50 protein-coding genes, 1 tRNA gene and 1 rRNA gene (1 of these 52 cut by a window edge) are annotated in these 57,061 nt (G+C 71.6%); 32 read left to right on the forward strand and 20 right to left on the reverse strand.

All coding sequences use genetic code 11. The features are described 5' to 3' along the window. The first annotated feature begins 93 nt into the window (after positions 1-93). Both rrf and BLR02_RS19420 read left to right on the forward strand, forming a co-directional pair. Positions 94-208, forward strand: a 5S ribosomal RNA gene (gene rrf, locus BLR02_RS19415). A 50-nt stretch (positions 209-258) separates the two neighbouring features. After that, positions 259-332, forward strand: a tRNA-Met gene (locus BLR02_RS19420). Between the two features lie 153 nt (positions 333-485). On the opposite strand, the gene BLR02_RS19425 is transcribed toward BLR02_RS19420, so the two are convergent. From BLR02_RS19425 to BLR02_RS19435, 3 genes are all read right to left on the reverse strand, one after another. After that, positions 486-2,444, reverse strand: a complete 1,959-nt coding sequence (locus BLR02_RS19425; RefSeq protein WP_090664319.1) for a glycosyltransferase — start codon at positions 2,442-2,444, stop codon at positions 486-488. Positions 2,445-2,536: 92 nt separating this feature from the next. After that, entirely contained in the window at positions 2,537-3,745 is a 1,209-nt protein-coding gene (locus BLR02_RS19430) for an HlyD family efflux transporter periplasmic adaptor subunit (RefSeq protein WP_090664320.1), read from the reverse strand. Positions 3,746-4,130: 385 nt separating this feature from the next. Beyond that, positions 4,131-6,092: a PhoX family protein gene (locus BLR02_RS19435; RefSeq protein ID WP_245704861.1), complete on the reverse strand. Its 1,962-nt coding sequence runs from the start codon at positions 6,090-6,092 to the stop codon at positions 4,131-4,133. A 139-nt stretch (positions 6,093-6,231) separates the two neighbouring features. Between BLR02_RS19435 and BLR02_RS19440 the strand changes: the two genes are divergently transcribed. Further along, positions 6,232-6,945, forward strand: coding sequence for a response regulator (locus BLR02_RS19440; RefSeq protein ID WP_090664321.1), 714 nt, complete (start codon positions 6,232-6,234; stop codon positions 6,943-6,945). 11 nt (positions 6,946-6,956) lie between these two features. Here BLR02_RS19440 and BLR02_RS19445 read toward each other — a convergent pair whose 3' ends face one another. The 3 genes from BLR02_RS19445 to BLR02_RS19455 all read right to left on the reverse strand — a co-directional run bounded on the left by BLR02_RS19445 (position 6,957) and on the right by BLR02_RS19455 (position 12,781). Next, positions 6,957-7,628, reverse strand: coding sequence for a MarC family protein (locus BLR02_RS19445; protein ID WP_090567112.1), 672 nt, complete (start codon positions 7,626-7,628; stop codon positions 6,957-6,959). Between the two features lie 115 nt (positions 7,629-7,743). After that, complete coding sequence (locus BLR02_RS19450; RefSeq protein WP_143018198.1) at positions 7,744-11,244, reverse strand: PAS-domain containing protein; 3,501 nt, start codon at positions 11,242-11,244, stop codon at positions 7,744-7,746. An 82-nt stretch (positions 11,245-11,326) separates the two neighbouring features. Beyond that, the gene (locus BLR02_RS19455; RefSeq protein WP_090664323.1) at positions 11,327-12,781 is read right to left on the reverse strand and encodes an N-acyl-D-amino-acid deacylase family protein; all 1,455 of its coding nucleotides are present in this window, start codon (positions 12,779-12,781) and stop codon (positions 11,327-11,329) included. 207 nt (positions 12,782-12,988) lie between these two features. Between BLR02_RS19455 and BLR02_RS19460 the strand changes: the two genes are divergently transcribed. Further along, the gene (locus BLR02_RS19460; RefSeq protein ID WP_090664324.1) at positions 12,989-13,861 is read left to right on the forward strand and encodes a polysaccharide deacetylase family protein; all 873 of its coding nucleotides are present in this window, start codon (positions 12,989-12,991) and stop codon (positions 13,859-13,861) included. A gap of 42 nt (positions 13,862-13,903) precedes the next feature. Here the strand turns inward: BLR02_RS19460 and BLR02_RS19465 are convergent, their stop codons facing one another. From BLR02_RS19465 to BLR02_RS19510, 10 genes are all read right to left on the reverse strand, one after another. Further along, the gene (locus BLR02_RS19465) at positions 13,904-14,659 is read right to left on the reverse strand and encodes an SDR family NAD(P)-dependent oxidoreductase (RefSeq protein WP_090664325.1); all 756 of its coding nucleotides are present in this window, start codon (positions 14,657-14,659) and stop codon (positions 13,904-13,906) included. Further along, entirely contained in the window at positions 14,656-15,345 is a 690-nt protein-coding gene (locus BLR02_RS19470; protein WP_245704862.1) for an amino acid ABC transporter permease, read from the reverse strand. Before BLR02_RS19470 ends, BLR02_RS19465 begins: the two co-directional genes overlap by 4 nt. Continuing rightward, positions 15,342-16,013 (reverse strand): amino acid ABC transporter permease, encoded by a 672-nt coding sequence (locus BLR02_RS19475; protein ID WP_090664326.1) that lies wholly within the window; start codon positions 16,011-16,013, stop codon positions 15,342-15,344. Before BLR02_RS19475 ends, BLR02_RS19470 begins: the two co-directional genes overlap by 4 nt. Positions 16,014-16,022: 9 nt before the next feature. Next, positions 16,023-16,871 carry an ABC transporter substrate-binding protein gene (locus BLR02_RS19480; protein WP_090567129.1) on the reverse strand — a complete coding sequence of 283 codons (849 nt, stop codon included), beginning with the start codon at positions 16,869-16,871 and terminating at the stop codon, positions 16,023-16,025. A gap of 65 nt (positions 16,872-16,936) precedes the next feature. Further along, on the reverse strand, positions 16,937-17,938 hold the full coding sequence (hemC, locus tag BLR02_RS19485; protein WP_090567132.1) for a hydroxymethylbilane synthase: 1,002 nt from the start codon (positions 17,936-17,938) through the stop codon (positions 16,937-16,939). 17 nt (positions 17,939-17,955) lie between these two features. Next, on the reverse strand, positions 17,956-19,143 hold the full coding sequence (locus BLR02_RS19490) for a geranylgeranyl diphosphate reductase (protein WP_090664327.1): 1,188 nt from the start codon (positions 19,141-19,143) through the stop codon (positions 17,956-17,958). Between the two features lie 13 nt (positions 19,144-19,156). Further along, entirely contained in the window at positions 19,157-20,461 is a 1,305-nt protein-coding gene (locus BLR02_RS19495; protein ID WP_245704863.1) for a BCD family MFS transporter, read from the reverse strand. Further along, complete coding sequence (gene chlG / locus BLR02_RS19500; protein WP_090664328.1) at positions 20,458-21,357, reverse strand: chlorophyll synthase ChlG; 900 nt, start codon at positions 21,355-21,357, stop codon at positions 20,458-20,460. Before chlG ends, BLR02_RS19495 begins: the two co-directional genes overlap by 4 nt. Positions 21,358-21,361: 4 nt before the next feature. Further along, positions 21,362-22,792, reverse strand: a complete 1,431-nt coding sequence (gene ppsR, locus BLR02_RS19505; protein WP_090664329.1) for a transcriptional regulator PpsR — start codon at positions 22,790-22,792, stop codon at positions 21,362-21,364. A gap of 64 nt (positions 22,793-22,856) precedes the next feature. Next, positions 22,857-23,735: a cobalamin B12-binding domain-containing protein gene (locus BLR02_RS19510; protein WP_090567142.1), complete on the reverse strand. Its 879-nt coding sequence runs from the start codon at positions 23,733-23,735 to the stop codon at positions 22,857-22,859. A 248-nt stretch (positions 23,736-23,983) separates the two neighbouring features. Here BLR02_RS19510 and bchF point away from each other — a divergent pair, with 248 nt between their 5' ends. The 22 genes from bchF (at position 23,984) to BLR02_RS19620 (ending at position 47,803) form a co-directional block, all read left to right on the forward strand. Continuing rightward, positions 23,984-24,574 carry a 2-vinyl bacteriochlorophyllide hydratase gene (bchF, locus tag BLR02_RS19515; protein WP_090567145.1) on the forward strand — a complete coding sequence of 197 codons (591 nt, stop codon included), beginning with the start codon at positions 23,984-23,986 and terminating at the stop codon, positions 24,572-24,574. Beyond that, complete coding sequence (locus BLR02_RS19520) at positions 24,571-25,851, forward strand: ferredoxin:protochlorophyllide reductase (ATP-dependent) subunit N (RefSeq protein WP_090664330.1); 1,281 nt, start codon at positions 24,571-24,573, stop codon at positions 25,849-25,851. Before bchF ends, BLR02_RS19520 begins: the two co-directional genes overlap by 4 nt. Positions 25,852-25,855: 4 nt before the next feature. Continuing rightward, the gene (bchB, locus tag BLR02_RS19525; RefSeq protein ID WP_090664331.1) at positions 25,856-27,364 is read left to right on the forward strand and encodes a ferredoxin:protochlorophyllide reductase (ATP-dependent) subunit B; all 1,509 of its coding nucleotides are present in this window, start codon (positions 25,856-25,858) and stop codon (positions 27,362-27,364) included. Then, on the forward strand, positions 27,339-30,941 hold the full coding sequence (locus tag BLR02_RS19530; RefSeq protein WP_090664332.1) for a magnesium chelatase subunit H: 3,603 nt from the start codon (positions 27,339-27,341) through the stop codon (positions 30,939-30,941). The genes bchB and BLR02_RS19530 overlap by 26 nt, the downstream gene beginning before the upstream one ends. After that, a complete protein-coding gene (gene bchL, locus BLR02_RS19535) occupies positions 30,938-31,852 on the forward strand; it encodes a ferredoxin:protochlorophyllide reductase (ATP-dependent) iron-sulfur ATP-binding protein (RefSeq protein WP_090664333.1) in 915 nt (304 codons plus the stop codon). The genes BLR02_RS19530 and bchL overlap by 4 nt, the downstream gene beginning before the upstream one ends. Next, positions 31,852-32,547 carry a magnesium protoporphyrin IX methyltransferase gene (gene bchM, locus BLR02_RS19540; protein WP_090567158.1) on the forward strand — a complete coding sequence of 232 codons (696 nt, stop codon included), beginning with the start codon at positions 31,852-31,854 and terminating at the stop codon, positions 32,545-32,547. Before bchL ends, bchM begins: the two co-directional genes overlap by 1 nt. Next, a complete protein-coding gene (locus tag BLR02_RS19545) occupies positions 32,544-33,956 on the forward strand; it encodes a BCD family MFS transporter (protein ID WP_090664334.1) in 1,413 nt (470 codons plus the stop codon). The genes bchM and BLR02_RS19545 overlap by 4 nt, the downstream gene beginning before the upstream one ends. A 15-nt stretch (positions 33,957-33,971) precedes the next feature. After that, positions 33,972-34,748, forward strand: a complete 777-nt coding sequence (gene puhA / locus BLR02_RS19550) for a photosynthetic reaction center subunit H (RefSeq protein WP_090664335.1) — start codon at positions 33,972-33,974, stop codon at positions 34,746-34,748. Positions 34,749-34,759: 11 nt separating this feature from the next. Continuing rightward, a complete protein-coding gene (puhB, locus tag BLR02_RS19555) occupies positions 34,760-35,413 on the forward strand; it encodes a photosynthetic complex putative assembly protein PuhB (protein ID WP_090664336.1) in 654 nt (217 codons plus the stop codon). Positions 35,414-35,424: 11 nt separating this feature from the next. After that, positions 35,425-35,883, forward strand: a complete 459-nt coding sequence (puhC, locus tag BLR02_RS19560) for a photosynthetic complex assembly protein PuhC (RefSeq protein WP_090664337.1) — start codon at positions 35,425-35,427, stop codon at positions 35,881-35,883. Continuing rightward, positions 35,880-36,191 (forward strand): hypothetical protein, encoded by a 312-nt coding sequence (locus BLR02_RS19565; RefSeq protein WP_090664338.1) that lies wholly within the window; start codon positions 35,880-35,882, stop codon positions 36,189-36,191. The genes puhC and BLR02_RS19565 overlap by 4 nt, the downstream gene beginning before the upstream one ends. Then, positions 36,188-37,261 carry a magnesium-protoporphyrin IX monomethyl ester (oxidative) cyclase gene (gene acsF / locus BLR02_RS19570; protein WP_090664339.1) on the forward strand — a complete coding sequence of 358 codons (1,074 nt, stop codon included), beginning with the start codon at positions 36,188-36,190 and terminating at the stop codon, positions 37,259-37,261. Before BLR02_RS19565 ends, acsF begins: the two co-directional genes overlap by 4 nt. A gap of 15 nt (positions 37,262-37,276) precedes the next feature. After that, positions 37,277-38,101 carry a putative photosynthetic complex assembly protein PuhE gene (gene puhE / locus BLR02_RS19575; RefSeq protein WP_090664340.1) on the forward strand — a complete coding sequence of 275 codons (825 nt, stop codon included), beginning with the start codon at positions 37,277-37,279 and terminating at the stop codon, positions 38,099-38,101. 30 nt (positions 38,102-38,131) lie between these two features. Continuing rightward, a complete protein-coding gene (hemA, locus tag BLR02_RS19580; protein ID WP_090664341.1) occupies positions 38,132-39,343 on the forward strand; it encodes a 5-aminolevulinate synthase in 1,212 nt (403 codons plus the stop codon). A 99-nt stretch (positions 39,344-39,442) separates the two neighbouring features. Then, positions 39,443-39,709: a high-potential iron-sulfur protein gene (locus BLR02_RS19585; RefSeq protein WP_090567184.1), complete on the forward strand. Its 267-nt coding sequence runs from the start codon at positions 39,443-39,445 to the stop codon at positions 39,707-39,709. A gap of 55 nt (positions 39,710-39,764) precedes the next feature. Continuing rightward, entirely contained in the window at positions 39,765-40,787 is a 1,023-nt protein-coding gene (gene bchI, locus BLR02_RS19590; protein ID WP_090664342.1) for a magnesium chelatase ATPase subunit I, read from the forward strand. Further along, entirely contained in the window at positions 40,784-42,514 is a 1,731-nt protein-coding gene (locus BLR02_RS19595) for a magnesium chelatase subunit D (RefSeq protein WP_245704864.1), read from the forward strand. Before bchI ends, BLR02_RS19595 begins: the two co-directional genes overlap by 4 nt. Then, positions 42,511-43,407 (forward strand): alpha/beta fold hydrolase BchO, encoded by an 897-nt coding sequence (gene bchO / locus BLR02_RS19600; RefSeq protein WP_090664343.1) that lies wholly within the window; start codon positions 42,511-42,513, stop codon positions 43,405-43,407. Before BLR02_RS19595 ends, bchO begins: the two co-directional genes overlap by 4 nt. Further along, positions 43,404-44,717 (forward strand): DUF3422 family protein, encoded by a 1,314-nt coding sequence (locus tag BLR02_RS19605; RefSeq protein ID WP_090664344.1) that lies wholly within the window; start codon positions 43,404-43,406, stop codon positions 44,715-44,717. The genes bchO and BLR02_RS19605 overlap by 4 nt, the downstream gene beginning before the upstream one ends. Before the next feature lie 74 nt (positions 44,718-44,791). Continuing rightward, positions 44,792-46,333, forward strand: coding sequence for a phytoene desaturase (locus BLR02_RS19610; protein ID WP_090664345.1), 1,542 nt, complete (start codon positions 44,792-44,794; stop codon positions 46,331-46,333). 94 nt (positions 46,334-46,427) lie between these two features. After that, positions 46,428-47,465 carry a phytoene/squalene synthase family protein gene (locus BLR02_RS19615; RefSeq protein WP_090664346.1) on the forward strand — a complete coding sequence of 346 codons (1,038 nt, stop codon included), beginning with the start codon at positions 46,428-46,430 and terminating at the stop codon, positions 47,463-47,465. Positions 47,466-47,476: 11 nt separating this feature from the next. Continuing rightward, a complete protein-coding gene (locus BLR02_RS19620; protein WP_090664347.1) occupies positions 47,477-47,803 on the forward strand; it encodes a hypothetical protein in 327 nt (108 codons plus the stop codon). Here the strand turns inward: BLR02_RS19620 and BLR02_RS19625 are convergent. Both BLR02_RS19625 and BLR02_RS19630 read right to left on the reverse strand, forming a co-directional pair. After that, positions 47,792-48,106: a hypothetical protein gene (locus tag BLR02_RS19625; RefSeq protein ID WP_218127997.1), complete on the reverse strand. Its 315-nt coding sequence runs from the start codon at positions 48,104-48,106 to the stop codon at positions 47,792-47,794. The genes BLR02_RS19620 and BLR02_RS19625 overlap by 12 nt on opposite strands. Then, positions 48,107-48,892 (reverse strand): DUF2189 domain-containing protein, encoded by a 786-nt coding sequence (locus BLR02_RS19630; RefSeq protein ID WP_090664349.1) that lies wholly within the window; start codon positions 48,890-48,892, stop codon positions 48,107-48,109. A gap of 85 nt (positions 48,893-48,977) precedes the next feature. On the opposite strand from BLR02_RS19630, the gene BLR02_RS30905 reads away from it, so the two are divergent. After that, positions 48,978-49,112 carry a hypothetical protein gene (locus BLR02_RS30905; RefSeq protein WP_256336962.1) on the forward strand — a complete coding sequence of 45 codons (135 nt, stop codon included), beginning with the start codon at positions 48,978-48,980 and terminating at the stop codon, positions 49,110-49,112. Here BLR02_RS30905 and BLR02_RS19635 read toward each other — a convergent pair. Then, positions 49,087-49,881, reverse strand: coding sequence for a carotenoid 1,2-hydratase (locus BLR02_RS19635; RefSeq protein ID WP_218127998.1), 795 nt, complete (start codon positions 49,879-49,881; stop codon positions 49,087-49,089). The two genes, BLR02_RS30905 and BLR02_RS19635, sit on opposite strands and share 26 nt — an antisense overlap. Positions 49,882-49,949: 68 nt before the next feature. Beyond that, positions 49,950-51,503, reverse strand: coding sequence for a 1-hydroxycarotenoid 3,4-desaturase CrtD (gene crtD, locus BLR02_RS19640; protein WP_090664350.1), 1,554 nt, complete (start codon positions 51,501-51,503; stop codon positions 49,950-49,952). Between the two features lie 66 nt (positions 51,504-51,569). Between crtD and BLR02_RS19645 the strand changes: the two genes are divergently transcribed. The 5 genes in view from BLR02_RS19645 to bchY are tightly spaced (at most 55 nt apart) and all read left to right on the forward strand, a layout consistent with a single transcriptional unit that may run on beyond the window. Continuing rightward, a complete protein-coding gene (locus BLR02_RS19645) occupies positions 51,570-52,439 on the forward strand; it encodes a polyprenyl synthetase family protein (RefSeq protein WP_090567216.1) in 870 nt (289 codons plus the stop codon). Positions 52,440-52,444: 5 nt separating this feature from the next. Next, positions 52,445-53,590: a methyltransferase gene (locus BLR02_RS19650; RefSeq protein WP_090664351.1), complete on the forward strand. Its 1,146-nt coding sequence runs from the start codon at positions 52,445-52,447 to the stop codon at positions 53,588-53,590. Positions 53,591-53,645: 55 nt separating this feature from the next. Next, the gene (bchC, locus tag BLR02_RS19655) at positions 53,646-54,581 is read left to right on the forward strand and encodes a chlorophyll synthesis pathway protein BchC (protein ID WP_090664352.1); all 936 of its coding nucleotides are present in this window, start codon (positions 53,646-53,648) and stop codon (positions 54,579-54,581) included. Then, positions 54,578-55,597 carry a chlorophyllide a reductase iron protein subunit X gene (locus BLR02_RS19660; RefSeq protein ID WP_090664353.1) on the forward strand — a complete coding sequence of 340 codons (1,020 nt, stop codon included), beginning with the start codon at positions 54,578-54,580 and terminating at the stop codon, positions 55,595-55,597. Before bchC ends, BLR02_RS19660 begins: the two co-directional genes overlap by 4 nt. Positions 55,598-55,599: 2 nt before the next feature. Then, positions 55,600-57,061, forward strand: partial view of a chlorophyllide a reductase subunit Y gene (gene bchY, locus BLR02_RS19665; RefSeq protein ID WP_090664354.1) — the 5' portion only. 20 nt of this gene lie beyond the right edge of the window; 1,462 of the gene's 1,482 nt are visible here — the first part of the coding sequence; its start codon is at positions 55,600-55,602; its stop codon lies beyond the right edge, outside the window.

The following is a 57,061-nucleotide window of genomic DNA, read 5'->3' on the forward strand; positions in this document are numbered from 1 at the left end:
GGGCCAGCACCGCACGCAGCACCAAGCCGCGCCCATACCCACAAACCTCTACACCCAACCAACCATGCCATCACTCAGGATCCGGTTCGGTGGCCCGGTGGTCATCGCGGGGATGATACACCCGATCCCATCCCGAACTCGGACGTGAAACACCCCAGCGCCCATGATACTGCAGCTCAAGCTGCGGGAAAGTCGGTCGCCGCCGGGCCACCCAACCAGATCCTGAACAACCGTCACCACACATCACACACCCATCAACGCGGGGTGGAGCAGCCCGGTAGCTCGTCAGGCTCATAACCTGAAGGTCACAGGTTCAAATCCTGTCCCCGCATCCCAAAACACCATGCCAAATCACCACCATACAAGCCGCCTCGGATACCACTCCGCAGGCGGCTTTCTCGTGCCCGCACAGTACAGTACCAAGAAAATGGAACTGGCTAAACTACAACCCAACCAAGCCTCTCAAACGGACGCCACCTCGACATTCAAGTAAAAGCGCGACGCCATAAAATCGCGCAGAACACCAGAGGATTTAGCGTACTGACAGACTTGCGGTACTGACCGGAAAACAGCTTTCGGACCAGCGCCGCACGCTGCGCGGAATCCGGGTTGAAGGAAAGCTGGCAGCTCCGTGCCCGCAAGCCACGAACCTGCGTCGGCACGGTGCCGACCCCGGGAACGTACAGGGTGATCTCCGCCCCCAGTTCTATCAGCGGCAGGTCTGCGAACCGCACCCGGCATCCGACAAGCGAGAGGTTGTCCATACGGCCAGCATAGGTCTGCCCACCGATGGTGATCTCGACCGGCTCATCCGTGGCGAAACGCTCTTCCTTGCGGTAGCGCGGTGCCTCCACGCACATCAGTGCCGCGACGCACAGCGTGACAAGGTTGTAGAGGCTCCAGAACAGGGTCATGGCTTCCACATCGGGCGGGGTACCCGCGATGGGGCCGGTGACGGCGCGCAGGATGATACCGCCAAGGGTCAATCCGGCGAGGCCCATGAACACCGCGACCAAATCCCATTGCACCACGGTGCGGTCCCGGGTCGCACCCTTGGCCGTCACCTTGAATTTCTGATTGCGGGAGCCGAACAGCCCGATCGCGCTGGCCCGCAACGACTCCCGGGCAACCAGCAGCGACATGGCATCCGCAAGCACCGGTACATTGGTGCCGCCGCTGACCCAACCGAGAAAGATCACGCAGCTGAGCCAATAGGGCCCGAGATTGCTGACCAAGCCGGGTAGATCCGCCTGCACGACGACCAGGCCGGTCCACCAGTAAAGGACGGGAATCACCAGGCAGATGATCCGCAGGATGGGTGTCATCGTCCAGAACAGCACGGTGTCCAGCGTATGCAGCCGCATCAACGGCGGTGTCGGCCCTCGCGACCAAGGGCCCCAAGGGGTCCGGACGATCTGCATGGTGCCGAGGCACCAGCGGCCACGCTGCGTCAGGTATTCCTGCAACCCCTCCGGCGCGAGGCCGGCGGTCAGCGGCTCGTTGAGATAGACCGTCCGGAGGCCAAGCCCCGACAGCTTGATCGACATCAGCAAGTCTTCGGTCACGCTCTCGGTAGGGAAGCCACCGATGCCGGCGAGGCTGCTCGCGCGCACCAGCGCGGAGGTCCCGCAGGAGAAGGCGGTGCCATGTGCATCCTTGGAGGCGAGGATGACATCAAAGAAGAAGCGCTGTTCGTCCGGGATCAGCGTGGCGGCGCCGAGATTGAGCTGGATGGGATCGGGATTGAAGAAATGCTGCGGCGTCTGAACCAGTGCAACCTTTGGGTCATGCAGCAATGCGGCAGCTCGCCGCAGGAAGGCGGGTGTTGCGACGAAATCGGCATCCAGCACGCCGATGGCGTCGGGCGGCTCCGGCTGGTCCATCAGCCACCAGAAGGCGGCGTTCATGTTACCCGCCTTGCCATGGCTGTTGTCGCCGCGGATGCGGTAGCCCGCCCCAAGCTCCCGACACATGTCGGCCAGCCATGAACGCTTGCCATCATCCAGCACCCAGACGCGGAAGCGCGGATAATCCTGGGAGAGCGCGCCGATGATGGTGCGGTACAGGATCTCGGATTGCTCGTTATAGGTCGGGATCAGCAGGTCGATCAGCGGCGCGCCGCCGGGGAAGTCCTCAACCGGATGGGCGGTGGCCTCGGCGCTTCGGTCGCAACTGCGGGACAGAACATGCAGCAGGATGAGCCCGGCGGCGCTGCCCAACAACTCGAGCAGAAAGAAGACCCAACCGGCTATGGCCAGCGGATCGGGCGTCAGGGATGGCAGCGTCTCCAGCGCGCGCCACAGCAGGTAGCGCACCAGCAGCGCCGCCGTCAGCCCGGCACCGATCAGGCGGGCGAGCGGCTGGGTCGGCCGCACATAAGGCAGCAGCAGGCTGAGCGAGATAACCAGGAAACAGGGAAGGAATGATGGCGCCAGCGGTTCCACGGCGTGCTTGCCCTCTTGGCATGAGAGGCCGCTTCAGTCCTGTGACCCGGCAATTGCCGCTTCAGCCAGGCTTGGTGCAGCCGCGGTTTGGACTAACCGAAGCGGACCGCTCCAATTTGCCCGGTCTCGCAAGCTCCGTCCGACGCCTTCAGCTGCAGAATGGCCTGTGGCCTGACCCGCGGCGCGCCGGGGGCCAAGCTGGTCGGCAGAAGTTGGATCACCTCGCCAGGCAGATGCTCCTTCCTGCCCGCCGGTCGGAAGGCAGCCCGCTGGCCGATCCGCAGCGAGCGAAAGGTGCGCTCGTCGAGCTCCGCCCGTACCAGACGCTCGCCGCAAGCCGCCAGGCGTGCGATCTCCTGGCCCGCCCGCACGAACTCACCGGATTGAACCAGCAGCTGCGCGAGAGCCGTAGCAGATGGCGCAACCAGGACCGCTTGGCTTTGCCGTGCCAACCGGCGTTCCTCAGCCTCGACATGCCGTTGCGCGGCCTGCAGCCTGGCCCGCCGGTCCGCCAGCATGGCATCCGTCTCCACCAGCGTCAGCGCAAGCCGATCGGTGGTCTGCTGCGAGATGGACCGGTCCGTCGCATTGTCGGTAGCGAAGATGCCCTCCGCCGCGCCCTTCTGCTCCGCCAGCAGCGAGGCCCGGCGCTCCGCCGCCGCCTGCATCTGGTCGCGCGCCACGGCAAGATCACGCCGCAGCACATCCAGCGTCGCGGCGCTGGTGAAGCCCTGCCGCCGCAGGATTTCACCCCGGGCTGCAGCGGCCTCGGCCTCGGCCAGCTTTGCCGCAGCAGCCCGTGCCAAGGCCTCGCTCTCGGCGATCCGTGGGTGGAGCTGCTCCAGGCGGATGCGGCGAAAAGCCTCGGCGCTGAGGATCGCGGCATCCAGCAAGGCGGCCGTGCCGGCCGCTCGCTGCTCCAACGCCGCGATCTCCCCCTCGATCGTGGCGAGCGTTGCGCGGAGCTCCGCGAGCCGCTGGGTATCGACCAGCTCGTTCACGATGGTGGCGACCGGGCTGTTGGCCGCGAAGGTCTGCTCAGGACTCCAGGGCTGCATGTCGACGCGGCCGTCGATCGGCGAGCGCAGGATGATCGTGCTGCCTGCCATGACGGCGTTATCGGATGCGGCAACGAAAAACCGGTCATGAATGAAGAAGGCGGTCGTGCCGAGCACCGCGAGCGCGAACAGGCCTCGCGCCAGGCGGCCAGCGAGGGGGGCAGCCTTCGCCTTTGCTTGGCCGCCGACATCGAGCAGTTTTTCGCGTGCCAGCCCCGCCTGCTGCCCGGCAAATCCGTCCACAACCCGATCCCTAACAGGTAGCTTAGGCTACACCAGAAGTTGAATCTTCACTCCTGAAAATTTGACAATTATCGGCATCCCATGCCGGCCATTGAATGCCAAGCCCCAGGCCTGAGCGACCAGGCAGCTGGGCTGTCATAGCTTACGGTGCCCGACCCCTTGGCACGGGACCGGGACCGGCGGTGGCTGCGGGCGGTGCTGTTAAGACGGGGCTGTCCCGCCCCTTGCGTCTCAGAACCTGCTGCGGGCCGCGACCGGTTCTGCATGACCGAAATTGCGTCCCGAAGCGTTTTCCATTCGCACTGGCTCACGGAAGCCGCTCTACCGTGTTGTTCGATCAAGCAAATACCTCCTGTTAGGTGCTTCCACCTGAGAGGAGTTTGCTCTAGCTCCCGATCTCCCCGCCACCCTTCCGGGTGATGGCGATCACCGCCGGGCGCGGCGGCATGCCGTCCTGGAAATCCGGCCAGCGCGTGCTGGGCCGGTCGAAGCTGCTGCCGGGGTCCTCGCCCGGATGCTGGATGGCGAGGAAGATCGTCTCCCCGTCCGGCGTGAAGCGCGGTCCGCAGACCTCCGCCCCGGTCGGCGCCTGGTAGAACAACCGGGGCAGCGCCCGCCCGTAGCCAGCCGTATCCGCGGCGTAGAGCCCATCCGCCACGCCCGCCGCCGCCGGCGCGCCATCGGTGGAGATCCACATCCGGCCATGCTTGTCGAAGGCGCAATTATCGGGGCAGGAGAGCCAGCCCTGGTCGCTGGTCGCCCGGTGATAGCGGGTGCCCGGATCGACGCCGGGCTTGCCCGCCATGAGGAAGATCTCCCACTTGGCGGTCGTCGCCGCATGGTCCACCCGGCCGGTACCGGCGCCGGGCGGGATGATCTCCACCACATGGCCATGGTCATTGGCCGCACGCGGATTGGCCGCGTTCAACCGTTCCGTGGTGCGGGAGCCGTTGTTGGTGAGCATCGCATAGACACGGCCGGTGCGCGGGTTCGGCTCGACATCCTCCGGCCGGTCCATCGGCGTCGCGCCCAGCAGGTCGGCGGCGCGGCGCGTCTCGATCAGCACATCGGCCTGGGTGGCGAAGCCATTGGCCGCGGTCAGCGGTCCCTCGCCCTGCACCAGCGGCAGCCAGGCCAGCGTACCGTCATCCTGGAAGCGGGCGACATAGAGCGTGCCCTCATCGAGCAGGTCCCGGTTGGCCGCCGGGTCGTCCGGCACGAAGGGCCGGGCGGTGACGAATTTGTAGATGTACTCGAAGCGCTCGTCGTCGCCCATGTAGATGACGACGCGGCCGTCGGCGCTGATCGCGTGGTTGCAGGCCTCGTGCTTGAAATGGCCGAGCGCCGTGCGCTTCACCGGGACCGAGGCCGGGTCATAGGGGTCGAATTCCACCACCCAGCCGAAGCGGTTCGGCTCGTTCGGCTCCTGGTCGAGGTCGAAGCGGCTGTCGTAGCGCAACCAGGCATAGGTGGAGTCGGGCAGGATGCCGTAGCGCCTGTAATGGTCCCGCTGGGCGCCCGCCACGGCCGCGGCGCCGCCGAAATAGACGTTGAAATTCTCCTCGGCCGTCAGGACCGTGCCCCAGGGGGTATTGCCGCCGGAGCAGTTGTTCACCGTCCCCAGCACCTGCGTGCCGGTCGGGTCGGCCTTGGTCTTCAACCGGTCATGCCCGGCAGCCGGCCCGCTGACCCGCATCGGCGTCGTTGCCGTGATACGGCGGTTCAGCCTGCCGTCCCGCACCGGCATCCAGCGCCCCCCCTGCCGGCGGAGCTCGACCACCGAGAGGCCATGCGCCGCCTGCTCCACCGCCGCCTGCTCGGCGCTCGCCTTCTGCGCGGCGCCGCGGCCGGCGCCGAGACCGGCGAAGATCAGGTTGGTGTTGGTGTACTCATGGTTGACCACCAGCAGCCCATGGTCGCTCGCGCCGGAGCCGCGGGGCAGGGGAAAGAAGTCAAGATAGTCGTTGTTGTAGCCGAATTGCTGGGCCTGGGCGGCGGCGGTCAGCGCATGCGGGTCGAAGGGCGGCGCATCGGCCAGCACCGGGTCGCCCCAGCGGATCACGACCTGGGTCTCGTAACCCTCGGCCACCGCATCGCCCTGGCTCAGCCGATGTGCCAATTCGGGGAAGCCGAGGCTCGAAGGGCCCGCGACCTCCGCCAAGGTCGGGCCGACCGCCGCCAATGCCGCGCTGGCCACCGCGCCCATCAGCACGCCCCGGCGGGAGAGGCGGCGCTCGGCGATCTCGGCCAGGGTCCCATGCGGGTTCGGGTTGCTGCCGATATCCTCGATGTCGACGGGCTCAGCCTCGTCCAGGGGCGGCATGGGGTGGAACTCCCGTTCGGTCATGGCGCATCAGCTAGTCCCGATCCAGGAAAGCAGAATGACGCAAGGATGAAGCTTTTGCGTCATGTCTGCGGTGCCGGCGGGGTCTTGATGCCGTATCATAGGCTGTTACACTCCCGCACCTTGACGGTGAGCGAGTCGCATGGCGGCACCCCGGATCCTGCTGGTCGAGGATGACGGCTTCCAGCGCCAGCTGGTGACCGACTACCTGGCTCAGCATGGGCTGCGCCCCATCCCGGTCGGCTCCGGCGCCGAGCTCAAGCGCATGGCCGAGCAGGCGATGCCCGACCTTGCCATCCTCGATGTCCAGCTCGGCGAGGCGGAGGATGGGCTGGCGCTCGCCCGCTGGCTGCGCGGCCGCTCGGCCCGCATCGGTATCCTCATGCTCACCTCGGCCGGGGATATGGTCGACCGCGTGGTCGGCCTCGAATCCGGCGCCGACGACTATGTCACCAAACCCTTCGAGCCGCGTGAATTGCTGGCCCGCGTCCGGGCCCTGCTGCGCCGGGCCGCCGGCGCCGCCGCCCCGCCGCCGGCGCGGATCTCGGAGGTGCGGGTCGGCACCTGCATGCTCGACCTCGAGCGCCGCCTGCTCATCCGCCCCGATGGGGAGGAGGAGCCACTGACCGCCAGCGAGTTCGACCTGCTGAAGCTCTTCGTCAGCCATCCCAACCGCCCGCTGACCCGGGATTGGCTGCTCGAGGCCAGCTCGCATCGCGAGGCGGAAGCCTTCGACCGCGCCATCGACAACCGCATCCTCCGCCTCCGCCGCAAGCTCGAGGCGGACCCGGCCAAGCCGGAGGCGATCCGCAGCGTACGCGGCGTCGGCTACATGTTCGTCCCCGCCAAGGACTGACGGGGGGCCTGCTACCGCGCAGCCAGCAGCGGCCTCAGCACGTCGATGGCGCCGTTGAGGGTGATCTGCGTGCCCACGCAGAGCATGAGGAAGGCGGCGAGCCGCGAGAGCACCCGTGCCCGCGCCTCGCCGAGCAACCCGGTCAGCCGGTCGGCCGAGGAATAGGCCAGCCAGACGGTGACCGCGACGGCGAGCGCCGCCGCCGAGATGCCGGCGAAGAAGGGCAGGATGGTGCCGAGCCCGCCCGGCGGCCGGTTGGCGCCGAGGGCGATGGCGACGGAGATGCTGCCCGGCCCGGTGGTGAAGGGCATGGTGAGCGGGAAGAAGGCGTCATCCGGCCGGCCCGTGGAATCGCCGGCCTGTTCCTGCTTCCGCGCCTCGATCACCTCCGGCGCCATCAGCAGGCTCCAGGCCCGGGTGGCGACGACCAGCCCGCCGGCGATCCGCAGCGCGGCGAGCGTCACGCCGAAGAACTCCAGCACATAGGAGCCGAGCCAGAGCGCCCCCAGCATGATGGCCACGGCATAGACGCCGATGCGGCGGGCCAGCACCAGCCGCTCGGCATGGGTGCGCTCCGCCGTTACCTGGCTGAAGACCAGGGCGGCGCCGATTGGGTTCACGATGGAGAAGAGGGCCGAGAAGGCCAGGACGAAGCTCTGCACCGCGCCGCCGAGATCCGGCATGTCAGGCGGCGGGGGCTTGGGGGCGGGCTATGACCATCGCCTCGCTCCGGAATCGCATGGCAGGCGCCAGCATGCACATCCGCCGGGCCGGCGTCGAGGCCCCGCCAGGGGGCGGTCAGGCACCCGCCCCGGCGCCCGTCGACTGCCGCGCGGCGCGCAGCGTCCGGGCCAGCAGCGCGTCGATGCCGGCCGCTGCCTGCCGGGCCGCGGCGGCGTCGCCATCCCGGGCGAGGCTCTCCACCCGCGCCGCCTGCTCGGCCAGCAGCCGGGCGCCGACCAGGTGGGAGGCCCCCTTCAGCCGGTGCGCGGTGCCCGCGATGCGCTGCGCCTCCGCGGCGGCGGCGAGCGTCGCCACCTCCTGCGAGGCATTGGCGGCGAAGCTGTCGAGGATGCCGGAGAGCCGTGCGGCATCCGCGCCGAACAGGCCGCGCAGCGCCTCCGGGTCGAACAGGGCGCCGGCGACCGTATCGGCGGTCGCCACCTCCGGCGCCAGCTCCGGCAGCCAGCGGCCGAGGGTGCGGGCCAGGGCGTCGAGCGAGACCGGCTTCGAGAGGAAGCCGTCCATCCCCGCCGCGTAGCAGCGCACATCCTCGCCCTTCAGCGCATCGGCCGTCACCGCCACCAGCCCGCTGCGGGCGAGGCCCTGGGCCGCCTCCTCCTCGCGGATGGCGCGGGCGAGGCCGAAGCCGTCGAGCTCGGGCATGTGCAGGTCGAGCAGCAGGATGCCATGCCGCCGGGCGCGCCAGAGGCGCAGGGCCTCCGCCCCATCCTCCGCGACATCGGCGGAAAGGCCGAGCACCTCCAGCTGGCGCAGCATCACCTCCCGGTTCACCGGATGGTCGTCCGCCACCAGCAGCTTGGGCAGGCCCTCCAGCGCCTGGGGGGTGGCAGGGGGTGCGGCGGCGGCGGCCGGGGCGGCGGCATCGCCCTCGGTCGCCGGGCCGAGGCGAAGCGTCACGGTGAAGCGGCTGCCACGGCCGGGCGTGCTTTCCACCGCCACGTCGCCGCCCATGAGCTGGGCGAGCCGGCGGACGATGGAGAGGCCGAGCCCGGTGCCGCCGAAGCGCCGCGTGGTGGAGCTGTCGGCCTGGGCGAAGGGCTGGAACAGCCGCGCCCGCGCCGCCGCATCGAAGCCGATGCCGCTATCCTCCACCGCCAGCACCACCTGCACCATGCCCTCCGGCAGTGGCCTGGTATCGGTCATGACGCGGACGAAGCCGCGCTCGGTGAATTTCAGCGCATTGCCGATCAGGTTGAACAGGATCTGCCGCACCCGCGTCGGGTCGCCCGCCACCCAGTCCGGCCCCGGCCCGGGCGGGTCGGTGAACAGGGCCAGACCCTTGGCGCGGGCCTGCGGCGCCAGCGTCTCCACCGTGCCCTCGACCAGCCCGCGCAGGCTGAAGGGCAGCGCCTCCACCTCCAGCCGCCCGGCATCGATCTTCGAGAAGTCGAGGATGTCGTCGATGATGCGGAGCAGGGACTGCGCGCTATCCCGCATCACCGCGATGCTGCGCGCCTGCTCCTGGCTGAGGCCGGAGCGTTCCAGGATCTCCATCATCCCGAGCACGCCGTTCATCGGCGTGCGGATCTCATGGCTCATGGCGGCGAGGAAGGTGGCCTTGGCCCGCGCCGCGGCCTCCGCCGCATCGCGCGCGGCCTCGGCCTCGGCCTTGGCGGCGAGCGCCGCCTGCTCGCCGAGCTTCAGCGCGGTCATGTCACGGCAGGTGGCGAGGATCTGCCCGTTGGGCAGGGTGCGGAACTGGTTCTCCACCCATTTGCCGTTCGGCATCAGGCGCAGCGGCATGGCGCCCTCCACGGACCGCACGGTGGCCCAGCGTTCCTCCACCACCTCGTCCTCCGGCCGGTCGAAACCGTATTCGCCATTGCGGTAGCGCCAGCGCTGCACCGCCTGGTGGGAGGAGCCGCGCTGCATCAGCTCCTCCGGCAGGCCGAACAGGGCCGGGGCCTTGCCATTGGTCTCGACGATGGCGCCATCGGGGTCGAGCAGGATGACGGCGTCCTGCATGCCGTCCAGCACCCGGCGCAGCAGGGCGCGCTCGGCCTCCAGCGCCTCCTCCTGGTCCTTGAGGCGGGTGATGTCGCGGATGCAGGCCAGCAGCCCGCCATCCGGCAGGGGCAGCATGTTGAACTCGATCCAGTAGCCGCCCGCCGTCCTGCGGACGAAGCGGTTGCCGCCCGGCTGCAGCATCTGCCGGGCGCGCTCCTCGACCACCGCTTCCAGCGTGGCCTCATCCTCCGGCGGCGGGCCGAAATCGCCCCGCCTGGCCTGGAAGCGCAGCAGGTCCCGCCCATCCGCGCCGGGAAAGGCGATCTCGGGCGGCAGCCGGAGGAATTCCATCAGCTGGCGATTGGCGATACGCCAGCGGAAGTCCCGGTCGAACAGCATCACGCCGTCGCTGAGATTGTCGATGACGGTGCGGAGCGTCGCCTGCTCCGCCTCCAGCGCCAGCTCGCCCTCCCGCATCTCGGTGATGTCGCGGGCAACGATGAAGAGCTTGCCGTCCGGCTGGGGATGGTAGTGCAGCTCGATCCAGCGGCCCGAGGCGATGCGCCGGACCAGCCGCTTGTGGCCGGGCGAGGTCAGCGCCAGCCAATGCGCCGCGACCTCGGCATCCTCCGGCCGGTCGAGGCCGAAATCGCCGCGGCGCACCATGTGGCGCAGCCCGTCCTGGAAGCGGGCGCCGGGGAGGCAGTACTCGACCGGCAGGTCGAGCACCCGGGCCTCGTGGCCATTGGTCTCGAGCAGCGTGCCATCGGCATCGAACAGCATCACCGCATCGGTGAGGTTGGCGAGCAGGCGGCGGGCCTGGGCGCGCTCCGCCTCCAGCGTCGCCTGCGCCTCCTTCAGCGCGGTGACATCGCGGATGTTGATGAGAAGGTGGCCATCCGGGCGGGGGCGGAAATTATACTCGGCCCAGACGCCGCTCGGCATCAGCGTGGCGAAGGTGAGGTCGCCCGCGGCCAGCACCTCGGCCCGCCTGCGGGCGATGAATTCCTCCTCCGGCTCCTCGAAACCGTAATCGCCGCGCCGGTACATGTAGCGCAACACCTCCTGATGGGTGCGGCCCGGCTGTACCAGCTCCGGCGGCAGGTCGAGCAGCCGGCCGGAGCGGTCGGAATTCTCGAGGATCACCCCATCGGGGTCCATCAGCACGATGCTGTCGGTGATGTGCCGCAGCAGCAGCTCGGTGCGGGTACGGGTCTCGGCGAGGTCGGCTTCCGCCTCCCGCTGCCGGGTCACGTCCCGCCAGATGCCGAGCCGGCCGCCATCGGCCAGCACCTCCACCACCACCTCGATCTGCCGGCCATCGGCGGCGGTCCAGTGCGTGGTGCCGCCGGCCGGGGCCAGGAAGGGGGCCAGGGCCTCGGCCAGGGCCGGGCCGGCCGCGGGTTCCAGCAACGCCGCGAGGGGCTGGCCGCGCGCCGGACTGGCGCCGAGCTGGAGGACCCCCGCCAGGGCGGGATTGGCGAGGCGCAGCGTCAGATCGGCATCGAGCAAGGCAAGGCCGGCCGTCATCTGCCGCAGCAGCGCCGGCAGCAGCAGGGCGGCCTCGGCGGGTTCGATCCATTCCTCCCGATGGGCGTGGTCTGGCATGCCACCTATTGGACGCCCGATGCGTCTCATCGCAGTCCCACCGTCACGAAAGAATTGTCGCGTCTGTCGCGCCGGCCGGATCTCAACCGGGACTGCGGTGCAGAAGCCGGCCGGACCGCGTCCTGGTTGCGCCACCCTCGGCCGTATAGGCGGTCTGGCCATTGACCCAGACCTCGGCGATGCCGGCCGCCGCCTGGCGTGGCTCCGCGAAGGTGGCGCGGTCGGCGACCGTCGCCGGATCGAGCAGGACGAGGTCGGCATGGGCGCCGGGCGCCAGCATGCCGCGCCCCTCAAGGCCGAAGACGGCGGCCGGGCGGCCGGTCATCTTGTGGATGGCTGCCTCCAGCGGGAAGAGGCCGAGATCGCGGCTGTAATGCCCGAGCACCCGGGGGAAGGTGCCCCAGAGCCGGGGATGCGGGTGCTTCGCCAAGGGGCCGCCATCGCTGCCGATCATCGCCATCGGGTGGGCCATGATCCGCTGCACATCCTCCTCCGCCATGGTGTGGAAGATGCCGCTGGCCGGCAGCAGGCGCGCCGCCGCCGCCTCCAGCGAGACGCCCCATTCGGCCGCGACCTCGTCCAGCATCCGCCCCGCCATCTCGGGATGAGGCAGCGAGGTGGCGATCCGCACCGGCACGTCCGGCCGTGGCTTGCGGGCGGCCAGCGAGGTGGAGGAGGCGGCATAGGGATAGACGTCGAGGGCGACCGCCTGGCGCCGTGCCCCTGCCTCGATGGCCGCCAGCGTCTCGTGCGAGCGGCCATGATTCTCCGGCATGGCGCATTTGTGGTGGCTGATGACCACCGGCACCCCGGCCGCCGCGCCGATCGAGAGCGTCTCCTCGATGCTGTCCAGCACACCCTCCGCCTCGTTCCGCATATGGGTGACATAGAGGCCGCGATGCGCCCGGAGCGCCTCGGCGACGGCGATCACCTCATCGGTCGGGGCGTGCTGGCTGGGCGCGTAGAACAGGCCCGTGGAGAGGCCGGCCGCCCCCTCCGCCAGCGCCTCCTCCAGCTTCCGCCGCATCGCCGCCGCCTCCCGGTCGGTGGCGGGCCGGTCGAGGTCCCGCCCCATGGCGCCGAGGCGGAGCGACATATGGCCGATCAGCGCCAGGGTATTGACCGAGGCCGGCTCCCGCCGCAGCCGCTCCGCATAGGCGCCGAAACTGTCGAAGATCCACCATTCGGGGGCGCAGACCTGGTCGAGCGGCGCCGGCGGGCGCTCAGCCATCGGCACCGGCGAGAGGCTGATGCCGCAATTGCCGATGACGACGGTCGTCACGCCCTGCGAGGTCTTGCAGGCCATGCAGTGCGGCCCGCAGAGCACGGCCTGGTCGTCATGGGTATGGGCATCGATGAAGCCCGGGGCGAGGACCCGGCCCCCGGCCATCACCTCCCGGTCGGCGCTGGCCGCCGAGAGGTCGCCGATGGCGGTGATCCGATCGCCCGTCACGCCAAGGTCGCCCTGCCGGCGCGGGGCGCCGGTGCCGTCGATCAGGCTGGCATCGCGGATGATGAGGTCGCAGCGCAGGGCCATGAATCGCCTCCCGGGGTGCCAAGCTTGGCGCGCGGCCCGGGGGCTGCCAAGCTGGAAGCAGGGCCGCGCCGCGGGCCACCTGCGACACGCTCCCTGGCGGCGCTTGCGGCTACGGCGTGCCGTTCGGCGCGCGGGCCCGGGACACGGCGCAGCATCATGGACATCCCCGCCGGCCATCGCGTCGTCCGGGGCGCCGGGAGAGCTTGAATGAGCATGCAGCCGCGTGACCGGGCCGCCTATTCCGCCATCGTCGACCGGCCGCCGCTGCGCCTGCCGGGCGGGGCGCGGATCGCCGTCTGGACCATCGTGAACCTCGAGGTCTGGGACATCGGCAAGCCGATGGCCCGCCAGGTGCTGCCGGCACCGACCGGCCAGGTGCTGCTGCCCGACGTGCCGAACTGGTCCTGGCACGAATACGGCATGCGCGTCGGCGTCTGGCGCTTCTTCAAGCTCTATGAGCGCCTCGGCATCGCGCCGACGCTCTCGATCAATGCCCGTGTCTGCCAGGATTACGAGCGGGTCGCCCGGCAGGCGCATGAGGCCGGCTGGGAATTCATGGGGCATTCCTGGGAACAGGGCCCGATCCACAAGGAGATCGACCAGCGCGCAATGATCCAGCGCTCGATGGACCAGCTGGAAGCCTTCACCGGCCGCCGCCCCGTCGGCTGGCTCGGACCCGGCCTGACCCAGACGCTGGAGACGCCGGAACTGCTCGCCGAGGCCGGCGTGCAGTATATCGGCGACTGGGTCTATGACGACGAGCCGACCACCATCCATACCGACCGCGGCCCGCTGGTCACGCTGCCCTATACGGTGGAGCTGAACGACATCCCGATGATGCTCGTCCAGCACCATGAGAGCGACTACCTGCTGCGGCGCGCCATCGACCAGTTCGACCGGCTCTACGAGGAGGGGGCGGAGCGGGCGAAGATCATGTCCATCGCCATCCACCCCTACATCTCCGGCCAGCCGCACCGGATCAAATACCTCGAGCGCTTCTACGAGCATGTGGCGAAGCGCAGCGGCGTGCTGCACTGGAACGGCGTGCAGCTGCTCGACTGGTACAGAAGCCAGGTCTGACGGCTCCCCCCGCGGCGCCGCGCAGCGGCATCGTGGGGAAGGTCAGTAGGCCATCCAGCCGCCATCGACCATGAGGTTCTCCCCGGTGACATACATGGCGTCATCGGAGGCGAGGAAGAGCGCCGCGCCGGCCACATCCTCCGGCCGCCCGAGCCGCGGCCAGGGCGTGCGCGCCTCCGAATAGGCGATCATCGCCGGGTCGATGGCCCGCCCCGTCTTGCCCGTCAGGATCTTCCCTGGCGCCACCGCATTGCAGACGATGCCCTGCGCCGCGTAATCCACGGCGACCTGCCGCGTCAGATAGGCGACGCCCGCCTTCGAGGTGCCATAGGCGATGTCCCCCGGCGAGGCGACCATGCCATGCTGCGAGGAGATGTTGACGATCCGCCCGCGCACCTCGCCGCGCGGCGCCTGCGCCAGCATGGCCCGCACCGCGGCGCGGCTCATCAGGAAGCAGCCGGTGAGGTTCACCGCCAGCACCCGGTCCCATTCCTCCCGCGAGCAGTCGAGCAGGGGCTTGCCGAGGGTGATGGCGGCATCATTGACCAGCACGTCGAGCCGCCCATGCCGCGCCACCACCCGGGCGACGGCCGCCTCGCATTCCGCCTCCACCGAGACGTCGGTCTGGACATGCTCGATGCCGAGCCACTCATGCGTGGGCTGCCCGCCCTCCCGCACCACGGTCGTCACATCGGCGATGACGACGATGGCGCCTTCCGCCACGAACCGCGCCGCGATGGCGCGGCCGATGCCCGATGCGCCGCCGGTGACGAGTGCCACGCGATCCTTCAGCCTCATCGCCCCACCCCGCTCGCCTTGAGCATCCGCCGCTCCAGCCGCGCGACCGCATGGGCGAAGGGCCAGAGCAGCACGAAATACAGCACCGCCGCGGCCATCAGCGGCGTCGGGTTGTAGGTCTGCTCCTGCGCGACGCGGGCGCTGCGCAGCAGCTCCGGCAGCGCCACCATGGCGGCGATGGAGGTGGCCTTCACCAGCTCCAGGCTGTTCGAGGCCAGCGGCGCGATCACCGCCCTGAGCGCCTGCGGCAGCACCACCAGCAGCATGGCGCGCAGCGGCGACAGGCCGAGCGCCGCCGCGGCCTCCCGCTGCCCATGCGGGATGCTGGCGAGGCCGGCGCGGAAGATCTCGCCGTAATAGCCGGAATTGTTCAGCACCAGCGCCAGCACGGTGGCGGCGAAGGCGGGCAGGGTGAAGCCGAGGAAGGGCAGGCCGTAATAGATCAGCACCAGCAGCACCAGCACCGGGAAGGCACGGAACAGGTCGATCCAGCAGAGCAGCCCGATCCGCACCGCGCGGCCACCCAGCGCGCAGCTGAGCCCGACCAGCAACCCCGCCGCCATGCCGAGCGGCAGCGCCACCAGCGCCAGCTTCACCGTCACCCACAGCCCCTGCGCCAGCAGCGGCCAGATCCGCACCAGGCTCTCCCAATCGGCGAAGTTATCGATCAGGTCCTGCAGCATCATCGCGGCACCACATGGCGCGATTCCAGCCAGCGGCTGGCAATGACCAGCGGCAGGAACAGCACCAGGTAGAGCGCCGCGGCCAGCGTCAGCGGCGAAGGGTTGGCGGCGATCGCCATCGCGCTCTGCGCCCGCCCCAGCACCTCGGACAGCGAGACGGCGGTGCCGAGCGCCGTCCCCTTGGTGATGGCGATGGCGCGGTTGGTCAGCAGCGGGATCGCCAGGCGCACCGCCTGCGGCAGGATGACGAGGAAGAAGGCGCCGCGAAACCGGAACCCCATCGCATGGGCGGCATCCCACTGCCCACGCGGCAGCGCCTGGATCGCGCTGCGGAAGATCTCGGCGGCGAAGGCCGAGAGCACCGCCCCCAGGGCGCCTACCGTCGCCCAGAAGGGCGAGAGGGTGATGCCCGCATAGGGCAGGCCGAAATACAGCACGATGATGACGGCGAGCTGCGGCAGGGTGCGGAACAGCTCGATCCACACGACGATCGCCTGCCGCAGCACCGGCACCCGCGCCGCCAGCGCCACGGCCATGGCGAGGCCAAGCCCGATGCCGAGCACGACCGTGGCGACGGCGGCCGCCAGCGTCACCCACAGCCCCGCCGCGATCTCCGGCCCATAGCTGCGAAGGATGTCGAGGTTGAGGTAGTACTCGGCGAGCCGGTCCATCAGACGGTGCTAGTTGCAGCGCGGCGTATGCGCCGTATCCTCGAAGCCCGGCAGACCGGGCGGGCCGTAACCCGGGAAGACCTGCGTCATGGAGGAGCCGGCATCGGGCGGCGCCCCGTACCACTTCTCATGCAGCCGGGCGAGCGAGCCGTCCCCCTTCATGCACTCGATCACCTCCTCCACCCGGTTGCGGTATTCCCGGCTCTCCGGGCGGAAGGCGATGCCGAAATTGCGGCCGGTATAGTCCTTGAAGGCGACGGTGATCTGCCGGTTCTGGCTGGCGGCATAGACGCTGGTCGGGATCTCGTTGATGGCGGCGAAGGCGCGCCGCGTCAGCACCGCCTGCACGCTGTCGGGGAAGGTGTCGTAGCGCTGCACCTCGAAGCCGTATTTCTCGGCGTTCGCCGTCGCCCAGGTGTCGCTGATGGTGCCCCGGTTGACCGCGATGGCCCGGCCCTTCAGCGCCTCGAGCCCCGCCATGCTGTCGCTGCGCCGGGTGATGAAGCCGTTGCCGGTGGCAAAGAAGGGCTCCGTATAGAGCATCCGCTGCGCCCGCTCCTCGGTGATGTTGAGCGGATTGGCGGTGAACTCGAAGCGCTTGGCGAAGAGGGCCGCGAACAGGCCGGAGAAATTCACGTCGACGATCTCGATGCCGGGCCTGCCGAGCCGCTTGGCGATCTCGGTCATCAGGTCGACGCCGAAGCCCTCCGGCCCGCCCGCGCCGCGCACCATCCAGGGCGCCACCCCGAAATCCGAGCCGACGACGAGCGGCCGGCCCGCCGGATGGTCCGCCTCCTGCGCCGGGGCGGCAAAGGCGAGGGCGAGCAGCGGGGCGGCCAGCAGGAGGCGTCTCAGCACGCGGGAACTCCGTCATCCGGGGAGGCAGCAGCCTCCCGGCCGCGGAGCGTTCCGTCAAGCCATCGTCAGGCGAGGATATCCGCCGGCGCCTCACGCCGCAGCCGGTCGCCGAGGGTCCGGCCGAGCCGCTCCGCCTCCATCGCCGGCCCCTCGATGCTGTCGCGCAGCAGGTAGCTGCCATCCGGCCGGGCGAGGAGGCCGGTCAGATGCACCGTCCCATCCGCCCGCAGCCTTGCATAGGCGCCGATCGGTGTCCGGCAGGAGCCATCCAGCGCGCCGAGCAGCGCCCGCTCCGCGGTGGCGACGATCCGCGCCTCGCGGTCCTCGATGGCGGAGAGCAGCTCGTGCAGCTCCACGTCGCGCGCCCGGACCGTGACGCCGACGATGCCCTGGCCCGCCGCCGGCACCACCGCATCGGCCTCGAGCACGACGCCTGCCTCTCGCTCCAGCCCCATCCGCTTCAGCCCGGCGAGCGCCAGGAAGGAGGCGGCGAAGTCACCGTTGCGCACCCGCCCGAGCCGCGTCTGGATGTTGCCGCGGATGATCTCGCAGCGGAGGTCGGGCCGCATCGCCAGGATCTGCGATTGCCGCCGCACCGAGGCGGTGCCGATCAGCGCCCCATGCGGGATGCAGGCCAGCGGATCGCGCCGGTCCGGCGCGCCGCAGACCGGGCCGAGGATGATCGCATCGCGCGGGTCCTCCCGCTGCAGCAGGCAGGCCAGCACGATGCCGGGCGGCAGCTCCGTCTCGAGGTCCTTCAGGCTGTGGACGGCGAAATCCACCTGCCCGTCCAGCAGTGCCTCGTGGATCTCCTTGGCGAAGAGCCCCTTGCCGCCGATATCGGCCAGCCGCCGGTCCTGCACCCGGTCGCCCTCGGTGCTGATGACGTGCTCATCGAAGGCCTTCGCATTCCGCAGCACCGGGCAGAAGCGGCTGACGATCGAGAGGAAGTGGCGTGTCTGCCACAGCGCCAGCGGCGAGCCGCGGGTGCCCACCTTCAGCGGCAGGGTCTGGCCGGCGCCATGCCGCGGCGCGGTGGGGATATCGAGGGAGCGCAAGCGGCTCATCCTGGGGCACTCCTTGCCTAGGCGCGGGCGAAACCGAAAAGATGCGCGAGGTCCTTGAAGAAGATGCGGACATGCGCCATCGGCTCGCGCCGGACCAATTCCTTGTTCATGTAGGAGTCCCAGGTCAGCCGCTGGACATCCTTGTCCTCGCAGATGGCGACGAATTTCTCGCGCCTCTTATCCGAGGAATACCAGAAGTACTGCATGATGCCGAGCACCCAGAAGACCCGGCCATGCGCGCGCATGAACCGCCGCCGCGCCTGGCGCAGGGCCCGCGCATGGCCCGTGGCGAGGCAGGCCTCCGCCGCCTCCGCCGCCAGCCGCCCGCCGAGCATGGCGTAGTAGATGCCCTCGCCGGAGGCCGGGGCGACGACGCCGGCCGCATCGCCGGCCAGCACCACATCCCGCCCATTGTCCCAGCGCCGCGCCGGCTTCATCGGGATTGGCGCGCCCTCGCGGCGGATGGTCGCCTGCCCCGCCAGCCCGGTCGCCTGCCGCAGCGCTCCGACCGAGCCGCGCAGCGGGAAGCCCTTCCGCGCCGAGCCGGTGCCGATGCTGGTCGTCTCGCCATGCGGAAAGATCCAGGAATAGAAATCCGGCGAGTGCCGTCCCTGGTAGAAGACGTCGCAACGCTTCGCATCGAACTTGCCCGTGCCTTCGGCCGGGGAGGCGATGATCTCGTGGTAGGCGAAGACGCAGGGCACCTTCGCCGCCGGCACCTCCTGCCTCGCCACCTTGCTCCGCGCGCCATCGGCGCCGATCACCAGCCGCGTCCGCACCTGCCTCACCACGCCATCCTGGCCCGTATAGTGGAGCAGCACCGTGCCGTCGGCCTCGCGGTCGATCCGCTCGAAGCTGCCGGTTGCCCGCTCCGCGCCATGATCCTCGGCGCGAAGCCGTAAGAATTCGTCAAAATGCTCGCGGTCCACCATGCCGACGAAGCCGCCCTCGATCGGCATGTCCACCTCGCGGGAGGAGGGGGCGATCATCCGCGCCGCGTTCACCCGCGCCACCAGCAGGTGGTCGGGAATGGCGAAGTCGCGGATCAGCCGGGGTGGGATGGCGCCGCCGCAGGGCTTGATGCGCCCGGCCCGGTCGAGCAGCAGCACCCGCCGGCCGGCGCGTGCCAGATCGTCTGCCGCCGTGGCACCCGAAGGGCCGCCGCCGACCACGACGACATCGAAGCGTTCCGCTGCATCCGCCATGGTCCGTCTCCCCTTACCCGTTGCGCGAGGCAGCCAGCCCCTCGAAGCGAAGCCGCGGCCCCGTGGCCCGGCCGATGCGCGCCGCCAGCAGGCCCGCGGCAAGGAAGAGCGCGCCCTCCACCACGAAGACCGCGCCATAGGCCGCCGGAGCCGAGGCGATGAGGCTGCGCGCCAGGTCGCTCGCTCCGGCGCCCGCCAGCCCGCCGAGCCCGAAGGCCACGGCCTGTGCGGCACCCCAGAGCCCCATCCGCGTGCCCTCGCGCCCGCTGCGCCCGGTGCCTGCGAGCTGCATCATCGTGGCGATGGCCGCCGCGGCGAAGGCGCCGTTGGCCAGGCCGAGCGCGACATAGGATGCACCGAGCGGCCAGGCCGGGCCGGCGAAGCCCGCCCCCGCCAGCCCGAACAGCGCCACCGCCGAGGCGAGGCAGCCCGCCACCGTCCAGGCCTTCAGCGAGCCGAGCCGCCCGCCGGTCAGAGCCACCAGGATCATCCCGCCGAAGACCCCGCCATGCTGCAGCGAGGCGAGCTGCGTCGTCTCCCCGAGCGAAAGGCCGAAGACGACGCCGCCGAAAGGCTCGAGGATCAGGTCCTGCGCGCTGTAGGCCAGCATGGAGACGAAGACGAAGACGGTGAATTGACGCGCCTGCCGCTCGCCCCAGATCTCGGCCAGCGCCACCCGGAAGCCGCCCCGCGGCGCCGTCGCCAGGGGGGGCGGGGCGGCGCGCGGCGTGGCCGGCTCCATCCCGCGGACCGCCAGCAGCGTCACCAGCATGGCAAGGCCCGAGACCACCGCCGCCACCGCCAGCAGCCGCGCGGGCGAGAAGGGGTCGAGGAAGCGCCCGGCCAGCGCTGTGGTGACGATGAAGCCGAAGATCATCATCAGCCAGACGATGGTCGCCGCCGGGGCCCGCCGCGCCGGCGCCACGCGGGTCGCCAGCAGCGCCAGCAGCGAGGTGCCGGCCGCGCCGACGCCAAGGCCGATCAGCAGGAAGGACAGCGCCGCCAGCGCCAGCCCCGCCAGGCGCCACTCCGCCATCAGCCCCGTCGCCAGCGCCGCGCCGACGCCACCCAGCGCCAGCACGGCGACGCCACCGACGATCCAGGACGTCCGCCGCCCGCCGGCATCCGAGCCATAGCCCATCGCCGGCCGCATCAGCTGCACGGCGTAATGCAGCGCCACCAGCAGCCCCGGGATGGTCGCCGGCAGGCCGAGCTCCACCACCATCACCCGGTTGATGGCCGAGGTGGTCAGCACGACGATGGCGCCGAGCGCCGTCTGCACCAGGCCGAGGCGGAAGATGCCGAGCCAGCCGATCACGGCAGCACCGGCCCCAGGGGCGCCCTGATGGCGAAAGCGGCGAACAGCATCCCCAGCACATAGAGCGTCGTGCCCGTGCCGTTGTACCAGGGGGCCCGGCCGCGCGGATCGGCCAGCAGCCGCTGCATCAGCACCAGCTGCGCCGCCAGCAGCAGGGCGATCGCCCCGGCCTGCCAGGGCTGCCCCCAGCCCAGCAGCAGCGCCACCACCGCGACCTGCGGCACCGCCATCACCAGGCAGGCCAGCTGCGCCGCCCGCTCCACGCCGAGCTTCACCGGCAGGGAGCCGATGCCCATGCGGCGATCGCCCTCGACCGACTTGAAGTCGTTCAGCGTCATGATTCCATGCGCGCCGAGGCTGTAGAGCGCGGCGATGGCCAGCACCCGCCCGTCCGGCGCCGCCGCGCCCAGCACCGCCGCGCCGGTGATCCAGGGCAGGCCCTCGTAGCAGGCGCCGCAGGCGGCATTGCCCCACCAGCCATTGGTCTTCAGCCGCAGCGGCGGCGCGCTATAGGCCCAGGCGAGCGCCAGCCCCAGCACCGTCGCGGCGAAGCCCCAGACCCCCAGCACCGTCGCCACCGCCAGCGAGACCAGCGTCCAGCCGATGGCGATGTAGAGCCCCCAGCGCCCCGGGATGCGGCCGGAGGGAATCGGCCGCCGCGGCTCGTTGATCGCATCGACATGCCGGTCGAACCAGTCGTTCACCGCCTGGCTGGTGCCGCAGACCAGCGGCCCGCACAGCAGCAGGCCGGCGGCGATGACATGCCAGCGCCCCTCGCCCCCCACGCCCGAGGACACCACGCCGCAGGAGAAGGCCCAGATCGGCGCGAACCAGGTCACCGGCTTCAGCAGCTCGAGGCAGGCGGCGGGGTCGAGGCGGAGGGCGCGGTCGCTCATGGCATCACCCCATCTCGCCATTCTCGGCCGGCAGGTCGCCGAGCCCGTAGCGCCGCAGCTTCACGTAGAGGCTCTGCCGGCTGAGGCCGAGCATCTCGGCCGCCGAGGCGCGGTTGTCCCCGGTCAGCTCCAGCGCCGCCTCGATGCAGAGGCGCTCGATCACATCGGTCGCCTCGCGGACGAGGTCCTTCAGCGGCACCTGGCCGATGAGCTCGGTCAGCTGCTCCACGGAGCGCGGCACCCGGCCCATGGCGCGCGCCGGCGGTGCCACCCGCGTGCCGATGTCCCGGATGGCGAAGCCGAAGCAGGGGCCCGTGCCGTTCATCACCGAGACGGCGGAGATCTCCACCTCGATCGTCGCGCCATACTCGCCATGCAGGGTGGTGGCGAAGAGCCGCACCGGCCCGCGCTGGCGGAGATTGGCGGTCAGCACCTCCATCTCGACGCCGGGCTGGCCGATCCAGCGCTCCAGCGGCTGCCCCACCGCCTGCTCCTCGGCGGCGAGCTGGGCCATCTCGACGAAGGCGGCATTGGCGGTGACGATGCGGCCATCCTGGTCGGTGACGACGAAGGCATCCGGCACGCTCTCGATCAGCCGCAGCATCTTCGACTTGGCGCGCGGCAGGACAACCGCCCCGGCCTCGCCCTGCGGATAGGTCAGCCGCACCAGGACGAGGCTGGCATTCTCCTGGCGGAAGGGCGTGGCGGAGATCAGTACCTCCCGCCCATCCTCCGCCAGCGTCGCATCGACATCCTCGGCCCGGCCGGTCGCGCGCAGGCCGTTCAGCATGAGCTCGATCCGGCCGCGTATGGCCGGGGCGAAGAGATCGAGGAAGCTGCGGACCGCCCCACGCCGGCCGCCGCGGCCGAGCAGCTGGTCCGCCACGCGGTTGGCTTCCAGCACCGCGAGCGTCGCGGCATCGAGGATCAGCACCGGCTCGGTCCAGAGCTGGAAGAGCATGCGGTAGCGCGTCTCGGCATGGCGCAGCCGGGCGTAGTCCCGGTCGATCGACTGCTGCGCCTCGACCAGCCGCTGCTGCAGCGCCGAGAGCGGCCGCAGATCCCGCCCGAAGGCCACGGACCGGCCGCCCTTGCCGACCCGGACCGTGGAGAAAAGAATGGGGACCGAGCCGCCACGCCCGGCGCCCTGGTTGATGTGCCGCCAGCGGGGCTGCTCGCGGTCGGCCAGCGCCTGCAGCATCGCCTCGACCTTCGGCCGGCTGTCCTCCGCCACGGTGTCGATCCAGCGGCGGCCGAGCCAGCTCCCGTCGCCCTCCATCTCGAGCGCCAGCTCCTCGCTGTTGAAGGCGATGTCCCGGATCACGCCATGCTCATCGATGATGAGGGCGACATCCGCCGCGGCCGTGATCAGGACCGCTGCGGCTTCCGCATCCAGGTTGCCCAGTGATGTCTTCGGGGCTTTGAACGCCTTCACGGGCGAATGCTTCCTTCATCGAAAGGGGCCTCTACCTCCCTGGAATTTTTGGCTGGACCTTGCCTCAGTCCCGCTGGGCCAACAAGCGCAGCAGCCGCGCGGCCTGCAGCGGTGCCTGGCGGGCATCCGCCGCCGTGGCATCGGCACCGATGAGCGCCGCGTATTCGGGGTGGTCATCGAAGGCCGGGCCACCCACCATCACCCCCATCGCCTGGCGGCAGCTTGCCTGACGGGCCTTGCGGATGATCGTCGCCAGCAGATCCATCCGCTGCGTCGCCCCGAGGCTCAGGCCGAGGATGTCGACGGGGTACCGCCGCAGCATCCCGGTCAGGTCGCCGACGGCGCGGATCGGCAGGATCTGCACCTGCCAGCCAGCCCGCCGGAAGAAATCCGCCACCATCTCGAGGCCGAAGACATGCTGCTCGCCGGGCACGGGCACCAGCAACGCGCTCGGGCCCGCGCCCCGCCACCGCGCTGCTTCCCGCCGCATCTGCGGCGCGATGCTTTCGCGGATGCGGCGCAGCGCCATCAGGCCGAGCGTGACCGTGGCGAAGTCGCAGATATCCTCGGCCCAGAACCGGCCAAGCAGCCGCGCGGCCGGGGCCAGCAGGCCGAGGCAGAGATCCTCGGCCGGCATGCCGGCCTGCAGCAGGGCCTCGGCATAGGCGGCGGCGGAGGCCGCGTCATGGCGCAGCAGCATGGCAGCCAACGCGTCCGCCGGCTGCGCATCGGCCAGGGCGAGGCCCGGGGGCCGTGCGGAATGGGCAAGGGTGAGGCGGTTGATGACCTCGGCGGCCATGGAGTCGCCGAACCGGGGCGAATGGCCGTGGCGCGCCGGTGCCACGGGCCCTGGCAAGCTGGTTGCCGGCTCACCGGCATCCGCCAGGGCCGTTGCCAGGTGGCGGCGCAGCTCGGTGCTGGCGCTGTGTCCCATTGCGGCCATTGGACGCCTCCCGCCACAGGTTATCCGCCCCGGTCCCGTTTTTTGTCAATCTGTCTTTACGTCAATCGAGCTTGACACTCGGAAGCGGGCAGTCCTAGCCTTCGATCCACTGGCGGCACGCGACGGGAGGGCGGCAACCAAGGCGAAGACTGTGTGCACTGCAGTAATTCTCAGGAAATACCGCAAGCACAGGCCATTCGCCGCGGTCGGTTCTTCAGCGGACCTTCTGGACAAAGGGATGTCAAGCAATGCTTACAAATGGCGCCCTGACTCGATTCATCGACTCCATCGATGCCTGCCCCTGGGGCGCCGCCTCCGGCCGCCATACCCGCCATGGGGTCCAGGCCCATGCACCGCTCTACAGCACGGAGGAGCGCCGCCGGCGCGACAGCACGGGCTGGACCCTGGTGCAGGGCATCCTCGCCCCGCTTCAATTCGGCGCCTTCCTGCTGAGCCTCGGCCTGGTGCTGAACTACCTGGCGACCGGCGAGGGCTATGCCGCCGCCACCCTCTCGATCCTCGTCAAGACGATGCTGCTCTACGCCATCATGGTGACCGGGGCGATCTGGGAGAAGGTCGTCTTCGGCCAGTACCTCTTCGCCCGCGCCTTCTTCTGGGAAGACGTGTTCAGCATGCTGGTGCTGGCGCTGCACACCGCCTATCTGGCGGCGCTCGCCACCGGGTTCGGCGAGGCGCGCGACCTCATGCTGCTCGCGCTCGCGGCCTATGCCGCCTATGTCGTCAACGCCGCGCAGTTCGTCCTCAAGCTGCGGGCCGCGCGGCGCGACGAGAGCGGCTGGCGCGATGCCGGCGCCGGCGCGCTGGGCTTCTCCAAGTGAGCGGCGCCGCGCTCGCCCAGGCCTCCCCGGTGCCCGGCTGCGCCGAAGCGCCGGTACTGCGGGAGCGTGGCCAGCGGGAAGTCTTCTGCGGCCTCACCGGCATCATCTGGCTGCACCGCAAGATCCAGGACGCCTTCTTCCTCATCGTCGGCTCGCGCACCTGCGCCCACCTCATGCAGTCCGCAGCCGGCGTCATGATCTTCGCCGAGCCGCGCTTCGCCACCGCCATCATCGAGGAGCGCGACCTCGCCGGCCTCGCCGATGCGAATGAGGAGCTGGACCGCGTGGTCAACCAGCTGCTGGCGCGGCGGCCGGATATCAGGCTGCTCTTCCTCGTCGGCTCCTGCCCCTCCGAGGTCATCAAGCTCGACCTGTCGCGGGCCGCGTCCCGGCTGAACGCCACCCACGCCCCCGGCGTCCGCGTGCTGAACTACTCCGGCAGCGGCATCGAGACGACATTCACGCAAGGGGAGGATGCCTGCCTCGCCGCGCTGGTGCCGGAGATGCGCGCCGACCCGGCGCCCGGCCTGCTGGTCGTCGGGGCGCTGGCCGAGGTGGTGGAGGACCAGATGCGCCGCCTTTTCGCCGCGCTCGGCATCGGCCCGGTGGCCTTCCTGCCGCCCCGCCGCGCCGCCGAGCTGCCCGGCATCGGCCCGGGGGTGCGCTTCCTCCTCGCCCAGCCCTTCCTCGCCGAGACGGCCCGCCTGCTGGAGGCCCGCGGCGCCCGCCGCCTCGCCGCACCCTTCCCGCTCGGCGCCGAGGGCACCACCGCCTGGCTGCGCGCCGCGGCCGAGGCCTGGGGCGTGCCCGCCACCCGCTTCCGCGAGGTGACCGCCATCGGCGAGCAGCGCGCCCGCACCGCCATCGCCCGGCACCGGGTGCCGCTGGCCGGCCGCCGCATCTTCTTCTTCCCCGACAGCCAGCTCGAGATCCCGCTCGCCCGCTTCCTGTCACGCGAACTGGGCATGCAGCCGGTCGAGATCGGCACGCCCTACCTCCATCGCCAGCATCTGGCCGAGGAGCTGGCCCTGCTGCCGGCGGATGCGGTGCTGAGCGAAGGCCAGCATGTGGATCGCCAGCTCGACCGCTGCCGCGCGGCGCGGCCCGACCTCGTGGTCTGCGGCCTCGGCCTCGCCAATCCGCTGGAGGCGGAGGGCTTCGCCACCAAATGGTCCATCGAGCTGGTCTTCACGCCGATCCAGGGCTACGACCAGGCCGGCGACCTCGCGGAGCTCTTCGCCCGCCCCCTCCACCGCCGTGCGACGTTGATGGTGTAGCGCCATGCAGCTCGCCATCTGGACCTATGAGGGGCCCCCGCATATCGGCGCGATGCGCGTCGCCACCGCCATGGAGGGCCTGCACTACGTCCTCCACGCCCCGCAGGGCGACACCTATGCCGACCTGCTCTTCACCATGATCGAGCGGCGCGGCACGCGCCCGCCCGTCACCTACACCACCTTCCAGGCCCGCGACCTCGGCGGCGACACCGCCGAGCTGTTCAGGACGGCGGCGCGCGAGGCCTTCGAGCGCTTCCGACCCCAGGCGATGATCGTCGGCGCCTCCTGCACGGCCGAGCTCATCCAGGACGATCCGGGCGGCCTCGCCCGCGCCCTCGGCCTGCCCATCCCGGTCATCCCGCTGGAGCTGCCGAGCTACCAGAAGAAGGAGAATTGGGGCGCGGCGGAGACCTTCTACCGCCTGGTCCGCGGCCTCGCCGCTCCGCCCGCACCGCGCCCGGAGGGCCGCGCCCCAAGCTGCAACATCCTCGGCCCCACCGCCCTCGGCTTCCGCCACCGGGACGATGTGCGGGAGATCGCCGGCCTGCTCGGGCGCATGGGCATCGCGGTGAACGTCACCGCCCCGCTCGGCGCCACGCCCGCCGATCTCGCCCGCCTCGGCAGGGCTGACTTCAACGTGGTGCTCTACCCGGAGATCGCCGGCACCGCCGCCGCCTGGCTCGCCCGCACCCATGGGCAGGCAGCGACGAAGACCATCCCCATCGGCATCAACGCGACGCGCGAATTCATCGCCGAGGTCGCCGCCCTCGCCGGGATCGACCCGGCGCCGGTCCTCGCCGCCGAGACCTCGCGCGCCGCCTGGTACTCCCGCTCCGTCGATTCGAACTACCTCACCGGCAAGCGCGTCTTCGTCTTCGGCGATGCGACGCATGCCCTGGCCGCCGCCCGCGTGGCGACCGAGGAGCTCGGCTTCGCCCTGGTCGGCCTCGGCAGCTACAGCCGGGAATTCGGGCGCGAGCTGCGCGAGGCCGCGAAGCCGCACGGCATCGAGGCCACCGTCACCGACGACTACCTGGCCGTCGAGGCCGCCATCCAGGCGGCGCAGCCCGAGCTGATCCTCGGCACCCAGATGGAGCGCCATACCGCGAAGCGCCTCGGCATCCCCTGCGCCGTCATCTCCGCCCCCGTCCATGTGCAGGACTACCCGGCCCGCTATTCGCCGCAGATGGGCTTCGAGGGCGCCAACGTCCTCTTCGACACCTGGGTCCATCCGCTGATGATGGGCCTCGAGGAGCACCTGCTCGGCATGTTCCGCGAGGACTTCGAGTTCCGCGCGGATTCCGCCCCCTCCCATCTCGGCGCCGGTCCTGTGGAGCCCGCCGCACCGGGCTCCGCCCGATGGGCGGCCGAAGCCGAGCGGGAACTCGGCAGGATTCCCTTCTTCGTCCGCGGCAAGGCCCGCAGGAATACGGAGCGCTACGCCACCGAACGCGGCATCGGCACCATCACCCTCGAGACGCTCTACGATGCCAAAGCCCATCTCAGCCGTTAGCGCGGTGCCCATCCGCGTGGTGGTGGTCACCATGGACAGCCACCTGTCCGGTGCCGTGATGCATGCCGTGACGGCGCTGCGCCGGGAGCTGCCCGGCCTGACCTTGGTGGTTCATGCCGCCGACCAATGGGGCTCCGACGAGGTGGCGCTCGCCGCCTGCCACGCCGATATCGCGCGCGGCGACATCGTCATCGCCGCCATGCTCTTCCTCGAGGACCACATCCGCGCCGTCCTTCCGGCGCTGGCCGCGCGCCGCGAGCAATGCGACGCCATGCTCGGCCTGCTCTCGGCCGGCGAGGTCATGCGCCTCACCCGCATCGGCCGCTTCCGCATGGATGCCGAGGCCACCGGCGTGATGGGCCTGCTGAAGCGCCTGCGCGGCAACCGCAAGCCCGGCGCGCCGAGCAGCGGCAAGGATCAGATGAAGATGCTGCGGCAGCTGCCGCGGCTGCTGCGCTTCGTCCCCGGCACGGCACAGGATGTGCGGGCCTATTTCCTCTCGCTGCAATACTGGCTGGCGGGATCGGAAGAGAACCTGGCGAACATGATCCGCCTGCTGGTCGGCCGCTACGCCGCCGGTCCGCGCCAGCAGCCGGGCGGCGCGCTGCAGCCTGCCGCCCCGCCCATCGAATATCCCGAGGTCGGCCTCTACCACCCCCGCGCCGCCGCCCGCATCACCGAGCGCGCCGAGGACCTGCCCGCCGCGGGCAGCGCCGGCACCGTCGGCCTGCTGATCCTCCGCTCCTATGTGCTGGCGAACAATGCCGCCCACTACGACGGCGTCATTGCCGCGCTGGAGGCCCGCGGCCTCCGCGTCATCCCCGCCTTCGCCAGCGGCCTCGACGCCCGCCCCGCGATCGAGCGCTACTTCCTCCGGGACGGCGCCGCCTGCATCGATGCGCTGGTCTCGCTCACCGGCTTCTCGCTGGTCGGTGGCCCCGCCTACAACGATGCCCGCGCCGCCGAGGCCATCCTCGCCCGGCTCGACCTGCCCTACATCGCCGCCCATCCGCTGGAATTCCAGACGATGGCGCAGTGGCAGGCGGATGCCCGCGGCCTGCTGCCGGTAGAAGCGACGATGATGGTCGCCCTGCCGGAGCTCGATGGCGGCATCTGGCCGATGACCTTCGGGGGCCGCTCCGGCACCTCCGACGGCGAGAGCGCGCATGAGATGGCCGCCCATCCGGAGCGCGCCGGCACGCTCGCCGCCCGCATCGCCCGCCTGGTCGCGCTGCGCCGGGCCGAACGGGCGGAGCGGAAGCTCGCCATCATCCTCTTCAACTTCCCGCCCAACAGCGGCGCGACGGGGACGGCCGCCTATCTCGGCGTCTTCGCCTCGCTGCTCCACACGCTGCGCGGCCTGAAGGCGGCGGGATACAGGCTCGACGTCCCGGCGACGGAGGAGGAACTCCGTACCCGCATCCTCGGCGGCAACCGCGCCCGCTACGGCACGGACGCCAATGTCGCCGCCCGGTTCCTGACCGACGACCATGTCCGCCGCGAGGCCTTCCTGCCCGAGATCGAGGCGCAATGGGGGCCGGCACCGGGCCGGCTGCAGAGCGACGGTGCCAGCATCCTCGTGCTCGGCCTGCAGCTCGGCAATGTCTTCATCGGGATCCAGCCGGCCTTCGGCTATGAGGGCGACCCGATGCGCCTGCTCTTCGAGCACGGCTTCGCCCCGACCCATGCCTTCTGCGGCTTCTATCGCTGGATCCGCGAGGATTTCGGTGCCCATGCCGTGCTGCATTTCGGCACCCATGGCGCGCTGGAATTCATGCCCGGCAAGCAGGCCGGCATGTCGGGCGAATGCTGGCCCGACCGGCTGATCGGCGACCTGCCGAATTTCTACTTCTACGCCAGCAACAACCCCTCCGAGGGCACCATCGCCAAGCGCCGCGCCGGCGCCGCGCTGATCAGCTATCTCAGCCCGCCCGTCGCCCATGCCGGCCTCTACCGCGGCCTTCTGGACCTCAAATCCTCCATCGACCGCTGGCGCGCGCTGGAGCCGGGCAGCGACCCGGAGCAGCAGGCGGCGCTGGCGACGCTGATCCAGGCCCAGGCCGCCGCCGTCGAGCTCGGCGCCGCCGAGCCCGCCTGGGCGGATGCCGACGCCACCATCCTCGCCCTCGGCCGCGAGCTGCTGGCGCTGGAGGAGACGCTGATCCCCTACGGCCTGCACGTCATCGGCGAGCCGCCCAAGGCGGCGGACCGCGCCGCCATGCTGGATGCCGCCGGCGTGACCGAGCCGGATCGCCGGGCCGCGCTCGATGCGCTGCTGGCCGAGGATCACGAGATCCCCGCCCTGCTCCATGCGCTGGATGGCGGCTACCTCCACCCCGCCCCGGGCGGCGACCTGCTCCGCACCACGGAGGTGCTGCCGACCGGCCGCAACCTGCACGGCTTCGACCCCTTCCGCATCCCGAGCGCCTTCGCCGTGCAGGATGGCGCCCGCCAGGCCGAGCGCCTGCTCGCCCGCCATGCGGCGGACGGCAACAGGCTGCCGGAGACGGTCGCCATCGTCCTTTGGGGCACCGACAACCTGAAGACCGAGGGCGGCCCCATCGCCCAGGCGCTCTGGCTGATGGGCGCCGCGCCGCGCTTCGACAGCTACGGCCGCCTCTGCGGTGCCCAGCTCCTGCCGCTGGAGGCGCTCGGCCGCCCGCGCATCGATGTCGTCGTCACCCTCTCCGGCATCTTCCGCGACCTGCTGCCCCTGCAGACGCGCCTGCTCGCCGAGGCCGCGCTCCTGGCCGCCGAGGCGGAGGAAGCCCCCGCGCGGAACTACATCCGCAAGCATGCCCTGGCCTTCCAGGCCGCGCATGGCGGGTCGATGGCGGAAGCCACGCTCCGCGTCTTCGGCAATGCCGACGGTGCCTATGGCGCCAACGTCAACCAGCTCGTCGGCAACGGTGCCTGGACCGACGAGGACGAACTCGCCGATGCCTATGAGCGGCGCAAGGGCTTCGCCTATGGCGTCAGCGGCAAGCCCGTCCGCCACGCCGCCGTCCTCGCCCATGTGCTCGCCAGCGTCGAGGTCACCTACCAGAACCTCGATTCCGTCGAGCTCGGCGTCACCACCGTCGACCACTACTTCGACACGCTCGGCGGCATCAGCCGGGCGGTGAAGCGGGCACGCGGCACCAGCGCCTCGATCTATATCGGCGACCAGACCCGCGGCGACGGCGCCGTCCGCACCCTGTCCGAGCAGGTCGCGCTCGAGACCCGCACCCGCGCCCTCAACCCGAAATGGTACGAGGCGCTGCTCTCCCACGGGTATGAGGGCGTCCGCCAGATCGAGGCGCAGGTGACGAACACCCTCGGCTGGTCGGCGACGACCGGCGAGGTCGCCCCCTGGGTCTACCAGCAGCTCACCGAGACCTTCGTGCTCGACGCCGCCATGCGCGAACGCCTGGCGACGCTGAACCCGACCGCCTCGGCGAAGATCGCCAACCGCCTGCTGGAAGCGCATGAGCGCCGGTACTGGTCGCCCGACCAGGGCGTGCTCGACGCGCTGCGCCAGGCGGGGGAGGAGCTGGAGGACCGGCTCGAAGGTATCACCGTGGAGATGGCCGCATGAGAATCGAGACGCCGCATGCCGCCCTCCACCGGCGCCCGGTGCCGTCCCGGACGGATGGGGATGGCAGCGTGCAGGTCCACCTGGACCCGGCCATGACCATCGGCAGCGCCAAGGTCTTCTCCGTTTACGGCAAGGGCGGCATCGGCAAGAGCACCACCAGCTCCAACCTCTCGGTTGCCTTCAGCAAGCTCGGCAAGCGGGTGCTGCAGATCGGCTGCGACCCGAAGCACGACAGCACCTTCACCCTGACCAAGAGCCTGATCCCGACGGTGATCGACGTGCTGGAGACCGTCGACTTCCACTCGGAGGAGCTGCGCCCCGAGGATTTCGTCTTCGAGGGCTATAACGGCGTGATGTGCGTCGAGGCCGGCGGCCCGCCCGCCGGCACCGGCTGCGGCGGCTATGTCGTCGGCCAGACGGTGAAGCTGCTGAAGGAGCACCACCTGCTGGAAGACACCGACGTGGTGATCTTCGACGTGCTGGGCGACGTGGTCTGCGGCGGCTTCGCGGCGCCCCTCCAGCATGCCGACCGCGGCATCATCGTCGCGGCCAACGACTTCGACAGCATCTTCGCGATGAACCGCATCGTCGCCGCCATCAAGGCCAAGTCGAAGAATTACGATGTCCGGCTCGGCGGCGTCATCGTCAACCGCAGCGCGGCGACCGACCAGGTCGACAGGTTCAACGCCGTGACGGGGATGCAGACGCTCGCGCATTTCCCCGACCTCGACGTCATCCGCCGCTCCCGCCTGAAGAAGTCCACCCTCTTCGAGATGGAGCCGACGCCGGAGCTGGTCGCGGTGCAGGCGGAGTACCTCCGTCTCGCTGCCAATCTCTGGGCGGGTACGGAAGCGCTCAGCGCCTCCCCCATGAAGGACCGCGACATTTTCGACCTGCTGGGATTCGACTGATGCCGAGCAGCACCTACGCCGCCCGCCGCGGCGAGCTCGAGACCTATTTCGACCGCACCGCGGCCGAGGCCTGGATGCGCCTCACCTCCACCGCGCCGGTCGGCCGCATCCGCGCGACGGTCCGCGCCGGCCGCGACGAGATGCGCCGCACCCTGCTCTCCTGCCTCCCGGCCGACCTCACCGGCCGCCGCCTGCTGGATGCCGGCTGCGGCACCGGCGCGCTGGCGCTGGAGGCCGCCCGCCGCGGCGCCCATGTCACCGCCATCGACCTCTCGTCCAGGCTCGTCTCGCTCGCCGCCGAACGCGCCGCCGGCGATTACGGCGCCGGCCATGTCGATTTCCGCACCGGCGACATGCAGGACCCGGCGCTCGGCGAGTTCGACCATGTCGTCGCCATGGACAGCCTGATCCACTATCGCGCGCCCGATGCCGTGGCCGTGCTGGAAGGGCTCGCCGCCCGCACCCGGCATTCGATGCTGGTCACCTTCGCACCGCGAACGCCGCTGCTGGCCGCGATGCACGCCATCGGCCAGCTCTTCCCGCGCTGCAACCGCTCCCCCGCCATCGAGCCGGTCGGCGAGGCTTGGCTCACCCGGCTGGTCGCCTCCCGCTTGCCGGGCTGGCAATGCGGCCGCACGCAGCGGGTCACGGCCGGCTTCTACATCTCTCAGGCACTGGAGCTCAGGCGGGTATGAGCCGCATGGCGCGCGCCTGGACCCGGCTCGGCCCGGAATTCCTCCCCTTCGCCGACGCCGCCTCGGCGGAGCTGCCGCTCGGGCGCCTGCTGCGGCTCTCGCTCTTCCAGGTCTCGGTCGGCATGGGCTCCGTGCTGCTGATCGGCACGCTGAACCGGGTGATGATCGTCGAGCTCGGCGTCGCCGCCTGGCTGGTCGCCAGCATGGTCTCGCTGCCGCTGCTCTTCGCGCCCGTCCGCGCACTGATCGGCCACCGGTCGGACAACCACTGCTCGGCACTCGGCTGGCGCCGTGTCCCCTATATCTGGATGGGGACGCTGCTGCAGTTCGGCGGCCTCGCCATCATGCCCTTCGCGCTGATCCTGCTCTCCGGCGACAGCAACGCCCCACCGGTCGTCGCCCATGGCGCCGCCGCCGCGGCCTTCCTGCTGGTCGGCGCGGGGCTGCACACCACGCAGACCGTTGGCCTCGCGCTGGCGACCGACCTTGCCCCGCCGGATGCCCAGCCCCGTGTCGTTGCCCTGCTCTCGCTCATGCTGCTGCTCGGCATGGTGGTGAGCGCCGTCGGCTTCGGCGCCCTGCTGCAGCATTTCAGCCAGATCCGCCTCATCCAGGTGATCCAGGGCGCGGCGCTGGCGACCATGCTGCTGAACGGCATCGCCCTCTGGAAGCAGGAGTCGCGCAACCCGAACGGCACCCGCCACGGCCGTCCGCAACCCGGTTTCCTCGAATCCTGGCGCCGGCTGCGGGGGGAGGGGCGGTGGGCCCGTCGCCTCACCGCCATCGGCCTGGGCTCGGCCGCCTTCAGCATGCAGGACATCCTGCTCGAACCCTATGGCGGCCAGATCCTCGGCCTTTCCGTCGCCGCGACGACGACGCTGACGGCGCTCTTCGCCGGTGGCGGCATCGCCGGCTTCGGCATGGCCGCGCGCGGCCTTGGTCATGGCATGGACGCGCATCGCCTGGCCGGCTTCGGCGCGCTGGCCGGCGCCCTGGGCTTCGCCGGCGTCATCTTCGCGGCGCCGCTCGACAGCCCGGTGGCCTTCGGCATCGGCACGGTCGTCATCGGCCTCGGCAGCGGGCTCTTCACGGTCGGCACGCTGACGGCCTGCATGGAGCTGGCCCGCACCGGCCAGGCCGGCCTGGCGCTCGGCGCCTGGGGCGCGGTGCAGGCCAGCTGCGCGGGCGGCGCCATCGCCGCCGGCGGCCTTCTGCGCGACATCGTCTCCGACCTCGCCATGCGTGGCGCCTTCGGGGGCGCCCTCACCGGCGCCGCGACCGGCTACGGCGCGGTCTACCTGCTCGAGATCGTCCTGCTCTTCGTCACCATCGCCGTCATCGGCCCGCTGGTGCGCGTGGGCGCGCCGCGTCCGGCCTCGCCGCTCGGCCTGGCCGGGTCACCCAGTTAGCGGAGGAACACCGTCATGCAAACCGGTGCCATCACCAGCTATATCGACGTCGCGCAGGTCGCGCTCTACGCCTTCTGGCTCTTCTTCGCCGGACTGATCTGGTACCTGCGCCAGGAGGACAAGCGGGAAGGCTACCCGCTGGAGAGCGACCGCTCGCCCTACGTGACAGTCGAGGGCCTGCCGCCCATGCCGCGCCCGAAGAGCCTGCAGCTCGCGCATGGGGGCACCATCGTCCCCCATCGGGAGGAGCGGAATCTCGACGGCCTCCTCATCCCGACCGCCCCCTGGCCCGGCGCGCCGATGCAGCCGCTCGGCGACCCGATGAAGGACGGCGTCGGCCCGGCCTCCTACGCGCTCCGCGCCGATGTCCCCGACCTCACCTTCGATCAGCAGCTGCCGAAGATCGTCCCGCTCCGCGCCGCCGAGGGCTACTACCTCGCCGCGCAGGACCCGGATCCGCGCGGCTACCAGGTCGTCACCGCCGAAGGCCGCATCGCCGGCACGGTGGTCGATTGCTGGGTGGACCGGTCGGAGACGGTGGTGCGCTACCTCGAGGCCGATGCCGAAGGCTCCTCCGGCGCCCGCCGCGTCGTCTTCCCCATGGCGCTCGCCCGCGTCGATGCCAGGCGCCGCATCGTCAAGGTCGTCTCCGTCCTCGCCAGCCAGTTCGTCGAGGCGCCGATGCTGAAGGATGCCGACACGATCACGATCCGCGAGGAGGACCGCATCAGCGGCTACTTCGCCGGCGGCCACATGTACGCGACGCCGCAGCGCCTCGGCCCGCTGATCTGAGGGAGGCCACGATGATGCAGGAGCATGAGCTGGAGCCGGTCTGGGGCCTGCCCGAGCGGCCCCCTGCGGGCGAGGCGATCCTCTGGCAGGGCGCACCGGACTGGCGCGCCCATGCCCGGCAAGGCCTGCACCTCCGCGGCCTCGCCCTGTACTTCCTGCTGCTGCTCGCGGCCCGGTGCGCCGCCTCGCTGATGGAGGGCGCGAGCCCCTCCGTCGCGCTGCGGGACGCCGCCTGGTTCCTGCCCTTCGCCGCGACGGCGTTGATGCTCGTGGTGGTGCTCGCCATCCTCGTCGCGCGCACCAGCGCCTATACCATCACCACGCAGCGCATCGTCTTCCGTATCGGCATCGCCTTGTCGATGACGGTGAACATCCCCTTCACGGCGATCGAAGCTGCGGCGGTGAAGGCGGATGCCGATGGCAAGGGCGACATCGTGCTGACGATCGCGCCGCGGCAGCGCATCTCCTACATCTTCTTCTGGCCGCATGTGCGCCCGTGGCACTACGCTCGCCCCGAGCCCGCGCTGCGGTCGGTCCCCGATGTGGAAACCGTGGCGCGGACCCTGTCGCGGGCCCTGGCCGCGGCGGCCTCGCTGCCGATGCGCCCCGCAGCGGATGCCGCGACAGCCGGGGCCACAACCGGCCCGCAGACGGCCGCGGCCTGAGGGAGCGAAGGATGAGCACCCATTCCCATGACATGACGGTACCGCGCGGCCCGCTGATCGGCGCCGCTGCGCTGCTTCTCGCCGTGGTCACGGCGACCGGCATCGCGCGGATGGCCGGTGCCGGCGTCACTACGGTCACGGCCGAGGCGCCCGTCCTGGCGCGCAGCCTCGGCTTCGACGACCGCGCCGACGGCGCCATCCTGGTGCGCGACGCAGAGGCCAACCGCCAGATCGCGGTGCTGGAACCCGGCACGAACGGCTTCGTCCGCGGCGCGCTGCGCGCCCTGGTGCGCGACCGGCGACGCGAGGAGATCACCGGCCGCGCGCCCTTCCGCCTCGCCGCATGGCCCGATGGCCGTCTGACGCTGGAGGACCCCGCCACGGGCATCAGCATCGGCCTCGAAGCCTTCGGCCCCACCAACATGGCGGCCTTCGCCCGGTTGCTGACAGCGGGGAGGACGATGCGATGAGCCCTGGCCTGCTCTCCCGCCTCGCCGGCGGCCGCCGCTTCGAGGTGCCGTGCACCATCGATATCGAGCAGAGCTTCGACAGCCTGCATGCGCATGCCATCCCCGAGGGCGTCAGTCTCCGGCCCGGCGACCGCGTGCTGGTCCATGGCCTGCCGGCCAGCATCGGCCATGGCGAGGCGATGCGCTTCGAGGCCCGCGCCACCGTCATCCGTGCCGGCTGGCTGGAACGTGCCTGGATGGAGGCCTCGGCCATCCTGGAGCTGACCGAACTCTATCATTGCGGCTTCGAGCCCAAGGAAGCGCCATGAACGCCGTCACCCCCACCGCACGCCGGCCGGTCAATGCCGTCACCCGCGAGGCGACGACCGACACCGTCCTCAGCCCGCGCTTCTACACCACCGATTTCGACGCCATGGACCGCATTGATATCGGCAGCCTCCGCGCCGAGTGGGACGCGCTGATGGCGGAATTCCACGCCGACCCGAACAAGGGCCACTTCGTCCGCACCGAGGCCTTCGACGCGTTCAGGCTCGACGCCCTGCCGGAGCCGCTGCAGAAGGAGCTGGTGGAGTTCCTCGTCAGCTCCGTCACCGCCGAGTTCTCCGGCTGCGTGCTCTATGCCGAGATCAGGAAGCGGGTGAAGAACCCCGACATGCGCGACCTCTTCGGCGTGATGAGCCGTGACGAGGCACGCCATGCCGGCTTCATCAACGACGCGCTGAAGGATATCGGCATCGGCGTCGATCTCGGCTTCCTGACCAAGGCGAAGAAGTACCACTACTTCCAGCCCAAGTTCATCTTCTACGCCACCTACCTGTCGGAGAAGATCGGCTACGCCCGCTACATCACCATCTTCCGCCAGTTCGAGCGGCATCCGGAGCTGCGCTTCCACCCGATCTTCCTGTGGTTCGAGAAGTGGTGCAACGACGAGTTCCGCCATGGCGAGGCCTTCGCCCTGCTGATGCGCGCCAACCCCAGGCTCCTCGAAGGCCGCAACAAGCTCTGGGTGAAGTTCTTCCAGCTCGCCGTCTATGCGACGATGTATGTGCGCGACCACGCCCGGCCCGAATTCCACAAGGCGCTCGGCATGACGCCGACCGAGTACGACCACGAGGTCTTCCGGACCTGCACCGCGATCTGCAGGCAGGTCTTCCCCGTGACGCTCGATACCGAGCACCCTGCGATGCGGCGCGGCCTCGACCGCCTGTACCGCATCACCCGGCGCCAGGCCGCGGCCAAGGCGCGTGGCGGCCTGGTCGGCAAGCTGCAGCGCGCCGGGCTCGGCGCCGCGGCGGCGGCCACCTTCGCGCGGCTCTACCTCCTCCCGGGCAGGCATGCGGCGCTGCCGGCACAGATCCGCATGACGCCCACCTGGTAGGAGAGCCATCGCGCCATGGCCGATTACGGTCTGCCCGCCCTCTATGCACTGTTCGTCTGGTGGTTCAGCACCGGGGCGATCATCTGGCTGGACGGGCTGCCGCCACGGACCTATCGGCGCAGCATGCTGGGCGCGACGGCGATGCTGGCCGCGGCCTTCTGGGGCCTCGCCGCCAGCAGCGCCGATGCATCCCCGCTCGGCGCCTATGCCGCCTTCTCCTGCGGGCTGCTCGCCTGGGCCTGGCAGGAGATGGCCTTCCTCATGGGCTTCGCCACCGGCCCCCGCCGCCAGCCCTGCCCGGACGGCTGCGCCGGCTGGCCGCGCTTCCGCCTCGCCGTGCAGACCCTCCTCTACCATGAGCTGGCGATCCTCGCCGGTGCCATCGCCGTGCTGGCGCTTACCTGGGGCCAACCCAACCAGATCGGCGCCTGGACCTTCCTGCTGCTCTGGGGCATGCGGCAGAGCGCCAAGCTGAACGTCTTCCTCGGCGTCAGGAACCTCAACGAGCAATTCCTGCCGCCGCACCTCGCCTATCTCGGCAGCTTCTTCGCGCGCAAGCCGATGAACCTGCTTTTCCCGCTCTCGGTCACCGGCGGCACGCTGCTCTGCGCCTGGTTCTTCCACCGGGCGCTGGCCGGCGGGGCCAGCGACTTCGAGGCCGCCGGCTCTACCTTCCTCGGCGTGCTGGCCGCGCTCGCCATCCTCGAACACTGGTTCCTGGTGCTGCCGATCCCGGCCGAGGCGCTGTGGAGCTGGAGCATGAAGTCACGCCGCCCGGCCGCACCGGCCGTGGCGGAGGCGGTCCCGCCGCGCCTCCACGCGCTGCGTCCCGCCGCCTGAAGCCACAAGCCCTGAAAGGGAGAGGGGACGATGAACTACGAGGCGTTCTTCCGGAAGCAGATCGGCGCCCTCCACCGCGAAGGCCGCTACCGCGTCTTCGCCGACCTCGAACGCCAGGCCGGCGCCTTCCCCTATGCCACGCACCACCGCCCGCGCGGCCAGCAGCAGGTCACCGTCTGGTGCTCCAACGACTATCTCGGCATGGGCCAGCACCCGAAGGTGCTCGCCGCGATGCATGAGGCGCTCGACAAGTGCGGCGCCGGCGCCGGCGGCACGCGCAACATCGCCGGCACCAACCACTACCACGTCATGCTGGAGCAGGAGCTCGCCGACCTCCACGGCACGGAGGCCGCGCTGCTCTTCAACAGCGGCTACATGTCGAACTGGGCGACGCTCTCGACGCTCGCCTCGCGCATGCCCGGCTGCGTCATCGTCTCCGACGAGCTGAACCACGCCTCGATGATCGAGGGCATCCGCCACAGCCGCGCCGAGCGCCGCGTCTTCGCCCATAACGACCCGGCCGACCTCCGCCGCATCCTCGCCGAACTCGATCCCGAGACGCCGAAGCTCGTCGCCTTCGAGAGCGTCTACTCGATGGATGGCGACATCGCCCCCATCGCCGAGCTCTGCGACATCGCCGAGGAATACGGCGCCATGACCTATATCGACGAGGTCCATGCCGTCGGCCTCTACGGCCGCCGCGGCGGCGGCGTCACCGAGCGCGACGGCGTCGCCCACCGCCTCACCGTCATCGAGGGCACGCTGGCGAAGGCCTTCGGCGTGGTCGGCGGCTACATCGCCGGCTCGGCGGCGATGTGCGACTTCGTCCGCTCCTACGCCTCCGGCTTCATCTTCACCACCTCCATGCCGCCCGCGGCGGCGGCCGGCGTCATCGCCAGCATCCGCCACCTGAAGGAGAGCAGCACCGAACGCGAGTTACTGCATGCGAACGCTTCACAACTTCGCGCCAAGCTCAACGCCGCCGGCGTGCCGCATCTCGACAACCCCAGCCATATCGTCCCGGTCATGGTGCGGGACCCGGTGGTGTGCAAGCAGATCAGCGACCTGCTGCTGGATCACTACGGGATCTACGTCCAGCCCATCAACTACCCGACCGTCCCGCGCGGGACGGAGCGGCTGCGCTTCACGCCCGGCCCGCTGCACAACGCGGCGGATATCGACCGCCTGGTCGCGGCGCTGTCCGAGATCTGGTCGCAGTTCAGCCTGCAGCGCGCCGCTTGAGAGTCGTTCGCATGGAACGGAATCCAGCCTTGCCCGGCTTGGCGAACCGGAATTCGGGCCCAAGCTCCAGATGCCGAGCAATCAAAGGAGGAAACCAAAGTGACGCACAATCGACGCAAGCCGCAGGCGCGCCGCGCCTTCCTGCAGCGGGCTGGCCTCCAGGCCGCGGGCCTCGTCACCCTGGTCACCGCTGCGGCGCGGGCCCAGGACAAGCTCGCGCCGGAGATGGTCATGTACCAGGACCAGCCCAAGGACGGGCAGAAGTGCAGCACCTGCCTGCATTTCCAGGCGCCCAACGCCTGCGCCATCGTCAGTGGCAATATCAGCCCGGAGGGCTGGTGCGCCGTCTGGGCCGCGAAGGGCTAGGCCGGGGCGCGGGCCGGCACAGGGATGCCGCCGTGCCAGCCGGAGACCGGCGGTCATGACGGGGCGGCGCAGCTTCCCCTTCTCCGCCATCGTCGGCCAGGAGGAGATGAAGCTGGCGATCCTCGTCGCCGCCATCGATCCCGGCATCGGCGGCGTGCTGGTCTTCGGCGACCGCGGCACCGGCAAGTCGACCGCCATCCGCGCCCTTGCCGCGCTGCTGCCCGAGATTCCCGTGGTCGAGGGTTGCCCCTATCGCTGCGATCCGGGCGATGAGCAGGCGCTCTGCACCGAATGCCGCAGCCGCCGCCCGCTGCGGGCGGTCATGGCGCCCGTCCCCGTCGTCGACCTGCCGCTCGGTGCCACGGAGGACCGCGTGGTCGGCGCCCTCGACATCCAGCGGGCGCTCGCCGATGGCGTGAAGGCCTTCGAGCCAGGCCTGCTCGCCCGCGCCAACCGCGGCTTCCTCTATATCGACGAGGCCAATCTCCTTGAGGACCATCTCGTCGATCTGCTGCTCGATGTTGCCGCCTCCGGCGAGAATGTTGTGGAGCGCGAGGGCCTCTCCATCCGCCATCCCGCCCGCTTCGTGCTGGTCGGCAGCGGCAACCCGGAGGAGGGCGAGCTGCGCCCCCAGCTGCTGGACCGCTTCGGCCTCTCCGTCGAGGTGGCGACGCCGCGGGAACTCGCCAGCCGCATCGAGGTCATCCGCCGCCGTGACGCCTTCGAGCGGGACCCGGCCGGCTTCGCCGCCCACTGGTCCGGTGCGGAGGCGGCCCTGCGCGGCCGCATCCTCGCCGCGCGGCAGTGCCTGCCGGACATCGTCCTGCCCGATGCCGCGCTGGAGCGCGCCGCCCGGCTCTGCCTGGCGCTCGGCACCGATGGGCTGCGCGGCGAACTCACCCTGATCCGCGCCGCCAGGGCGCTCGCCGCATTCGAGGGTGAGGCCGAGGTGGGCGATGCCACCCTCCGCCGCGTCGCGCCGCCCGCGCTCCGCCACCGCCTGCGCCGCAACCCGCTGGACGACACCGTCTCCACCACCAGGGTCGAACGCGCCATCCAGGAACTGTTCGGCCCGTGACGGAGGGCATCACGAACCCCTGGCCGAACCCCTGGGATGAGGCCATGCGGGCCGCGGCCATCCTGGCCGTGGATGCCGCCAGCATGGGCGGCGCCGCCCTCCGCGCCCCGCCCGGCCCGGTGCGGGACCGCTGGCTCGCCCTGATGCGCGGCCTGCTGCCCCCCGCTACCCCCTGGCGCCGCCTGCCGCCCGGCATCGCCGATTCCCGCCTGCTCGGCGGCCTCGACCTCGCCGCCACCCTGCAGGCCGGCCGCCCCATCGCCGAGCGCGGGCTGCTGGCCGAGGCCGATGGCGGCATCCTCCTGGCGGCCATGGCCGAGCGCCTCACCCCGGGCATCGCCGCCCGCCTCGCTGCCGCGCTGGATGCGGGCGAGGTGGCCATCGAGCGCGACGGCCTCGCCCTCCGCACCCCCGCCCGCCTGGCGCTCATCGCTCTCGACGAGGGGCTGGAGGCCGAGGAGGCCCCGCCTGCCGCGCTGCTGGACCGGCTGGCCTTCCAGCTCGACCTCTCCGCCATCGCTCCCGCCGCCACCGGCGGGCCCGGCCCGACCGCCGGCCAGGTCATCGCCGCCCGCACCCTGCTGCCCGGCATTGCCGTCGGCCCGGATGTGCTGGAAGCCCTGTGCGCCACCGCCGCCGCCCTCGGCATCGCCAGCCTCCGCCCGCCCCTGCTGGCGCTCCATGTCGCCCGCGCCGCCGCCGCCCTGGCCGGGCGCGAGGCGGTGGCCGAGGAGGATGCCGCCCTCGCCGCGCGGCTGGTGCTCGGCCCCCGCGCCATCCAGGCGCCCGCCGAGCCCGCCGCCCCGCCCTCCGCGCCCCCGCCGCCCCCCGAGACGGCCGAGGATCAGCCCCCTCGGCCGGGTCCCGAGGCGCTGGAGGACATCCTCCTCGCCGCAGCCGAGGCGGCCATCCCCGCGGGGCTGCTCGACCAGCTCCGCCTCGCCCCGGCGCGCGCGCGCCTGCCCGGCAAGGCCGGCCTCCAGCGCCAGTCGCCGAAGCGCGGCCGCCCCATCGGCAGCCGCCCCGGGGAGCTGCGCGGCCATGCCCATCTCGCCCTGGTCGATACCCTCCGCGCCGCTGCCCCCTGGCAGCGCCTGCGGGCCAGGAGCGGGCCTGCCGGAGGGCGCCTCCGCATCGCCCGCGAGGATATCCGCATCCTCCGCTTCCAGCAGCGCTCGGAGACCGCGACCCTCTTCGTCGTCGATGCCTCCGGCTCCGCCGCCTTCCACCGCCTCGCGGAGGCCAAGGGCGCGGTCGAGCTGCTGCTGGCGGATTGCTACATCCGCCGGGACCGGGTCGCCCTGCTCGCCTTCCGCGGCACCGGCGCCGAGCTGCTGCTGCCGCCGACCAGCTCCCTGGTGCGTGCCAAACGCTGCCTGGCCGGCCTGCCCGGCGGCGGCGGCACCCCCATGGCCACCGCCCTCGACGAGGCGCTGGGCGTGGCGGACGCCATTCGCCGCCGCGGCCAGACCCCGCTGGTGGTGCTGCTGACCGATGGCCGCGCCAACATCGCCCGCGACGGCAAGCCCGGCCGCGACCGCGCCGCCGCCGAGGCACTGGAGGCCGCCCGCGCGCTGCAGGCCGCCCGCATCACCACCCTGCTGGTCGATACCTCGCCGCGCCCGCAGGAGGCCGGCCGCCAGCTTGCCGCCGCCATGGGCGCCCGCTACCTGCCGCTGCCTTATGCCGATGCGACCTCCATCTCCCGGGCGGTGAGGGCGGCATGAGCGGCCGCCCGGACTGGTTGGTCGATGGCCGCGACTGGCCGAACCGCGCCGCCAGCCGCTTCGTGAAGGCGGCCGGCTTCCGCTGGCATGTCCAGGTGGCCGGGCAGGGGCCCGTGCTGCTGCTCGCCCATGGCACCGGCGCCGCCACCCATTCCTGGCGCGGCCTGCTGCCCCTGCTGGCGCGGCGCTTCACGGTCGTCGCCCCCGACCTTCCCGGCCATGGTTTCACCGAGATGCCCGCCGGCGCCCGCCTGTCCCTGCCCCTGATGGCCCGCGCCCTGACCGAGTTGACCGCCGCGCTCGGCCTGCCTGCCGCCCTGGTGGCCGGCCACTCCGCCGGCGCGGCCATCCTCGCCCGCATGACGCTCGATGGCGGCATCGCCCCGCGCGCCGTGATCGGCCTCAATGCCGCGTTGCTGCCCTTCGAGGGCTTCGCCGGCCAAGTCTTCTCCCCCGTCGCCCGGCTGCTCGCCGGCCTGCCGGTGGTGCCCTGGATCTTCGCCCGCCGCGCCGCCGAGCGCCGCGTGGTCGAGCGCCTGTTGCAGGACACCGGCTCCACCCTCGACCCGCAGGGGGTGGAATTCTACGCCCGCCTGATCCGCCGCCCCCACCATGTCGCCGCCGCCCTCGGCATGATGGCGCATTGGGACCTGCACCCGCTGCTGCGCGACCTCCGCCGCCTGAAGCCGCCGCTAGTCCTGCTGGTCGGCGGCGCCGACCGCACCGTCCCGCCTGCGGATGCCAGGCGCCTGCGGGCCATCCTCCCCAACCTCCGTCTCGTCCCTCTCCCTGGCCTCGGCCATCTGGCGCATGAGGAACAGCCGGAGCGCGTCGCCACCCTCATCGCCGGCATCGCCGAGGAGCTGGGGCTCGCTTCCCTCGTCAGGGCGTGATCCTCCCTCCCTCCCATCCCCAGCGCCTCGAACTCAATGACGAGGTGCATGCCCGCCCGCCCGAGGCGCTGGCCCCGGGGCTCCGCCTCAGCTACCTCGCCCTGCTGGGCGACCCGGCCCATCGCGAGGCCTCCTGGGAGGCGGTCTGCGACCTCGCCCGTCGCTCCGCCGCTGCCCCGCCGCTGCCGGGTGCCAGCCATTTCAGCGCCGATCTGGGCCCCTTCCGGCTGAAATGGGAACGCCATACCGAGTTCAGCCGGTTCATGGTCATCACCCCCGGCGCCGATGCCGCGGACCCCTTCGCCAACCCCGCCCTTGCCGCCGTCCCGGCCGGCTGGGTGCAGGCGCTGCCCGGCCAGCTGCTGGTCGCGACGCATCTCGCCCTGCTCCCCGGGGGCGAGGGACCCCTCGACCCCGACACGCTCTCCAGCCGCCTCTTCGCCGGCAACAGCCTGGTCGGCGGCACGGTGAGCGGCGGCGCGGCGCGGGTCTTCACCGATTTCCGCATCCATGCCGGCGGCTTCGGCCGCATCCTGGTGCAGGACCACGGCACCACGCCGCGCCAGGCCGGGCGCCTGATCCAGCGGCTGCTCGAGATCGACACCTACCGCATGCTGGCCCTGCTCGCCCTGCCGCTCGCCCGCGAGCTTGGCCCCCACATCACCGCCAGCGAGCGGAAGCTCGCCGAGATCACCGAAGCCCTGGTCACCGCGCGCAGCGCCGACGAGCCGGAACTGCTGGAACGCCTGACGCGCCTCGCCGCCGGGACCGAGAGCCGCGAGGCCCGCACCCTCTACCGCTTCAGCGCCGCGGAAGCCTATGACGCGCTGGTGCAGCGCCGCATCGCCGAGCTGCGCGAGGGGCGGATGGAGGGCATGCAGACCCTCCAGGAATTCATGGAACGCCGGCTGGCCCCGGCGCTCAACACCTGCCGCGCCATGGCCGCGCGGCAGGATGCGCTGTCCCGCCGCGTCGCCCGTGCCACGCAACTGCTCTCGACGCGCGTCGACCTGACGCGCGAGCAGCAGAACCAGGTGGTTCTGGCGAATATGGACCGCCGCGCCCAGATGCAGTTGCGGCTGCAGGAAACGGTCGAGGGCCTCTCCGTCGCCGCCATCACCTACTACATCGTCGGCCTCGTCGCCTATGTGGCGAAGGGGCTCAAGGCCGGCGGGCTGCCCCTCGATGCCGACCTCGTCACCGGCATCGCCATCCCCGTGGCCGCCATCGCCGTCGCCCTCGGCCTGCGCCAGCTGCGCCATGTCATCGCGCGGCGCGCGACGCCCTTCCCCCCACCGGCGGGACGGTAGCGGCCAGCAATTCGTCGCCAGCGCCATTCTCCGCACTGGAGGTTTGTGTCAATTAAGTCTTACAGTCGTGGACGATGCTTGAATTGACAGCCTTGGCGCCGCCCACCCTCCCGGCCCTGCCGCCACAGGACAGGCGGCCGCATGCCGTGGTGATCGGCAGCGGCTTCGGCGGCCTTGCCGCCGCCATCCGCCTCGGCGCCCGTGGCTACCGCGTGACGGTGCTGGAGCGGCTGGATGCGCCCGGCGGCCGCGCCCGTACCCATCGGCAGGACGGCTTCACCTTCGATGCCGGCCCGACCATCGTCACCGCGCCCTTCCTGCTGGAGGAGCTCTGGTCGCTCTGCGGCCGCCGCATGGCCGAGGACATCGACCTCCGCCCGCTCGACCCCTTCTACCGCATCCGCTTCGACGATGGCGCGACCTTTACCTATTCCGGCGACCCGGCGGCGATGCGCGCCCAGGTCGCCGCCTTCAACCCGGCGGACCTGCCCGGCTATGCGCGCTTCATGGCGCTGAGCGCCGAGACCTGCCGCATCGGCTTCGAACAACTCGGCCATGTCCCCTTCGGCCACTGGACCGACATGGCCAAGGTCGCCCCGGGCCTGATGCGGCTGCAGGCCTGGCGCAGCGTGTACCGGGCCGCGGCGGCGCATTTCCGCGACGAGCGGCTGCGCACCGTCTTCAGCTTCCACCCGCTGCTGATCGGCGGGAATCCCTTCGCAACCAGCGGCATCTACGCCCTGATCTCGCATCTCGAGCAGCGCTGGGGCGTGCATTGGGCGATGGGCGGCACCGGCAGCCTGGTGCGGGGGCTGGTGCGGCTGATCGAGGGGCAGGGGGGGCGCCTCCGCTGCGGCGCCGAGGTCGCCGAGATCACCCTCGCCGGCCGCCGCGCCACCGGCCTGCGCCTCGCCGATGGCGAGACCATCCCGGCCGATATCGTCGTCTCCAATGCCGATGCCGCCTGGACCTATGGCAAGCTCCTGCCCGGCCTGCCGCGCCGCCGCTGGACGGATGCGAAGCTCGCCCGCGCGCGCTACTCCATGGGCCTCTTCGTCTGGTATTTCGGCACGCGGCGCCGCTACGACGCGGTCGGCCACCACACCATCCTGCTCGGCCCGCGCTACCGGGGCCTGTTGCGCGATATCTTCACCGGCCGGCAGCTCCCATCGGATTGCAGCCTCTACCTGCATCGCCCGACGGCGACCGACCCGTCGATGGCGCCACCCGGCTGCGACGCCTTCTACGTCCTCTCCCCCGTGCCGCATCTCGGCGACGGCACCGACTGGGCGGAGCAGACCGAGCCCTACCGCCGGATGATCGCCCGCCGCCTGCACGAGACGCTGCTGCCCGGCTTCGAGGCCGAGATCGCGGCCTCCCGCGTCACCACGCCGCGGCATTTCCGCGAGGACCTGCTGGCCGTCCACGGGGCCGGTTTCGGGCTGGAGCCGGTGCTGACGCAGAGCGCCTGGTTCCGCCCGCACAACCGCTCGGAGGAGGTGGAGCGTCTCTACCTCGTTGGTGCCGGCACTCATCCCGGCGCCGGCATCCCCGGCGTGATCTCCTCTGCCAAGGTGCTCGACAGCGTGGTGCCGCATGCCTCCGCCCTGGCCTAGGAACTCCCCGCGAAACCGCCGAGTGGCTTCGCAGGGGCCCCCCGCCTGCCACGGCAAGGCAGCGGAAGGGCGCCGGACGGAGGACAGGACCTGAATGCGCGCCAAGCCCGTCCTCCCCGCCGCAGACCTCGCCGCCTGCCGCGCCCTGCTGCGCGGCGGGTCGAGGAGCTTCCATGCCGCCGGCAAGCTGCTGCCCGCCCGCATCCATGCTCCGGCCACCGCGCTCTACGCCTTCTGCCGCATCGCCGACGATGCGATCGACGAGGGCGGCGACGCCGCCGCCCTGGCCGCCCTCCACGCCCGGCTCGATGCCGCCTATGCCGGCCGGCCGCATCCCGAGCCCGCCGATAGGGCCTTCGCCGCCGTCATCGCCCACTACGCCATTCCCCGCGCCCTGCCGGAGGCGCTTCTGGACGGCTTCGCCTGGGACCAGTCCGGCCGCCGCTACGAGACGCTGGCCGAGCTCGAAGCCTATGCCGCCCGCGTCGCCGGTTCGGTCGGCGCCATGATGGCGCTGCTGATGGAGGAGCGGCGCCCCGAGGTGCTGGCCCGCGCCTGCGACCTTGGCGTCGCCATGCAGCTCTCCAACATCGCCCGTGACGTCGGCGAGGATGCCCGCAGCGGCCGCCTCTACCTGCCGCTGGCCTGGATGCGCGAGGCCGGCCTCGACCCCGAGGCCTGGCTCGCCGCCCCCGCCTTCGATGCGCGCCTCGCCGGCGTCGTGGGGCGCCTGCTGGCCGCGGCCGATGAGCTCTACCGCCGCGCCGAGGGCGGCATCGCCTGCCTGCCGCTCGCCTGCCGCCCCGGGATCGGCGCCGCCCGCGTCATCTACGCGGAGATCGGCCGCGCGGTGGAGCGCAGGGGGCTCGACAGCGTCTCGCACCGCGCCACCGTCTCCGGCCGGCGCAAGGCCGTGCTGCTCGCGCGCAGCCTCGGTGCCCTGATGATGCCGCGCCGCGCGGTCGGCGCGCCGCCGCTGGAGGCAACGCGCTTCCTGGTCGAGGCCGCGGTCGCCGCCTCGCCGCCCCGGCTGCGCGGCCGGCTCCCCGCGCGCTCCTTCGATGAGCGCGTGGCCTGGCTGGTCGGTCTCTTCACCCGGCTGCAGCAGCAGGAGCTCGGCCGCAACGGATAGGGAGGCTTGGAATGCGCAACCTGCCCGGACTCCTCATGCTGGACGGCGCCGCCTGGCTGGCCTGGTCCGCCCTCGGCCGCCGGCGCCGGGCCCGGGATGCCGCGCGGCGCGGCGAGGCCCCGCCGCCCCTGCACCCCTCGCTCGAGCTGATGGGCGGCATCATGCCGCCGCTCGTCAATATCGGCCTCGCCATCGCCGGCGGGCAGGTGGCCTTCGCCTTCTGGCTGACGGGGGGCGCCGGCCTCTTCGGCCCGCTGGACCTCATCGGCTTCCTCGCCCTGCTCGCCGCCTATGCCTGGTGGCTCGGCATGAAGGCGCGCCACCGGCTACCGGCCTGACCCGCGCCAGCGCCGCCGCAGGTCGAACAGATGGGTGACCAGCGAGGCGGCGAGGGCGAGGGCGATCCAGCCCCACCAGGCCCGCGCCAGCGCCGCCCAGAGCGCCAGCATGAGGCAGGCACCCGGTGCCAGCAACAAGGCGATGTCGAGCGGCGGCAAGCCCCGCCCGCTGCGGCGCCGCAGCAGGAGCAGCACCGCCGCCTCCGCCAGCACGAAGCCGAGCAGCAGCGGCACGACATGCCCCTCCCCGACGAACCAGCCCATCCCGTCCCCGCCGCTGACCGGCGGGGAGGGTAGCGCCATTCAGTCCACGACGCGCCGGTAGAGATGCCAGGTGGCATGGCCCAGCAGCGGCATCACCACGGCGAGGCCGATGAAGGCCGGCAGGCTGCCGAGCACCAGCAGCGCCGCCACCAGCAGGCCCCAGATGGCCATCGTCACCGGATTGGCGAGGCAGGCGCGGATCGAGGTCTGGATCGCCGTGCCGATGCCGACATTGCGGTCCAGCAGCATCGGCACGGAGACCACGGTCAGCATCAGCACCGCGACCGCGAAGAGCAGGCCGACGCCATTGCCGATCAGGATCAGCCGCTGCCCTTCCGGCGTGCTGAAGGCCAGGTGCGCGAGCTCGGTCACGGAGGCGGGCGCGGTACCGATGGTCGCGGCGAAGATCGCCCGCGCGGCGAAGAGCCAGGCGACGAAGATCGCCATCACCAGCACGCCCATGGCGGCGATGGAGAAGACGGCCGGGCTGCGCAGCACGTCGAAGGCGTTGCGCCAGCTCGCCGGTTGCCCGGCCTCCCGCCGCCGGCTGATCTCGTAGAGCCCGACGGCCGCCACAGGCCCGACCAGCGAAAGGCCGGCGACCAGCGGGAAGAGCAGCGGCACCATGTCGCCGCCGCTCATCGCCCGCGCCGCCACCAGCCCGACCACGGGATAGAGCACGCAGAGGAAGGCGAGCTGGGTGGGGGTGGCAAGGAAGTCGTCGAGGCCACGCGCGAGCGCCTCCCGCAGGTCGGCGATGCCGATGCGTCGCACGGCAGGGGCCGTGTCGGTCGCATTGGCATGGGTCGTCCAGGCTTTGGCCATGGGGTGTCCTCCCGTTCAGCGACTCGTGATATATGAGTGCCATGGCATACGACGCAGCTTCACAGTGGCGCGAGGAGAGGCGAGGATGATGGAAGCGCTGGCGCAATTCGAATGGGCGCTGATCCTGCTGCTGGTCCTCGGCCTCGCGGTCTGGGAACTGCTCCGGCTGCGGCGCGAGCAGCGGCGGGACAGGGCTAGGTCCAGCGGCGCGGAATCCTGAACGGCAGCATCATCTGGACCGGCAGGGCGGCGAAGCGGTCGAGCGAGAGGCTCTCATGCACCGCGAGGGCCGGCTCGCCCAGCAGATGCGTCTCGATCACCGAGCGCGCATAGAAGGGCGCATCCTCCAGCACGCGCATCACCCGCGGCTGGTGGCCCGCATCCGCCCCGGTCGGCCGCACGATGCCCCAGCGCGTCCGCGGCAACAGGGCAGGGGGTGGCGGCGCCACCTCCTGCACGCTGCCGCGTCCATCGACGCGCAGCGCGAGCGACTGCCGCGTCCCGTCCCGCCGCTGCGCGTTGTAGAGGATGGCGGCACCCTCGCGCAGCGGCGCCCGGCACCAGTCCCAGTCCACGAAGTCGCGCTCCAGCGGCGAATCGCCGTCATTGGTGTCGAAATAGGCCGGGCCCGACCAGCGCAGCCCCGGGCTCTCCAGCGCCACCTCCGCCCGCGCCACCGCCGCGATCGGCTGCCAGCGATGCCGCCCCGCCGCATCCAGGGTGAAGCGCCGCGGGTTGATCCCCGCCGGCCGGATCCGCACCACGCCGCGCAGCCGCGAGGGGACCGGCGCCGTCACCTCCTCGATGCGGATGGTCAGCGTGGCGCCGTCCCAGTCGAGCGCGCTCGGCCCGATGCGCAGCTGCGCGTCGCCTCGCTGCACCGTGCCGCGTCCCCGCTCCGTCATCGCCCAGCGCCGCTTCCGGCCGTAGAGCGCGACATTCAGCCCGCAATGGTTCAGCGGGTCCGCCGGTCCCCGCCGCCGTGCCATCGCGTAGTAGGGCGAGAAGACGCTGCCGAGGAAGGCGATGATGGTCAGCCCGTGCTCCCCGTCGTCGCTCAGCGCGTCGACATACCACCAGGCATAGCCGTCCGGCCCGACCGGGCGGCCGAAGCCAGGTGCCCAAGCAGCTGCGCCGCCGCCAGCCGCCCCGACATCGCCGCCATCGGCACCCCAGGCCCCGGATGCACGCTGCCCCCCGCCAGGAACAGGCCTGGCAGCCGCGTCGCCGCCCCGGGCCGCCCGAAGCTGCTGGACCAGCCATGCAGGGACCTGCCGTAGAGCGCCCCACCGGTCGCCGGGAAGAGCCGTTCGAAGCCGAGCGGCGTCGTCAGCGTCACCGCCTCCGGCCGGCGGTCCACCCGCAGCCCGCAGCGCCGCAGCAGATCGAAGCTGGCTCTCTCGCATGATGCGATCTCCTCGCCGGTGAAGGGGCGCCGGTCGCCGATGGCGGGCGCGTTGGTCAGCACGAGCAGCCGCTCCGGCCCGTCCGGCCCGGCGCCCGCATCGTCGCGGTCCTGGGCGCAGACATAGACGGTGGGCTCCCCCGGCAGCCGCTCGCGCTCGAAGATGTCGCGGAACTCCGCCGCATAGTCCGCCGAGAAGAAGACGTTGTGGCGGGCGAGCGGAAAGCCCGATGTCCCCGCCTCCAGGCACCAGGTCATCGCCGACAGGCTGCGCTCCGGTGCCGGCTTCGGCACCGCCCGCCGCGCCGCGTCGCCGAGCAGCCCACCGGCCAGCGCCGCCAGGTCGGCATTCGCCACTACCGCATCGGCGGCGATGCGCTCGCCCCCTGCCAGCACCACGCCGGAGACGCGCCCGCCCCGCGCCTCGATCTCCGCAACCTCCGCCCCGTAGCGGAAGCGGGCGCCGTGCGCCTCGGCCAGCCGCGCCATCGCCAGGGCCAGCCGGTGCATCCCGCCCTCGACCAGCCAGACGCCTGCCTGCTCGACATGCGCCACCAGCATCAGCGTCGCCGGCGCGAGGAAGGGGGAGGAGCCGCAATAGGTCGCGTAGCGGCCGAAGAGCTGGCGCAGCCGGGGGTCGCGGAAATGCCGGCCCAGCTCCGCCCAGAGCGTGGCGAAGGGCGAGACGCCCCACATGTCGGTCAGCCCCCGCAGCCCCGCCCCGGCAGCCAGCGAGAGCGGCGTCGGCCGCGCCGCACGGATGAAGGGCCCCTCCAGCGTGCGGTAGATCTTCCGCGCCCGCTCGCAGAAGTCGCGGTAGCCGCGCGCCTCGGCCGCCCCCGCGAAGCGCCCGATCGCCTCCGCCGACTGTTCGGTATCGGCGAAGAGGTCCAGCCGCTCCCGCTCGCTCCAGGCGTGCCGCGCCAGCACCGAAACCGGGCGCAGGGCCAGGTGGTCGCCGAGCGCGGCGCCGGCCTCGGCGAAGAGCTCCTCGAAGACCCAGCGCATGGTGAAGACCGTCGGCCCGCCATCCATCCGCGCCGTGCCGGCGGCGACCTCGCGCATCTTCCCGCCCGGCGCCACCGCGCGCTCGAGCACCGTCACCTCGAGGCCGCGCGCGGCCAGCAGGACCGCCGTCGCCAGCCCGGCGACGCCGGCGCCGATCACCACCACCCGATGCCCGGTGTAAATTGTCGTTGACGCCATAGTCCAGAAGAGATGACAGTTTGGACTGACAATCAAGCCTTACATAAAAGCCGATGGGAGGCTGCCATGGACGCCGTCACGCGGATCGAACGGAGCCTCGATGCTGCCATCGCCCTGGCCGAAGGCCCCGGCAGCCCACCGCGCCTCGCCGCGGCCATGCGCTACGCCGTCTTTCCCCGTGGCGCCCGCATCCGCCCGCGCCTCTGCCTCGCCGTCGCCGGCGCCTGCGGCGACGACCGGCCGGGCCTCGCGGAATCCGCCGGTGCGGCGATCGAGCTGCTGCACTGCGCCTCCCTCGTGCATGACGACCTGCCCTGCTTCGACGACGCGGCGACGCGCCGCGGCAAGCCCAGCCTGCACCGCGCCTTCGGCGAGCCGCTCGCCGTGCTGGCCGGCGATGCGCTGATCGTCCTCGCCTTCCAGATCATGGCGCGGGCCGCCACCGAGGCGCCGGGCCGCCTCGGCCCGCTCATGCTGACCATCGGCGATTCGGTCGGCATGCCCGTCGGCATCGTCGCCGGCCAGGGCTGGGAGAGCGAGCCGCGCTGCGACCTCGCCGAGTACCAGCGGCAGAAGACCGGTTCCCTCTTCGCCGCCGCCACTGCCGCCGGGGCCGCCGCCGCCGGGGCCGAGCCAGGGGCCTGGCGCCTGCTTGGTGACCGCCTCGGCGAGGCCTACCAGGTCGCCGACGACATCCGCGACGCCGTCTCCGACGAGGCGGAACTCGGCAAGCCCATCGGCCAGGACGCGGCGCATCACCGCCCGAGCGCGGTGCTGCAGCTGGGCCTCCCCGGCGCCATCGCCCGGCTGGAAGGGCTCGCCGCCGATGCCGCCGCCGCCATCCCGCCCTGCCCGGGCGCCGAGGCGCTGCGCGCCGTCATCCTGCTCGAGACCCGCCGCCTGCTGCCGCGCAGCCTCGCCGTCCAGGCTGCCTAGCGCCGATGTCCGGCGCCGTGGCCCGGCCCGCTTCCCTGCTGGACCGGGCGCGGGACCTGCATGACCGGCTTCTCGCCAGCGCCCGCTTCCGCAGCCTGGCGACGCGCTTCCCGCTGACGCGCCCCGTCGCCCGCCGCCGCGTCCGCGCGCTCTTCGATCTCTGCGCCGGCTTCGTCTACTCGCAGGTCCTGCTCGCCTGCGTCCGCCTCCGCCTCTTCGAGATCCTGCGCGACGGGCCGGAGGAGGAGGGGCGCCTCGCCGCCCGCCTCGCCCTGCCGCCCGAATCCGCCGCCCGGCTCTTCGCTGCCGCCGCCTCGCTCGGCCTGCTCGCGCGCCGCCGCGGCCGGCGCTGGGGCCTTGGCCCGCTCGGCGCCGCCATGGTCGACAATCCCGGCGTCACCGCGATGGTCGAGCACCACGCCCTGGTCTATGGCGACCTCGCCGACCCGGTGGCCCTGCTGCGCCGCCCGCGCGGCGGCAACAGCCTCTCCGGTTACTGGCCCTATGCCGAGACGGCGGAGCCCGCCGCCCTCCGCCCCGACCAGGTCGCCGCGTATAGCGACCTCATGGCCGCCTCCCAGCCGATCATCGCGGAGGAGGTGCTGGCGGCCCATCCGCTCCGCCGCCATCGCTGCCTGCTGGATGTCGGGGGAGGGGATGGCAGCTTCCTCCGCGCCGCCGGCATGCGCCACGCGCATCTGCGGCTGATGCTGTTTGACCTGCCCGCCGTCGCCGAACGTGCCCGTGCACGCTTCGCCGCGGCCGGCATGGCCGGGCGCGCCGCCGCATTCGGTGGCGACTTCACCACCGGCCCGCTGCCGACAGGCGCCGACATCGTCAGCCTCGTCCGCGTCATCCACGATCATGACGACGAGCGCGCTCTCGCCATCCTCCGCGCCGCCCATGCCGCGCTGCCGCCCGGCGGCACGCTGCTGCTCGCCGAGCCCATGGCCGGCACGCCCGGCGCCGAGCCGATCGGCGAGGCCTATTTCGGCTTCTACCTTCTCGCCATGGGCACCGGCCGCGCCCGCAGCGTGGCGGAGCTCGAAGCCCTGCTGCGCCGCGCCGGATTCACCGCACCCCGCCTGCACCCGACACGCACGCCGCTGCTCATCCGGGTGATGACGGCAAACGCTGTCGTAATTGCTTGACAGTCTATTGTGTAAGTTTAATCTGACAGTAACCAAAGGGCAGGGAGGCTGGTCGATGGACACCATGGCAGTCCTGCTCGAGGAACCGGAGCACCTGATGCTCCGCCGCCTCGACCTCACACCGCCTGGCGACGAGGACGTCGTCGTCGATATCGAATGGAGCGGCATCAGCACCGGCACCGAGCGCCTGCTCTGGAGCGGCCGGATGCCAAGCTTCCCCGGCATGGGCTACCCGTTGGTCCCCGGTTACGAGTCGGTCGGCCGCATCGCGCAAGCCGGCCCGCTCTCCGGGCGCCGCCCCGGCCAGCGCGTCTTCGTCCCCGGTGCCCGCTGCTTCGGCCCCGTGCGCGGCCTGTTCGGCGGCGCCGCCCGTCGCCTCGTCGTTGCCGGCGAGAAGACCGTCCCCGTCGCCTCCTCCCTCCGCGAGAACGCGGTGCTGCTGGCCCTCGCCGCCACCGCCCACCACGCGACCGCCGGCGCCGCGCAGCCGGAGCTGATCATCGGCCACGGCGTCCTCGGCCGGCTGCTGGCCCGCCTCGCCCTCGCCGCCGGCGCCGCCCCGCCCACGGTGTGGGAGAGCAACCCCGCCCGCCGCTCCGGCGCCGAGGGCTACCCCGTCCTCGACCCGTCAGCGGACCCGCGGCGCGACTACCGCAGCATCGTCGATGCCAGCGGCGACAGCGCCCTGCTCGACACGCTGATCGCCCGCCTCGCCCCGGGCGGCGAGATCGTGCTGGCCGGCTTCTACGCCGCCCCGCTCTCCTTCAGCTTCCCGCCCGCCTTCATGCGCGAGGCCCGCCTCCGCATCGCTGCCGAGTGGCGCGCGCCCGACCTCGCCGCGGTGACGGCGCTGATCGCCGAAGGCCGCCTCTCCCTCGACGGCCTCATCACCCACCGGGAGGCCGCGCCACAGGCCGCCTCCGCCTACCGCACCGCCTTCACCGATGCGTCCTGCCTCAAGATGGTCCTGGATTGGAGCGAGTGTTCATGAACGCATCCGTCGGCAAGCCCAACTCGGCCCAACCGCAGGCAAGCATGCAGGACGCGCTCCGCGCCGAGGCCGCGCAGGAACCGGACGCGCCGCATACCGGCCCGGTCAAGCGCGAGACGCAGATCATCGCCATCTACGGCAAGGGCGGCATCGGCAAGTCCTTCACCCTGGCAAACCTCTCATACATGATGGCGCAGCAGGGCAAGCGCGTGCTGCTCATCGGCTGCGACCCGAAGTCGGACACCACCAGCCTGCTCTTCGGCGGCCGCGCCTGCCCGACCATCATCGAGACCTCGTCGAAGAAGAAGCTGGCCGGAGAGGCCGTGCAGATCGGCGATGTCTGCTTCAAGCGCGACGGCGTCTACGCCATGGAGCTCGGCGGCCCCGAAGTCGGCCGCGGCTGCGGCGGGCGCGGCATCATCCACGGCTTCGAGCTGCTGGAGAAGCTCGGCTTCCACCAGTGGGACTTCGACTACGTCCTGCTCGACTTCCTCGGCGACGTGGTCTGCGGCGGCTTCGGCCTGCCGATCGCCCGCGACATGTGCCAGAAGGTCATTGTCGTCGGCTCCAACGACCTGCAGAGCCTCTACGTCGCCAACAATGTCTGCTCGGCGGTCGACTATTTCCGCCGCCTCGGCGGCAATGTCGGCGTCGCTGGCCTCGTCATCAACAAGGATGACGGCACCGGCGAGGCGCAGGCCTTCGCCGAGGCGGTTGGCATCCCCGTCCTCTCGGCCATCCCGGCCGATGACGACATCCGCCGCAAGTCGGCCAATTACGAGATCGTCGGCATGCCCGGCAGCCCCTGGGCCTCGGTCTTCGAGACCCTGGCCGAACAGGTGGCGACGGCCCCGCCCGTCCGCCCGAACCCGCTCACGCACGAGACCCTGCTTGGCCTCTTCAAGGGCGATGCGGTTGGCCGCGGCGTGGTGCTGAACCCGGCGACGATGGAGGACATGTGCGGCTCGGCCCTGGTCGAGAAGCCATCCCTCGAAGTCGTCTACGAGGGCAGCTGAGCATGGCCGAGGGCGCATCCTGCCACGGCGGCCGCGAGACGATGCAGGCGGCCGCCCGCGCCGCCGGCAAGTCGGATGCGCTCGACCGGCTGATGGTGGACTACCCGCGCGGCCCGCATGACCAGCCGCAGAGCATGTGCCCCGCCTTCGGCTCCCTCCGTGTGGGCCTGCGGATGCGCCGCGTGGCGACGATCCTCTCCGGCTCGGCCTGCTGCGTCTACGGCCTCACCTTCACCAGCCATTTCTACGGCGCCCGCCGCAGCGTCGGCTACGTGCCCTTCAACTCCGAGACGCTGGTTACCGGCAAGCTCTTCGAGGACATCCGCGACGCCGTCCACGCCACCGCGAAGCCCGACGAGCTGGACGCCATCATCGTCATCAACCTCTGCGTCCCGACCGCCTCCGGCGTCCCGCTCGACCTGCTGCCGAAGCAGATCGACGGCGTCCGCGTCATCGGCATCGACGTGCCCGGCTTCGGCGTCCCGACCCATGCCGAGGCGAAGGACGTCCTCGCCGGCGCCATGCTCCGCTATGCCCGCCACGAGGCCGAGGCCGGCCCCGTCGCCCGCCCCACCTCCCTGGTCGAGGGCGAGCCGACCGTCGCCCTGATCGGCGAACTCTTCCCCGCCGACCCCATGGGCATCGCCGCCCTGCTGGCCCCGATGGGCCTCGCCGTCGCGCCGCAGACGCCCGCCCGCGAATGGCGCGACCTCTACGCCGCGCTCGACTGCGAGGTCGCCGCCGCCACCCACCCCTTCTACACCGCGAGCATCCGCGAATTCGCCGCCGCCGGCCGCCCCATCGTCGGCTCCGGCCCCGTCGGCCTCGACGGCACCGAGGCCTGGCTGCAAGGCATCGGCCGCGCCGCCGGCCTGCCGCAGTCCCGCATCGACCTGGCGAAGTCCCGCGCCCTCCCGGCGATCCAGGCCGCCCTCGCCGCCGCACCGATCCGCGCCCGCATCACCGTCTCCGGCTACGAAGGCTCCGAACTTCTCGTCGCCCGCCTGCTGACCGAAGCCGGCGCCGAAGTGCCCTATGTCGGCACCGCCTGCCCGCGCACCGAATGGTCCGAGGCCGACCGCGCCTGGCTCGCCGCCCGCGGCACCCATGTCGAGTACCGCGCCAGCCTCGAGCAGGACATGGCCGCCATGACCGAGGTCCGCCCCGACCTCGCCCTCGGCACCACGCCGCTCGTGCAGAAGGCGAAGGAGATGGCCATCCCCGCCCTCTACTTCACCAACATGGTCTCCGCCCGGCCGCTCTTCGGCCCCGCCGGCGCCGCCTCCATGGCCGCCATCGTCGCCGCGCAGACCCGGGGCCGCGAGCGCTTCTCCCGCATGGTGAGCTTCTTCGAGGGCGTCGGCACGCCCGATCGCGCCGGCTACGGCTTCCGGGCGAAGCCGGAGGAGCCCGCCGGCTTCCGCGACCGCCAGCGCAAGCTGCGCGCCGCCAAGCTCAAGGCCG

This window comes from Belnapia rosea (genome assembly GCF_900101615.1).
GTDB lineage: Bacteria > Pseudomonadota > Alphaproteobacteria > Acetobacterales > Acetobacteraceae > Belnapia > Belnapia rosea.

Coding starts and splice junctions, on each gene's coding strand:
- BLR02_RS19465 (WP_090664325.1), bottom strand. CDS start 14,659: ATGAGGCTGAAGGATCGCGTGGCACTCGTCACCGGCGGCGCATCGGGC.
- BLR02_RS19615 (WP_090664346.1), top strand. CDS start 46,428: ATGCGCGCCAAGCCCGTCCTCCCCGCCGCAGACCTCGCCGCCTGCCGC.
- puhC (WP_090664337.1), top strand. CDS start 35,425: ATGAGCACCCATTCCCATGACATGACGGTACCGCGCGGCCCGCTGATC.
- BLR02_RS19660 (WP_090664353.1), top strand. CDS start 54,578: ATGAACGCATCCGTCGGCAAGCCCAACTCGGCCCAACCGCAGGCAAGC.
- bchB (WP_090664331.1), top strand. CDS start 25,856: ATGCAGCTCGCCATCTGGACCTATGAGGGGCCCCCGCATATCGGCGCG.
- BLR02_RS19510 (WP_090567142.1), bottom strand. CDS start 23,735: ATGGCCGCAATGGGACACAGCGCCAGCACCGAGCTGCGCCGCCACCTG.
- BLR02_RS19440 (WP_090664321.1), top strand. CDS start 6,232: ATGGCGGCACCCCGGATCCTGCTGGTCGAGGATGACGGCTTCCAGCGC.
- bchI (WP_090664342.1), top strand. CDS start 39,765: ATGACGGGGCGGCGCAGCTTCCCCTTCTCCGCCATCGTCGGCCAGGAG.
- hemC (WP_090567132.1), bottom strand. CDS start 17,938: ATGAGCCGCTTGCGCTCCCTCGATATCCCCACCGCGCCGCGGCATGGC.
- BLR02_RS19620 (WP_090664347.1), top strand. CDS start 47,477: ATGCGCAACCTGCCCGGACTCCTCATGCTGGACGGCGCCGCCTGGCTG.
- BLR02_RS19625 (WP_218127997.1), bottom strand. CDS start 48,106: ATGGCGCTACCCTCCCCGCCGGTCAGCGGCGGGGACGGGATGGGCTGG.
- BLR02_RS19490 (WP_090664327.1), bottom strand. CDS start 19,143: ATGGCGGATGCAGCGGAACGCTTCGATGTCGTCGTGGTCGGCGGCGGC.
- hemA (WP_090664341.1), top strand. CDS start 38,132: ATGAACTACGAGGCGTTCTTCCGGAAGCAGATCGGCGCCCTCCACCGC.
- BLR02_RS19545 (WP_090664334.1), top strand. CDS start 32,544: ATGAGCCGCATGGCGCGCGCCTGGACCCGGCTCGGCCCGGAATTCCTC.
- BLR02_RS19530 (WP_090664332.1), top strand. CDS start 27,339: ATGCCAAAGCCCATCTCAGCCGTTAGCGCGGTGCCCATCCGCGTGGTG.
- BLR02_RS19565 (WP_090664338.1), top strand. CDS start 35,880: ATGAGCCCTGGCCTGCTCTCCCGCCTCGCCGGCGGCCGCCGCTTCGAG.
- BLR02_RS19455 (WP_090664323.1), bottom strand. CDS start 12,781: ATGGCCCTGCGCTGCGACCTCATCATCCGCGATGCCAGCCTGATCGAC.
- acsF (WP_090664339.1), top strand. CDS start 36,188: ATGAACGCCGTCACCCCCACCGCACGCCGGCCGGTCAATGCCGTCACC.
- puhB (WP_090664336.1), top strand. CDS start 34,760: ATGATGCAGGAGCATGAGCTGGAGCCGGTCTGGGGCCTGCCCGAGCGG.
- BLR02_RS19635 (WP_218127998.1), bottom strand. CDS start 49,881: ATGGCACGGCGGCGGGGACCGGCGGACCCGCTGAACCATTGCGGGCTG.
- bchF (WP_090567145.1), top strand. CDS start 23,984: ATGCTTACAAATGGCGCCCTGACTCGATTCATCGACTCCATCGATGCC.
- bchM (WP_090567158.1), top strand. CDS start 31,852: ATGCCGAGCAGCACCTACGCCGCCCGCCGCGGCGAGCTCGAGACCTAT.
- BLR02_RS19630 (WP_090664349.1), bottom strand. CDS start 48,892: ATGGCCAAAGCCTGGACGACCCATGCCAATGCGACCGACACGGCCCCT.
- BLR02_RS19450 (WP_143018198.1), bottom strand. CDS start 11,244: ATGCCAGACCACGCCCATCGGGAGGAATGGATCGAACCCGCCGAGGCC.
- crtD (WP_090664350.1), bottom strand. CDS start 51,503: ATGGCGTCAACGACAATTTACACCGGGCATCGGGTGGTGGTGATCGGC.
- BLR02_RS19475 (WP_090664326.1), bottom strand. CDS start 16,013: ATGGACCGGCTCGCCGAGTACTACCTCAACCTCGACATCCTTCGCAGC.
- bchC (WP_090664352.1), top strand. CDS start 53,646: ATGGACACCATGGCAGTCCTGCTCGAGGAACCGGAGCACCTGATGCTC.
- BLR02_RS19445 (WP_090567112.1), bottom strand. CDS start 7,628: ATGCCGGATCTCGGCGGCGCGGTGCAGAGCTTCGTCCTGGCCTTCTCG.
- BLR02_RS19610 (WP_090664345.1), top strand. CDS start 44,792: ATGCTTGAATTGACAGCCTTGGCGCCGCCCACCCTCCCGGCCCTGCCG.
- chlG (WP_090664328.1), bottom strand. CDS start 21,357: ATGAGCGACCGCGCCCTCCGCCTCGACCCCGCCGCCTGCCTCGAGCTG.
- puhA (WP_090664335.1), top strand. CDS start 33,972: ATGCAAACCGGTGCCATCACCAGCTATATCGACGTCGCGCAGGTCGCG.
- BLR02_RS30905 (WP_256336962.1), top strand. CDS start 48,978: ATGATGGAAGCGCTGGCGCAATTCGAATGGGCGCTGATCCTGCTGCTG.
- bchO (WP_090664343.1), top strand. CDS start 42,511: ATGAGCGGCCGCCCGGACTGGTTGGTCGATGGCCGCGACTGGCCGAAC.
- BLR02_RS19460 (WP_090664324.1), top strand. CDS start 12,989: ATGAGCATGCAGCCGCGTGACCGGGCCGCCTATTCCGCCATCGTCGAC.
- BLR02_RS19650 (WP_090664351.1), top strand. CDS start 52,445: ATGTCCGGCGCCGTGGCCCGGCCCGCTTCCCTGCTGGACCGGGCGCGG.
- bchL (WP_090664333.1), top strand. CDS start 30,938: ATGAGAATCGAGACGCCGCATGCCGCCCTCCACCGGCGCCCGGTGCCG.
- BLR02_RS19470 (WP_245704862.1), bottom strand. CDS start 15,345: ATGATGCTGCAGGACCTGATCGATAACTTCGCCGATTGGGAGAGCCTG.
- puhE (WP_090664340.1), top strand. CDS start 37,277: ATGGCCGATTACGGTCTGCCCGCCCTCTATGCACTGTTCGTCTGGTGG.
- BLR02_RS19435 (WP_245704861.1), bottom strand. CDS start 6,092: ATGACCGAACGGGAGTTCCACCCCATGCCGCCCCTGGACGAGGCTGAG.
- BLR02_RS19645 (WP_090567216.1), top strand. CDS start 51,570: ATGGACGCCGTCACGCGGATCGAACGGAGCCTCGATGCTGCCATCGCC.